Source organism: Olivibacter domesticus, from assembly GCF_900109575.1.
Classification (GTDB): Bacteria; Bacteroidota; Bacteroidia; order Sphingobacteriales; family Sphingobacteriaceae; genus Olivibacter; species Olivibacter domesticus.
Genome location: NZ_FOAF01000015.1, coordinates 57,672 through 106,745 on the forward strand (window position 1 = coordinate 57,672; position 49,074 = coordinate 106,745).

Consider the following 49,074-nt stretch of genomic DNA (forward strand, 5'->3'; position numbering starts at 1 on the left):
CCCTTCATTATAATCCTTCAGATTCATTCTGTAAAAATTGCCAAAAAATAAAAGGTTTACTTTTTTCCCCTTTAAATCATCGGCCGAATAAGTGCCACTAGGAATATTTGGCCTTGTGGCTAAGATGGCAACAATCATAGTTGATAAGCTCACTGCCAACAGAACAAAAGTAGGAATGACAAGATGTTCATTACTGTCTAATTTTCGTAATAGCAAGGCAATAATGACAGAAAGGATGATAGAATTAACGGTTATTAAAATATTAGATTTATTATCTGCCATATCACTTAGTCGTTGATTATTGGTAGATGTCACTCTGAACATAGTTTCTATCCCTCGTTCGGGCCGTTTATCTTTGTCCTTATTCTTATCTTTTTTGGAAACATGTTCTTGGTCTTTAGCGGAAATGTCTATATTCACTTCGCCGTTTTCATCAATACTTTTTTTCTTTTTTAAAGTGCTGAGATTTTCGGCTTTCTTGTCTGTCAAGAACAGCTTAGCATAACTTGTATGGTAGTGATGCCTTTCCATAAGATCGATCGTTCCTTTACGCCAATCACTTTTTTCAATCGTTTTCCCTAAGCAAATCCCAGCTTCTTTTCGCATAAGTTTATTCCTTTCTGAGAAACCATCACTACCCAAATGAAATAGATCTGCATCGCAGACAATTTCTTCTAACAGGTTTTTAGGTTGCTGAGGCATGTGGGTTGCGAAAATGCAATTTTTAATGGCTTGGATAAGCTCTATATCCGTGTTTTTCTCTAATAGGAAATTTTCAGCTATTTCGGCGCTTCGTAATTCGTGGCCCTCTTTTGGGCCGGTATAGTAACCTACATCATGAAAATAGGCCGCTATTAAAACAATAAAATTATCTTTTTCCGTGAGTTGATAATAGGAGCTCATTTTCTTTGTTGCATCTACCACTTGGAGGATATGCTCCATGTTGTGGAAGCATAAGTTAGCGCTCTTATGACCTTTAATATAGTTATCTACCCAGCTTGAAGCATCTTGAATAATAGTCTGATAGTCCATTTCGTCTTGTTTGACATTTATAAACAAACTTAATTAAATTGCGGTTATAATACAATGGACATCAAAAGCATTTAAAATAACTTGCTAAGAGGGGCTTAATAGAGAATTATCTACTACCTTGTCATTGTGTGTGCTTGACTGAATTGAAGGTGATTTTTAAATAATTTGAGTTGAAATCAAAATAAGATATTAGTGCTGACATACTGTTGTCACTGCGTGCATGTTTCTTTGTATTATAAAATTCGATGATTATGGTACAAGAAACAACAATTTTTGAAATGGAGTCTGTAGGACTTAATAATTTAGTGAAAAATTATGCGGACTATAATTTGTGGACAAACCTTACATTAATTAATTGGTTAAAAACTAAACCAAATCAACTTTTAGAGAAAGAGGTTTCTTCTAGTTTTCCCAGTATCCTGTTAACACTTCATCATATGCACAAAACGCAGGGATATTGGTTTTCTATTGTAAATAAGAAAAATGATTTTGACGAAACCGAATACCCGACTGATTTGCAGGGGGTGTTAGCTGGAATAATGGAACAATCTGCACAAATTGCTGATTTCGTAACGGCGATGACGACAACCGAATTGTTGGAGCAGATACCCGTCGAAAGCCCTTGGTTCAAATGCGAGCTTTCTGTCTTCGAATATATTATGCAATTTGTAAACCATAACACGTATCATCGTGGCCAAATTGTAACTATTGGACGTAATTTAGGCTTTGTTGATGCGCCTATGACAGATTACAATTTTTATAATATAATGGGGAAGTAGAGTAAAGTGGATGAAAGTCGTTCTCCTTGTTACGTTGACATAAGTGCGGTAATTGTACCGCACTTATGTCAAAAATTTATCCGATTATGGATAACAAAGCGTTTGAAGGTGACCGGTTTTGACCTCATCATTCTGGACAAAATGGTTCGACTTGCTTACTTTTTCTGCTTTTTACCAAATTTATCAGTGCCACCCCGCATAGAATAATAGTTAAGCCAACTATTTGGATGATGGTGATGGATTCATGCGCGAATGTACTACCTAAAAAAAGAGCAACTAAGGGGTTTACATATGCATGGGTACTTACCTCTGTTGCCGGGCGCACTTTTAATAACCAAATGTAGCTGGTAAAAGCTAAGATAGAGCCAAAAATTATTAGATAAGTAATAGCAATCCAAGACAAGCTGGGTGTTGCGTGTAGATTAAATCGCTGCGTGTCCCCATTGGTAAATGCAGCTATCCAAAATAGAAATCCTGCTATAAGCATTTGCCACGCCGCGCTGGCAAAGGTGACACCCTTTGGTGAATCGCTGTATTTTGAATAGACAGACCCTGACGCCCAAGAAAGGGTTCCTAATATTAATAAACACATCCCGATCGCTTTGTTGGAATTTCCAGTTTCTTGCAAGGATAGAATAAGCTGCTCGCTAAAAAGCATGATCACTCCAACAAAACCAATTAAAACCCCGAGAACCGTGTTCCAGTTTTTAAAATTAGTTTTCCACATCTTTTTATCCAATAACAATATCCATATGGCGGTAGAAGCGGCCACTATAGCAATAAGGCTACTGGGGAGATATTGTTGTGCTTTCATCACTAAACCCATATCTATGAAAAGTAGTAGAATGCCGGTTACGGCAGATGTCTTGATGAGTTGCTTATTCCATATCGGTTCTTTCATCCTATGACACCAAATCAACAGCAAAGCGCCGGCAATGGTAAAACGGATAGCGCCTAACAAAAAGGGGGTGAAACCCGTTAAAGCTATATGGATAAAAAAATATGTAGAACCCCAAACTAGGTAGATTAACAGATAAGCTATTATAATAGCAACTGTTGAAGTGTTTTTATTACTTGTCATCTTGTGTCTCTCTTTGTATTACAATGTGTTGGTTTTCTTTGACGGTTTCCAACACGATTGTAGTTCTGGTAGATATTATATTGGGTATATCGCGGAACGCTGTGCGCATTAACTGCATGAGCTCGTTAGAACTCGCAACGCGAATTTTTACCAAATAACAATCTTCCCCCGTTATATGGTGCACTTCCTGTACGGCTTCTATGGCTGCGAGTAATCTATCTGTTTCGTCACAACCTAAACCATCAGCTACCTTTATAAAGATAAATGCCAATAAATTTTGATTAACTGCCTCCGGATTAACGCGTGCTGTGTATTGAATAAGGACGCCTTTTTGTTCTAATTTTTTTACACGTTCTAAGACGCCAGAAGGTGCCATTCCTAATTCCCTGGATAAATCAGCATTACTCATTCTAGAATTTTTTTGTAAATGGTCTAGAATCTCCAAATCTATTCTATCTAATGTTACTGAATCCATGCTAAACGTAATTGTTGTTAATGGTGCAAAGATACTAAAAGGCTTTATTTGTGTGAATAATGTTCGGTGAAATATTGTTATTTTTGAATAATATTCGCAATACATGTTCTTGTATTGTGAAATGAACAAGACTTGGTTTACCGCTCATTTTCGCAATTAATATTATATTTACGTGAAAATGCTTTTTAATGATACGATCTAGATTTGTTTTTAATAGTTGTTTATTGTTCTTCTGTTTAATCGGATTATGCTACGGGCAAACTCCTTCACATAAAAGATATGTTATGGTCATTCACGGAGGAGCGGGTACTATCGAAAGGAATAGCATGAGTGTTAATAAGGAAAAGGAATATAAAGAGACATTGACCAAAGCGCTAAAGACAGGATATTCAATGCTTGAAAAAGGAAATGACGCGTTGAGTGCCGTAGAGGAAACTATAAAGGTACTCGAAGATTCGCCACTATTTAATGCGGGGAAAGGAGCTGTGTTTACCCATGAAGGTAAAAACGAGTTAGACGCTGCCATTATGGATGGCAAGAGTTTACAAGCGGGTGCTGTAGCGGGTATTACTACTGTGCGTAACCCTATTAGCGCTGCTCGTGCAGTTATGGAAAAGTCAGCCCATGTCCTGCTTGCAGGACATGGTGCGGAAGCGTTCGCCAGACAGGTAGGACTGACAATGGTTGATCCAAAATATTTTTATACGCAAGACCGATGGGAGGCATTACAAAAGGCAATTAAAGAGGATTCATTGCTATCTTTGAAGAAAAATAAGTCAGCATTGAAGACATTAGGTGGTGGGCAGAAAGATGCTAAATTTGGAACGGTTGGATGTGTTGCCTTGGATAAAGGAAACAACCTTGCGGCAGGTACCTCCACGGGAGGAATGACAAATAAAAAATACGGTAGAATTGGTGATTCGCCTATCATTGGAGCGGGTACCTATGCTAATAACGAAACAGTTGCTGTGTCTTGTACGGGTTGGGGAGAGTTTTATATTAGAAATGTTGTTGCTTATGATATCGCAGCATTAATGAATTACAAAAATCTTTCTGTAGATGATGCTGCAAGAACCGCTCTTGAGAAAGTTGCCAAGGGAGGTGGAAGTGGCGGCTTAATTGCCCTAGATAAAAATGGCAACATGGCAATGCCTTTTAATACTTCCGGGATGTATAGAGGAACTGTCACCGAAGATGGACACATTGAAGTCGAAATTTACAAGGATTGATCTTAGATCTTGAATTACCTTACTAAGGTTGCTTTAAAATACATCTTTCTTTTTTTAGCACCGCTAAGAAATCCTCGTTCTTAAAAGACGATTTAATTCTTTCACCTTCCTGCTTATAATAACGATTTAATTCTTTTCTGTGCATGGCGGTAATGAAACGCTGTATCTCTGTTTCATTTTCAAGAACAAGGCCTGGCACCTGAACCGGCTTATGGCTGTTTTCATCCAATGCTACCATAGAAAAGTAACTTGAATTGGTATGTTTAACCGCACGTGTTTTTACGTTCTCTGCAAGTACTTTTATACCTACTACTAATGAAGAATTTCCTACATAATTTACAGAGGCGAGTAGGGAAATTATTTCGCCTACCTCAACCGAAGCCCTAAAGTCAACATTATCTATAGAGGCCGTAACACAATAGGTTTCAGCATGCTTTGCCGCACATACATAGGCAACTTTATCCATTAACGATAAGATGACTCCCCCGTGTATCTTCCCTCCAAAGTTAGAATAGGAAGGAATCATTAACTCTGTCATGATGGTTTGAGATTCGGCAACGGTTTTATAATTCTCCATTTATATATTGTTATATTTTGATCAGTTGTACATTACCTATAATTTTTACTTCTTCTGAGACAACAAGGCCGCCGGCTTCCATTAAGGGGTTATAGATGAGCCCAAAATCCTTTCGGCTAATTTTTCCTGTAACTCGAAAACCTGCTTTATATTGCTCTTTGCTTTCAATTGCGCCACCAAAAATTACTTTAAGTTCTACTTCTCGAGCGATTTGTTTAATGGTAAGTATACCCTTTAATAAAAATTCATTTTTTCGCTGAGGATTCAGCGACATGGATTCAAATGTAATTATAGGAAATTTTTCAATATCAAAAAAAGCGTCTGATTTTAGATGGTTGTCACGGTATTCTTCATTTGTGTAAACACTGTTTGTTTCGATCTCGACAGATACTTTGCCCCCTTCAAATTCATTTATCTTTTCAGTAGAAACTGTTCCGTCGAATTTCGTGAATAAGCCGGTAACAGTTGATATAAGCATATGCTTTACCTTGAAATGGATTTCGGAATGTTTAGTGTCAATTTTCCAATTAACCATATTATTTGATTTTAAAAGTCTAAAATTGCTTTAACAAGAATAAAAAGGTCATTTATTTATATCGAGAGGGTTAATAAGCTCTTATAATCTGACCATTGAGTGCCCCAACTACACTCTTATAATACGCGGCGGTAACAATCTCCATTTTTACTGGTATATGGCCTGGAAAGGCATCAAACAATTCAGGAGAATCTTCCACAACACCCGGGCTTACCGCATTAATACGTACATCGTTCTTTAATTCTATTGACGCAGATTTCACAAATGAGTTTATAGCGCCATTTACCGTACTAAGCGCAGTGCCGGCAAGTATAGGATCTTCTGAAAGGATACCAGAAGTTAATGTAAAAGATCCTGTCGGGTTAATATAGCGTTGACCAATTAATACCAGGTTAACTTGTCCCATTAATTTATTAAGCAGACCGATCTTAAAATCGGTTCCTTGCATTTCATGCAGTGGTTTGAAGGCCGCTTTGCCGGTAGTGCTTATTAAAGCATCAAAAGGTCCTATCGTTTGAAAAAGCGTCGCTATTGATTCTTCAGAAGTTATATCTACTTGATAATCGCCTTTGGTTGCACCAACCCTTATCACCTCATGTTTTTTACTCAATAGGGCTGTTACATGTTTACCTATGGTGCCGGTAGCACCAACAATAACTATCTTCATAAGTTTATTAAAAAATTAATTGAAAAATAATTGCCTAATGATAGCTTTGCTGAAAATAGTAAATATTTTCTCATTAAATAGACATATTAATGTTATAAAATGGAACATGCAGAAAATAAGGTTGATTTTAACAGTCCTACTTACATCATTGAAAATTTTTCACCTTTACAGCTCTCGGCTTTACTTCTATGGAAACACGCTGGAGCACAGCTGCAATTGGATGAAGGTGTACAGATAAAACCATTTTTACTTGATATAGCAAAGGGCGCGTTTACTTTATTTAACCTAAATATGGCATCTGCTGTTGTCAAGATATGGCTTCAAGAGCATAAAATGATGTTTCATTGCGACTGTAATGAGAACAAATTAAGATTATGCAGTCATCAGGCGCTTGTTTTACATAAAATAATAACCGATGAAGAAATTAGGATATTTTACGATGATCTTTTGCGCATAGAAAAATTTAGGAAAGTTGCGAAGGACTACGGGATGGAGCAAGAAAACGATATAGCCGACTTTTTTACCTTAACATATCATAATGAGAAGCTTACTGTCACGCCGAAATCGCCTTACTTGCTTAATGTAACACCTGACAACATAGAGCGGTTAAAAGTAGATCTTTTAGTAGGCAAGCACCAGGCCTTTAAGACCGTTGAATTTGATCTTCAGATCGAGAGAATTGTACTTGTTCAGCACCATAGATACTATAAACACCTGATATTAAATATATGTGAGGTGCAGATAGGTCTCAATGGCAAACTTAAGAACCCTATTGTCCCAATAGAATTGCTATCATTATCGTGGAAGGAGAAAAATGCGGAGAGATTAAAATTTATGGTTGCCTTAATGCGCTTTCAACAAGTTACCGCTGCTGAACAGATGGAGGAAGATTTACAGGCGCTTAAAATTGTTATGGCTAATCCATTAAATCTAGCGTTTTACTATCAGCCTGATAACAACAAACAGTTAACCACCAAGAATCTTATAAAGATTAGACCACAGATTCTTGGTGCCGACAACATAAAAATTGTTGTGTTACAGAATGAACATTTTTATGAAATAAATTTTTATTTAGCGTTAGCTGGTAGGTCATATCAGCTGGACGAGACATTCTTTCCTTTCAATTATTTTATCTTGTTAGGAGATGTACTTTATCTTATTTCAGATATTCAGATTTTTAAAATTATTCAATTCTTTAGAAAGGCGAAAGGAAAGCTGATGGTTCATCAGTCGAAATATAACCTTATAAAGGAAGAAATATTAGATAAGGTAAATGATCGCTTGTTGATCGAATATGTTTACGTTTCTCAGAGGCCGGAGGAGGCTTCTAATTTATTGGATAACACTTGGCCCGAGAAAATAATCTATTTATCGGAGTTTGGAGATTACATCGTTATAGATCCTGTAATGAGGTATGGAGACGTAGAAATCTCTATTCGCACTAAACGGCAGGTTTTTAATACTGACGGCAAAGGGAGGCCTTTTTTAATAAAGAGAAACGAGTCGCTCGAATTGACGTTCATGTCTCACATCATTCGGCAGCACCCTTATTTTGAAGAGCAGCTGGAAGACGATCTGCTTTATTTCTATCTACACAAGAATAGGTTTTTCGATGGTGAATGGTTTTTGGAGGTCTTTGAGCAATGGCAAGATGAGCAAATTACTGTGCTAGGCTATAATGGACTTTCTGGGAGCAAAAGGAATCCTCACAAAGCAACTATATCTATTGAGGTAACAAGTGGCCTAAATTGGTTTAACACGGAAATCAATGTGCGATTTGGTAATAAAAAGGCCCGTCTCAAAGAGCTGAATAAAGCAGTAAAAAATAGAGCTCATTACGTTTTATTAGATGATGGTACCTACGGTGTTTTTCCGGCAGAGTGGTTAGAGAAATTCGAACAGCTTTTTAATTCTGGAGAAAGGGTTGATGAACTACTGCGTACGCCGAAAGTTAATTTTCAAGATATAATTGCACTTTATGATGAAAAAATGTTGAGTCAGGAGGTGCGCAAAGAATTAAGTGTCTACAAATGTTGGGCGGCCTATGAGATAGCATCCGTTGCACTTCCTAAAACATTAATAGGGACACTTAGGAAATACCAAACAGAAGGATATTTTTGGTTGCATAGCCTCGCTAAACTGGGTTTAGGTGGGTGTTTGGCTGACGATATGGGTTTAGGCAAGTCTGTGCAAGTAATCGCCTTTATTCTTTCTAAACGAGAAAAGACTGCGCGAAAAGAGTTAACGCTAATCGTTGTGCCTAACTCACTCCTTTTTAACTGGTGTCAGGAAATACAAAAGTTTGCTCCATCACTTCTCACTACTATTTTACATGGAACTAGGAGAACCAATGATGAAGCGAAGTTAAAACAAGTTGATATTGTGCTCACTTCATACGGTACAATGGTGTCTGATATTGATTTTTTGAAAAAAATTGCTTTTAATTATGTCTTTTTGGATGAGTCGCAAAACATAAAAAATCCTTCATCACAGCGATACCGAGCGGCCTGCATGTTAATGGCCGATATGAGAGTTGCCATAACAGGCACCCCTATAGAAAATAATACGATTGATTTGTTTAGTCAGCTCTCATTTGCCTGTCCAGGGCTGCTTGGGAGTAAGCAGTATTTTAAGGATGTTTATTCAACGCCAATTGACAAATTTGGTGTCAATAAACGTTTACAGGAGCTGCAAAATAAAATCAGGCCATTTATATTAAGGCGCACCAAAAAGGAGGTTGGGAATGATCTTCCCGAAAAAATGGAAATGGTGGTTTATTGTGAAATGGACGAGGAGCAAAGAAAAATTTACGCGCTGTATGAACGTGAATTCCGCGAATATATTTCTGCTCAAACAGAGGAAGAAATAACGAATAAAAGTGCAGTTGTTTTAAAAGGACTGACCCGTTTAAGACAGATCTGTAATTCGCCCATATTACTAAAGGATAAAAGATGGGATGCATCTAAATCAGCAAAAATGGAGTGGCTTCTGGAAGAGATCGAAGGGCGGTCGGGCCAGCATAAGCTGCTGATTTTTTCACAATATGTACAGATGCTTGAACTGATAGAAGAAGAGCTAAATATGCGTAAACTGCATTATGCTAAGCTCACAGGGAGTACAAAAGATCGTGCAAGCGAAGTTGAGAAATTTAAGCATGAAAAACATGTTCGAATATTTTTAATCAGTTTGAAGGCAGGTGGGGTAGGCCTAAATTTAATTGAAGCAGATTATGTTTATATAATTGACCCTTGGTGGAACCCCGCAGTTGAAAATCAGGCAATAGATAGATGTTATCGCATAGGTCAAAAGAAAAATGTTATTGCTGTAAGATTGATTTGCAAAGATACAATAGAAGAGAAGATCGTTCAGCTGAAGCAGACAAAAAATGATCTGATCGAAAAGATTATAATGCCGGAGGGAATGGCGAAAAAAGTTTTTTCAAAAGATGCACTTTTAAACCTGTTGAAAAATAAATAGTGTTCCAGAAAAAATGCTGGAACACTATTTATTTTTTCTAAAAAGGAGGGAGCTGAAAATTTATGCTAACACTTGTACTGCGAGGGTAACTATGTACATATTCCTCGTAGTAATATTCAGGATGTCTTTCCAGTGGAACATCCGCCATTACTTGAATTCTCGCTCTACCTAAATCTACACTTGCTAAGAAAGCTGGCACGTTGCGCGAAAATATCCAGCGATTGCTTGACCAGTATACGTAGCCCCCTCTGTGTGGATCATAAAACGTGCAATAGTCGCGGAAATAAACATGTTGTCTTGCACGGTAGCGATGCGCACGGGCCCATTTAGGATATCCGTAATATTCATCCCTGTGGCGCCTGTTATAATATTTCGCTTGCTTGTTATAATATTTATGGCGTTTCTTGTAATAATCTCGCTCATGCCTGTTATAACCCCTGTCATGTCTGTTATAATCTCTATTTCTATAGTGTCTACGATCGTCGTCGTCATCATATCGTTTACTATGTCCATGTCCGTGGCCACGACCATGCTGCGCTAATACTTCCGAATAATTGAAAATACCGAGAAGTATTAATGTTAGGGTGATAAATTTTACAGTCTTCATATTTTGTGTTTTGTATATTTTCTTGGAATGCGTTTGTAAAGAAAGGTTTAATTATTAGCCAAAAATCCTTGGGAGGAATGGACGCTAATTGAAAATATTTCAGCCATAAATAGTCGTCTTCCATCGATAGGGTACTGTAAAATTTAATATCCAAGGTGGTGTATTCCATGCGCTAATAATTATTGCTATTATATTTCTAGGGGAGAATAACGAGCGTTGCCACTTATTATTATAGATTTATGGGAAATCAGATCGAATTGATTGTTTTTTGTAGTAATATGTGCAAATATTTCATCTGTCTTAATTTTTTAACAAGCAAAATAGAAGCTATACGGATAGATTTTGTTTGCTATTTTTTTTAGTATTAGTGTGCGGAAGGAATGTATGGGATGAAAAAACATGCTTAAAAAGTTTCAATGGTCTATTACTGCATTTATTTCCGTTGAAAATTTTGCAATGCTAATCATGTTTGTTTTTTAAGTAATTGTTTATCAGCTATTTGCTTATTCCTTATTAGCTCATTATTTACAGCGTTTAATTAATGGTGTCCAAGTGTCTCCTTTCAAGGTTGTTTTCCACGCGCAAATGATTGTAAAAACTATAATTTAACCATTTTTTTTAATTTAATAATCAATAAATCAATAGTATATGTTTGATATATGATGTTTTTGTTAATGCTAAAAATGCGGTCTTTTTTGCAGATTTGAGCCAGTATTGATAAACGAATAAAAGCTAAGAAATAGGATGTACTGACAGCTTGTCAGTGTAGGGGTGCGCATGATTTCTCCACTTCTTTTGTCAAATTAGATCCCTTAATTCAGCAAAATTATCAGCTTTGAAATAAATAAAATTTTTTGAAAATATGATTGAATTTTATAATGAATTATCTTGGAAATTTACGAATACCAAGACAAAAAAAGCTAGAAAAGCATAACGCTCAAATTGTACAAGAATTTTTAACGAAGATTAAGTAGGCATTATAAAAAGAAAAAACCCCACCTTGGGAAGTGGGGCTGAAACCTAAGTTTCAAATCAACCTAAACCTGTCTACACAATAGCATATTCCATGCCAAATATTAACCTAGGATTTTAATTTTATTTAAATACTTGAAATTCTGTGGTTAATAAAAAAATATAATAAACATTATATTTGCCGAAATCAATTCCTTATCGAATGCAATTTGTAAGGGTTCCCTTTTTGTACAATTCTGTCTACAATCTGATACAGTATGCTGTTTTGCTTTGTTGGAGTAACTAATAAGTTACTGCCTTATTCTAAAAAAACACGATCAGTTTGTAACATTTGCAGGGTAAAAAAGACTAAATCAGAAAGAATTTATATCAGATGTGGAAAAACAAACAAATAATACTATGTCTTCTAATGTTTCCTTTGAGTTTATATGTAGCACGCGCTCAGCAGGTAGGTGGGGGGAGTATAAAAGGCGTCGTAATAGACTCACTAACGAATAAACCAATTGATTTTGCAACGATAACTCTTTTTAAAAGCGGCACAACACAGTCGGTAAACGGTGCACTGGCTAGCGAAGGAGGGGCTTTTAACTTAACAAAAGTTTCCGCAGGAAATTATAAATTAATTATAAGTGCTATGGGGTATCAGGCAAAAACGATAGACCCCCTGGTTACTTCTGAAGAAAAGCCTCTAACAGATTTATCAAATATTCCTTTATCACCTTCTTCTACTCAATTACAGGCGGTAGAGGTAACAGGTCAAGTTCCAATAGTCGAAAACAAGGTCGACCGCTTAGTATATAACGCGGAACAAGATGTAACGGTTGCTGGAGGTAATGCAGCAGATGTTTTACGTAAGGTTCCATTGCTGTCGGTAGACATGGATGGAAATGTAGCATTAAGAGGAGATAAGAATGTGCGCATTTTTATTAATGGCAAGCCATCAGGCGCCATGACAAATAATGTTGCAGATGCTTTGCGGATGATCCCGGCAGATCAAATTAAGAATGTTGAAGTTATTACTAGCCCATCTGCTAAATATGATGCTGAAGGGACTTCCGGAATTATAAATATCGTAACCAAGAAAAGGGATGTCGTAGGTGTAAGTGGCTCTATATCCGGCGGTTTTGGAACGCGACAGAATAATTTCAACGGAAATGTAAATATGCGAAAAGGAAAGGTTGGTGTAACGGTTAACGCTGGAGCGATGTGGGGATGGCCGGTTACAACCCATATTACCTCTTTTCGGAATACATTGGATAATCAACCAATTTTTTCACAAAGCAGTGCCAGTACTACCAAAAGAGGCGGCGGTAGAGGTAATATTGCCTTAGATTATGATATCGATGATAAAAATCTTATTACATCGTCCTTCAATTTGAATCGGTTTAGCATGGGTATAGATGGGGATATGACATCAATTTATGGTGGAACCAACCAAGTTTTTAGCAATTCAGATAATCAAATGAAATTTGGTGGTTTTGATTGGAGCGCAGATTACACCCATAAATTCGATAAAAAGGGACAGGAACTAACCATTGCCGGTCAGTATTCCAGAAATAAGAATAATACAGATTATACCACCATTTATCAACAAACAGGTTTCAGGCCAAGCGAAATGGGTTTTAATGATGGAATCAACAATGAACTTACTTTTCAGGTAGATTATACACATCCTTTTAAAAAGGCAGTCCTTGAAATAGGCGCTAAAGCAATTCTTCGAGATATCTCTTCTGATATTGTCGTAGACACGATGCTCCAAGATGGTTCCTACATCAATCATGCGCAACGATCGTACGCCTTTGGTTATGAACAGAACGTAGGTGCGGGATATGCGACTATTAGCGTGCCGTTTGCTAAAAATTATGAGATGAAGGCGGGCGCACGTTATGAATACACCATGCTCGATGGAGATGCGGTAGGAAGTTTTCCAGCCTTTAATAACGACTATCACAATTTCTTGCCAAGCGTAGTGGTATCACGCAAATTAGGCAAAACATCTAATCTCAAAATAAGTTACAATCAACGTATCCAAAGGCCAAGTTTGTTTTACTTAAATCCATTTAGAAATGAAGCCGACCCGGTGAACCAACGTCAGGGAAATCCAGAGCTGGATCCAGAGCTTTCACACAATATAGAACTAGGCTATTCAACAATGATTAAAAGTACCATCTTAAATGCCTCGTTGTATTATAGGTTAACGAACGACGTGATTGAGTCCATCTATACTAAAATTGGTGATGCCGAGCAGCCGGTCATTCTACAAAGTTTTGAGAATATAGGCCAGAATAAATCGTACGGTACAAATTTATTTGTCTCGGTTAATCCAATAAAAATACTAACGTTAAGAGGAAATGTAAATTTATATACCTATGATATCAATTTACAGAATGTAAGTGGCGATTTAAGTTCTCAAGCGGATAAAGTGTATTTTATGTACGAAGCATTTCTAAGCGGCACAGTAAATCTAAAGGGCGGATTCACAGCCGAAACATTTATGATTTTAAATGCGCCAAGAAGAACATTTCAAGGGTATAATCCGTCGTTTAATATGTGGAGTATAGGTATGAAAAAAGAAATTCTCAATAAACAGGCTACTATTGGATTTAATATGTTAGATCCATTTAATAAAGTGAAAAACTTTAGATCAAAAGTCCAAACAGTTGGTGAATTACAGGAATCCAATTTCGCTGTCCCTTTCCGTTCTTTTGGTATCACCTTCAGCTGGAAATTCGGAAAGATGAATTACAATGCTAAACCACGTAAAGATCGAGGTATTCAGAATGATGATCAAAAAGCCGGTGAAAGTGGGCAAGGCCAGCCTATACAATAATCAGCATTTTACAAATAAAGGAAGCCGTTCTCATCATAAATGAGAACGGCTTCCTTTTATCCGAATAAATTGTAACAAAATAAATTAAAAGCGATCGAATATTAGTATTTTGTACGGTTTTAGGAAATTTATTTCGTCAAGCGTACATTTCGTGGACAAGCTATCCTAATTACGGAAGAGATACCGCATTTGGTGAAAGTATAAAAGGTATTCATGGTTCTACAAATAATGCCATGTAGGAAGCCTAAAATTTTCGTACATTAAATGCTAACAGAGATATAACAATCAATCTTTATGAATAAATCAACACTAATAAAAGGGGCTATGCTTATAGGGCTGTTGGGAAGTACCAGCAACATCTTTGCCCAACAGCAAATTAAATTTAAGGAGTTTAAGCTCGATAATGGGCTAACTGTTATTATGCACCAAGATAAAACTACTCCCATAACCGCTGTTTCTGTTTTATATCATGTAGGTTCAAAGAATGAAAATCCAACGAGAACTGGCTTTGCGCATTTTTTTGAACACTTATTATTTGAAGGAAGCGAAAATATAGGCAGAGGAGAGTATATGAAGAAAATACAGGGTATTGGCGGAACATTAAACGCTTATACCTCCAATGATCAAACCTATTATCATGAGGTGGTGCCTTCTAATTATTTGGAAACAGCTTTGTATATGGAAAGTGAGCGTATGCTGCACGCCAAAATTGATTCGATAGGGGTAGAAACACAGCGGGAAGTGGTGAAAGAGGAAAAAAGGCAACGTATGGATAATCAACCCTACGGTTCGATCTTAGTGGAAGTCCTAAAAAGAGCTTATCATAAACATCCTTATCAATGGGCACCGATTGGTTCAATGGAGCATCTAAATGCTGCCTCACTGGCTGAGTTTATGGATTTTTATAAGACTTTTTACGTTCCAAATAATGCTGTACTTTCCATTGCGGGAGACATCGATTATGACCAGACAGAAAAATGGGTAAAAACCTATTTTGCTGAAATTCCGAAAGGCAAGAAGGAAATTCCAAGGCCAACGGTTGTCGAACCAAAACGGAATCAGGAGATAAGGGATGTCGTTTACGACAATATTCAATTACCAGCGGTAGTAGAGGCTTACAATATGCCACGGAAAGATGCGCCCGACAGTTATGCACTGGATATGTTATCAACTTATCTGGCAGGTGGAAAAAGTTCGTTGTTAACGAAAGAAGTGGTGGATAAACAGCAAAAAGCAGTTCAGGTAATGGCGATGCCTTTAGATCTTGAAGATGGTGGATTGTTCTTGTTTTTAGGTGTCGCGAATATGGGCATCACAGCGGATTCATTAGAGCTGGCTATCGATCAACAAATAGAGAAACTTAAAACAAATGGAATAACCGATCAGGAGTTTGCCAAGCTGCGAGCACAAGTTGAAAATTCGGTAGTGAGTCGTCATGCATCAGTAGCAGGAATTGCAGAGAGTCTTGCCGCGGCAAAAGTGTATTATGGTAACGCAAACGAGATTAACAGAGAGTTAGAAAAATACAATAAGGTTACGAAGGCCGATATTCAACGGGTTGCTAAACAATATTTGGAGAAAAATGGAAGAGTCGTATTACATTATCTTCCTAAAAGCGATCAAAAAAAATAGATATAAGGGAGACTAAAATTATACAGTCATCAAAAAGACTCCACCCGAGTATTAAAAAAACAGACAGATGAACCCGACATAATTAAAATAATTGTTAAACACACAGGGTAACGATTATTTTAATTATCAAAGGCTCCATCTGACCATTAAAAAACAAAAAACAGACAGATGAAAAGATTTTGCATATATACATTATTGTTCTTTGTGTCAATTGCTATAAGTTTTGCACAAGTAGATCGTACAAAATATCCAGCTCCCGGCCCAGCCCCTCAAATTAATATTGGTGAGGCGGAAACCTTCACATTACCAAACGGGCTAAAAGTTTTTGTTGTAGAAAATCATAAACTACCTCGTGTTACGTTCTCGTTGGTGCTCGATCGTTCTCCCTTATTGGAAGGAGATAAAGCGGGTCTGACCAGTTTCGTTGGCGAAATGTTAATGGGAGGGACAACAAGCCGTTCAAAAGATCAAATTGATGAAGAGATCGATGGTATCGGAGGCAACATAAACTTCGGGTCTGCTTCAGCGAGTGCTTCCTCCTTAACAAAATATCAAGATAAATTACTGACGTTATTTTCGGATATTTTACTAAATCCCTCTTTTCCTCAAACGGAATTAGATAAACTAAAAAAGCAGGCTATTTCCGGTTTAGCGAGTGCTAAAGATGATCCAAATGCTATTTCTTCAAAGGTTACAAATGTTGTTTTATATGGCAAGGATCATCCTTATGGAGAGTTTGAAACAGAGAAAACGGTATCAAACGTACAGGTACAAGATATTAAGCAATATTATGACACGTATTTTAAACCTAATATAGGCTATTTAGCCGTTGTAGGCGATATAACAAAAAAGGACGCTGAACAATTGGTTACTAAATACTTCGGCGGTTGGAAACAAGGAGAGGTGAAAAAAGTTGACTGGCCCGTTCCTGTGGCACCAGAAAAGACGAAAGTAATACTCGTAGATAGACCCACAAGTGTCCAGTCGGTCATTAAAGTTGCTTACCCGATTGTTCTTAAGTATAATGATGCGGATGCCATTCCTGTTAAAGTACTCAATAATATTCTAGGGGGCGGTTCTACAGGACGACTGTTCCAAAACCTCCGTGAAAATAAGGGATATACTTATGGAGCTTATTCAACGATTTCACCGGATAAAATTGTCGGATCAGTAAGTGCAGATGCAAGTGTGCGTACAGAAGTGACGGATAGCGCTGTCTATCAGTTTCTGGCGGAATTGAGGCGCTTAGACGAAAAAAGTATTACAGAAGAAGAATTAACATCGTCAAAAGCAATTCTAAGTGGGAGTTTTGGCAGATCTTTAGAGCAGCCATCTACCATCGCGAGTTTCGCGATTAATACAGAATTGCAACAGTTGCCAAAAGATTATTATAAAAATTACTTAAAAAATCTGGATACAGTAACCGTTGAACAATTGAATGGCATTGCGCCAGCTTATATTAAGCCGAACAACGCTTATATTGTTGTTGTCGGAAACACAGGTGCGTTTAAAGATAAAATCAAGCAGTTTGGCGATATAGAATATTATACAAATACAGGCATGCCTGCTGTGACAACAACTATTAAAGACGCAAATATCACAGCGGAAGTAGTAATAAAAAAGTATTTAGACGCTATAGGTGGAGAAGGTAAGTTGGCTGCCGTAAAAACATTTAAAAGTGTTCAAGAAGCAGAGGTTCAAGGAATGAAAATTACTGCTGAATTAGTAGTTGATCAAACAAAGCCCATCGCTGTTCAAACAATGAAAATGGGGCCTCAAATAGTATCGAAGTTCATTATTAATAAGGATAAAGCATTGATCACGGCACAAGGCAAAGAACAAGAAGCACCTGCAGACATATTTAAATCGTTAAAGAACGCGTTAACGGTCTTTCCAGAATTAAATTATAAAAAAGAGGGTGCTCATTTGAATCTTGATGGTATAACGAAAATAAATGATGAGGATGCTTATAAACTCATTGTTACTACCTCAGAGGGGGATAAGATAACGAACTACTATAGTGTTTCGTCAGGACTAAAATTGAAGTCTGAAAGTGCCACCGAAGGCGAGGCTGAGTTTAACGAATATAAAGAATATCAAGGAGTAAAGTTGCCGGCACTTAGTACGGTGAAAAACCCGAACATACCTGTACCGTTGAAAATGATCGCGGTAGAACAAGTGATAAATCCTAAATTAAGTCCGGAAGACTTAAAATAGCCGCCGCAAAAAAACCGGGTGTCAACGTTATCGTTGATACCCGGTTTTTTTCAATAGTGTTAAAAATTGTCCGTTTTATTGGCAATTACCCTTCACCATTTTTGTCGGTAATAAATTCATAATTTATATACTCGGTCTTTTTAAACCCAAACTTTTCAAACAACGTTTGTGAATTTACATTATCAACTTTCGTAGCAAGATATACTTTGCATTTATTTGTTTTCTTGCTAAAAAAGACCGCTTCGCTCAATAGCGATTGAGCGACACCCTGATGTCGGTATTCATCTGCGATATAGATGTCATTTAGTAGCCACATCTCTTTTATCCCCGCAGGAGTGAAGAAAGGAAATAGGAAGGTAAAGCCAACAATATTCCCGTCAATTAGAGCAATAAAAATGACGCAGTCTTTTTTTGTTAAACGTTGCTCTAAAAATTTTCGTCCGTTTTCAGGATCGTATTCTAAACCAGAAATACTTCTATAATCTGCAAATACACTGGTTAAGGATTCTAAATCTTCTGAATTGGCCTGTCTTATTTTCATCCCTTAAAATATTATTCGTCAATCGTTTACTTTCAGCGGCACTCATGAGCACTTCGTGGTTATTCGTCAATCGTTTACTTTCAGCGGCACTCATGAGCACTTCGTGGTTATTCATCAATCGTTTATTTTCATCGTAATTTAACGAGTTGAATAAATCGTTGCCATAACCCTATTTCGCAATGTGAAAAACGGGGTTGCATGACCTGCGTCTGTTAATTTTTATTCATTTTTTTAGGTTTTATTATAATTAATAAAGTAGCTAACAGGAAATGCCCACTTCTTCTTGTTTCACCTACAAACCTAATATAAAATTTTGCCATTTTCAGTATAAAGAGCGCATTAAATGAAATTTTAATGTCGTTTTTATATTTATTTCAACCAAATTTAATTTTGTGGCTCGAAGCGCTAATGATAGCGATTATCATGACAGGGCATGACAGTTGCTTTATATAGATAATCTATCTTGCGAAGCATTAAACCAACATAGAACCTCATAGCGTATGCAAGCATTATTAGGTGTAATTTTTCATTTCATTGGAGGGTTTGCTTCCAGTAGTTTTTACATCCCTTACAAAAAAGTGAATGGATGGGCCTGGGAGAGTTTTTGGATAGTAGGTGGACTATTTTCCTGGCTTATTGTCCCCCCGCTGGCGGCCTGGTTAACGATACCTAATTTTGGTGAAATTATAAAGCATACAGCCACTTCAACACTAGGATATGCCTATTTGTTTGGAATTCTTTGGGGCATTGGTGGGCTCACCTATGGGCTAGGTGTTCGATATCTTGGGGTATCACTGGGAAGCAGCATCATGCTGGGCTTGAGTATGGTAATCGGTTCTATGATTCCATCGGTTTATTATGAGTTTTTTCCGGCAGAAGGAAAGGACACTATCAGCATGTTCTTTACCACCACATGGGGGCTTTATACAATTTTGGGGCTATCTATTTGTGTAGTAGGGATTTATTTATGTGGCCTTGCAGGTGTAAGAAAAGAAAAGGATTTAGGAGGACATAAGGATGCGAGTGGTAATACCGAATTTAATTTAAGCCTTGGATTAACAGTTGCTATCATATCGGGTGTCCTGAGTGCATGCTTCAACTTTGGCCTAGAAGCAGGTAAGCCAATGGCAGCCGTTGCAAACGAATTATGGAAAGCTTCACATCCAGATCAAGGCGAGTTTCTGTACCAAAATAATGTCACCTATGTTGTAGTACTTTGGGGCGGCTTAACAACCAATTTTATTTGGTGTGCTTTACTTAATTTACGTAATAAAACATATAAAAATTACACCGATAAGAAAAGTCCTTTATTAAGGAATTATTTGTTATGTGCGTTGGCAGGAACCACTTGGTATTTGCAGTTCTTTTTCTATGGAATGGGCGAAAGTAAATTGGGCAATGGAGCGAGTTCGTGGATTTTACATATGGCGTTTATTATCTTACTTGCAAATGTATGGGGCGTGATATTAAAAGAATGGAAAGGTGTGAGTAAAAAAACGTATGCAACCATTATGACGGGGATTGTCGTAATTATCATTTCAGTTTTAATAGTTGGCTTTGCGAAGGAAATAGAATAAATCTTGTTCACCACACGTAAACAAAAAATTAGTTATCGGATGATGTTTCTGAAGATATAATAAAAGATAAAAATTAATAAAGAATATGTCTGAATTAGTAAAAAAAGAAAGCTTTAAACATGTAAGCTATTTATGGGATGATCAAGAGGCGGCGAAACTGGAAGGGGATGAAGTAGCCCTTTTAATTTATCGTTCAAATTTATTAGGAGCAGATTTACGTTTAACAAATTATGGCGGTGGGAATACCTCTTGTAAGGCCTCCGCCAAGGACCCATTAACTGGGGAAAACGTTGAAGTAATGTGGGTGAAAGGATCTGGTGGAGATCTGGGCACGCTCAAGAGAAGCGGTTTAGCTGCCCTTTATGTGGAGCGCTTGCACAATCTCAGAAAAGTGTATAAGGGGATTGAGCAGGAGGATGAAATGGTGGAATTATTTAATCATAGCATATATGATTTAGCATCAAAAGCGCCTTCTATCGATACACCTTTGCATGGTTTTTTGCCTTTTAAACATATAGATCACTTGCATCCAGATGCAGCTATAGCGATCGCTGCTGCAAAAGATGGAAAAAAAATCACCCAAGAATTATTTAAGGGCACTATCGGCTGGGTCGAATGGCAAAGACCCGGTTTTGATCTTGGATTGAAGCTTAAGCAGTGTCTTGACGAAAATCCAGGTATCAGAGGCATTATGCTCGGCTCCCATGGATTATTTACCTGGGGAGATACTGCTTATAAAAGCTATATCAACACGCTCGAAGTAATTGAGACTTGTGCGGAATATTTAGCACAGAACGTTGGCAAAAAAGGTCCTGTTTTTGGCGGGAAAAAGATTGAGAGCCTTTCTGTTGAAAAGCGTAAAGAACAGGCAGCGGCCATAGCCCCTTTATTGAGAGGTTTCTGCTCTTCTGAGCGATCTATGGTCGGACACTTTACTGATGACGAACGCGTGCTGGAATTTATTAATTCAAATGATTTAGCAAGGCTAGCGCCGATGGGAACGAGTTGTCCAGATCATTTTCTGCGCACCAAAATAAGTCCCCTCGTGCTTGATTTACCGGCCGATCAGGATTTAACAGATGTCGCTAAACTAAAAGAACAACTTGTACCAGCTTTCGAAACGTATCGGAAAATGTATGCCGACTATTATGAAACATGCAAGCATCCGAATAGTCCAGCCATTCGAGATAAAAATCCGGTTATCATTTTATATCCAGGTGTAGGGTTATTTTCGTTTTCTAAAGATAAGCAAACGGCAAGAGTAGCTGCCGAATTTTACATCAATGCGATCAATGTGATGAAAGGCTCGGAAGCTATTTCGGAATATACCTCGTTGCCGCGCCAGGAAGCTTTCAATATTGAATATTGGTTGCTGGAAGAAGCTAAATTACAACGTATGCCGAAACCAAAAGCGCTCTCCGGTAAAATTGCCTTAATCACAGGAAGCGCCGGTGGTATAGGAAAAGCCATTGCTGTTAAATTTGCTGAAGAAGGAGCCGTGGTAATTGTGAATGACAATGACGAAACTCGCCTTGCTAAGGCTAAAGATGAATTCAATCAACGTTTTGGTAAAGATGCTTTCGTCACTGCGCTATTAGATGTAACGAACGATCGTGATATTGACGCAGCGTTTAATATAGGTAACCTTGCATTTGGAGGTGTTGATATTGTGGTGAATTGCGCCGGACTTTCCATTTCTAAACCCATTCAAGATCATACAGATAAGGATTGGGATCTCTTATACGATGTGCTTGTAAAGGGACAATTTAAAGTAACGCAATACGCAGTATCGGTGCTGAGAAAACAGAATATGGGTGGAGATATCTTAAATATTGTAAGTAAAAATGCACTAGTTTCGGGCCCGAATAACGCAGGATATGGTTCGGCAAAAGCGGCACAGTTACATCTGAGTAGATTAAACGCGGCGGAACTTGGTGCCGATAAAATTCGTGTAAATGTAGTAAATCCAGATGCTGTTATATCTGATAGTAAAATATGGGAAGGGGCCTGGGCCGAAGGAAGAGCAAAAGCTTATGGTATTACGGTAGCAGAACTTCCTGCTTATTACGCAAAACGTACCTTGTTAAATGAAATTATATTGCCTGAAGATATTGCAAATGCATGTTACGTGTTTGTGGGGGGCTTATTAAATAAATCTACAGGCAATGTATTGAATGTAGATGGTGGAGTAGCCATGGCATTTGTAAGATAAATTTGAATGAGCTAATTAAGCAATTGATCAAGGGGCCAATAATGTTGAATGGAATTAGTAAATTCACCAATTTAAGACAGCTGGGGTTTATTGCTGTATTGGCCCAGTGAGGAACTAATAATTAATATCCCGATTATGAAGATAGATAAGTATAAAATTGAGGAATATAACCAACAAGAGAGTAGCAAGCATACACGAAAATTAGAGGGCCTTGTTGAAGAAATAGCCAACTACGAGGAAATTCTTCAAAAGTTGATTGATTTTCAGATTGCCATACCCAGCTGGGCATTAGGCTCGGGCGGTACTCGTTTTGGCCGCTTTCCTGGTGGAGGTGAGCCGCGAAGCTTGGAGGAAAAGATAGAGGATGTTGGTCTTTTGCATACGCTAAACCAGTCGAGCGGCGCAATTTCCTTGCATATCCCCTGGGATGTCCCCGAAAACTATCAGTCCATCAAAGCACTGGCTGCACAGCACGGTTTGGCCTTCGATGCGATGAACTCCAATACTTTTCAGGATCAGGCAAACCAGGCGTTAAGCTATAAATTTGGGTCGATGCAGCACGTCGACAAAGCCGTGAGAAAACAGGCTATAGCGCATAATATAGAGGTCATCAAACACGGTGTAGCCCTAGGTTCTAAGGCATTAACGGTATGGCTTTCGGATGGCTCTTGTTTTCCCGGTCAGCTAAATTTTCGTAAAGCTTTTCAACGAACACTCGAGAGTCTGCAGGAGGTCTATGCTGCTTTGCCGTCAGACTGGAAGATGTTTGTAGAATATAAAGCATTTGAACCTAACTTTTACTCTACTACAGTGGGCGATTGGGGGCAGTCGTTTCTATATGCCACTAAGCTAGGACCACAAGCTTACACGCTGGTAGATCTTGGACACCACCTTCCAAATGCGAATATTGAACAAATCGTATCACTGTTATTGATGGAAGGGAAGTTAGGTGGATTTCATTTTAATGATTCCAAATATGGTGATGACGATCTTACAGCAGGTAGTATAAAGCCTTACCAACTATTCTTGATTTTTAGTGAGTTGGTGGAAGGAATGGATGCCAGGCAGATGGACCATGCTAGCGATCTTGGCTGGATGATCGACGCATCACATAACGTAAAAGATCCGCTCGAAGATTTATTACAATCTGTGGAAGCCATTATGATAGCCTATGCACAGGCACTCTTGGTAGATCGTAAGAGCTTGATCGTGGCACAAGAAGAAAATGATGTGGCCAAAGCCCAGGAAATATTGCAGACTGCTTTTCGTACCGATGTGCGACCCCTCGTTGCAGAAGCCCGATTGCGTGCAAATGGGGCACTGAATCCTTTAGCACTTTATCGTTCCCTAAAGGTTCGGGAAGAATTAGTTAAAGAGAGAGGTTCCAAAACAGTTGCTACCGGCTTGTAAGTTTTAAGTGGTAGGTTTTTAAGGTGTAAGACATAAGGCTTAAAGATGTAAGATGACACTAAGGTTTCAGGCCTGTAAGGTGCACTAATAAAAACAATTAATAACTAACAACCAATAACGAAACAGCCAACAATGAAGATACCGGTTATTGCAGTATTTGATGTAGGAAAGACAAATAAAAAATTATTTCTATTTGATGAGCATTATAGGATTGTTTTTGAACGATCGGCTCGCTTTACGGAGACGGTAGATGAGGATGGTGATTCCTGCGAAAATCTTGCTAGCCTCCGCCTATCCGTTTTTGACTCCTTACATGAGGTGTTCAGAAGGGACGAGTTCGAAATAAAAGCTATTAATTTCTCTACTTACGGTGCTAGTTTTGTATACATTGATGAAAGCGGGAAGCCTTTAACGCCTCTCTACAACTATTTAAAGGCTTATCCTGAAGCATTAAAAGATAAGTTCTATAGTAAATACGGTGGTGAAGAAAACTTCGCCCTGCAGACTGCATCTCCAGTATTAGGAAGTTTGAATTCTGGGATGCAGCTTTATAGATTAAAACATGAAAAGCCTGCGGTATTTAAACAGGTATATAAGGCCTTGCATTTACCTCAATACATGAGTTTCTTGATATCAGGTAAAGTGTATAGCGATTTGACGAGTATAGGTTGCCATACCAATTTATGGGACTTCCAGAAGAATGATTACCACGAATGGGTGAAACAGGAGGGGATCTTAGAAAAACTCGCACCTATTGTACCTGCCGACTCCGTTTTTCAAGCCTCTTTTCCAGGGAATAACTATGCTGTTGGGGCTGGCTTTCATGATAGTTCTGCCGCCTTAATTCCTTATTTGGTAAGTTTTACGAAACCTTTTGTACTTCTTTCTACGGGTACTTGGTGCATCAGCTTAAATCCATTTAATGAAGAAGCTTTAACCAGCGAGGATTTGAAGGCAGATTGTCTTTCGTATATCCATTATCAGGGTAAACCGGTAAAAGCGTCGCGCTTATTTGCAGGATATGAACATGAACAGCAGATCAAACGCATCGCGGCTCATTTTAATGTTTCTTCAGCAAAATTTAAAACTATTGGTTTTGATGCACGAATCATTGAAAAATTAAAGGGAAAAGACAAGGAAGCAACCGCGTCCAGTCCGCAAGAACAACTTGCAAGATTTGATAAAAGGGCATTGTCCGACTTCTCATCAGAAACGGAAGCCTATCATCAGTTTATGTTAGACGTTGTTGAAGCACAAAGGATGTCTACCGAGTTGTCAATAGGAACTTCCAAGGTTAAACGATTGTTTGTGGATGGAGGGTTCGGAAAAAACGTGATTTACATGAATCTATTAGCGGATGTTTTTCCGCAGATAGAAGTGTTCGCCGCCTCTATGGCACAAGCTACTGCCATTGGCACTGCGCTGGCCATTCATCAATCATGGAACAGCCTTCCGTTTCCAAACGATATTATAGAGTTGAAATATTATGCTCCTACCAATAAAACGGTCACGTCTTCTTCCTAAATTATCTGGAATCTAATCATCGGCCCCTTTTAAAGAATACGGTTAACAATCACAAAGACGTATTTGCATTTCTTTAATGGATAGCGATTGGTGTTAAGGTGGTAGGGCCTATAAGACCTGATAATTTAGGCTTCCAATTTTTGGCGGTAAATTTGCCGTCTTTTCCTACATTCATTTTACTCCTAGCATTGAAATTTGTGTTATAAAAAATCCGCCATTCAACGCCTCTCTTATCGAGGTCGGCAATCCGGTTGGCCATAAGATTTGATACACGGATTTTAAGTTCGTTATTGCCATTCGTCAATAGATTACTGGGTATTTCAATGCTATACGGGCTGCCGAAGCATGTTCCTAAGTAGTTTCCGTTTATATATATAGACGCGCTTTCACGAACATCTCCAAGGGCTAGTCGCCATGCGTCGGCCTTGGTAGATAAGGTAGGAATCATCGTGCTATATTCCGCGGTTCCCGAGAAGGCTGTATATGCTGGTCCATAATTTGTCCACGACTGCAACTCCTTTGTCGTCGTTATACTTGTTGGTAGTACCGGTCCGCCTTTTACGAAGTCTATTTTCCAACCAGACAGCTCCAAAGGTTTGCCGGCACTTTCATAATAGGGATAGAAAGCCCCTTTATGTTCACCTCTAAAGGTTTCTACCACAATAGACTCATTAAATGTTAGTTCGAGATACATTTCCGTGTTATCACCTTGCTCACGCGTTTTTACATACCCGTCTTTACCTGTCATTAAATTATACAAGGCTGCCGAACGATATTGCGCATGAAGCGTTATCCATCCTTTAAATGGTTTTTCAGAGGGGTTATTAATGAAATAGTAATAATTGCCATCGTCTTTTAACCTTCGTATACATTGAAGTCCTTTCGTATACATCTGCTCGGGTGCTAAGCTAGTATTAGCTGTTAAGCTTGATAGGTCATTTGATAAAATGATTCTACCTTTCCCATATATCGCTGTTTGGCTATTTCCTTTTCTTGTAAAAGCTAGTTTTCCTTTTAATACATTCATCTTCTTCCTTGCTTGCGCAAGATTCGCTAATCCGGGGATGTCTGAAGGCATATTTTTGTGAAAAATGATAGTTGCTCCTTCTTGGGCAAGGTTCATTAGCTTTTCGAACGTTTCGATGGGCATGTATTGTATTTCCGGCACTACTAGTGTCTTATAGATATTTCCACCTATAAGCAGCGTTGAATCTTGGCAAGTCACATCAATAAGTTGTTTGTCCGACAGCGCATCCCAAGAATAACCTTCTTTACTAAGGTAGTCGCCGCATGCTTTCAGAGAGAGCTCATCAAAAAATTTGTTAGAATGGAAATGTTTAAGCATGTACTTTCCCCGTTCCGACCATAAATCAGCTAGCCCAAAATAAAGTAAAATGTCATTCGATGGTTTTCCTGCTTGTAGAAAGCTCTGAGCACGCGCCGCATACTGGTTAAATGCGCCAAAATCTTCCCAAAGGCTATTCGTGGGCGTGAAATGTACAGCAGCATAAAAAAGCCAACCAGGCCATTTCGCTTGCTGTGGTGAATAGGCCGTTCCATGATAAAATATGTGGTTAACACCCGCTAACCATAGTTTATCTACCGCACCTTTCACATCGCCGAGATTAGACTCAAAATGTTCGTTGAGCCAAGTAGCCGATTCGGATGAGGTAAGCCTTTTACCAGTGATATGAGCAGCTGATGGTGCGCTTTTAAGATTTACAATTTCCGTTCCCTCAATTTCAGGGATATCACTTGCTGCATAAAGGTCCAGTACGTTGGCTGGAGAGCCGTGGGCTTGATTCCGTATCCCTTTGCCTTGTTTAGCCGCCCATTTTTGCCAATTTTTAGTGTATTTTTCCAATAGCAAATCGCTGACGGTCATACGGTAATCATATAAAACCCTACTGTTCATTTCCTCAGTGTCTAATCCCAATAAGGCTGGAATATGTTTGGTAAGGTCATAGCCTCTCGTTGTTTTGAATGCTGAGAAAAAAGCAGGTGTCCAGTTGGCTTGTCCCTGCGCATCGTCTACTTCATACGAATCATTAAAGAAATAACGTAAGTGGCTAAGGTCATTGTCTTTAAAAGCCGTGTCAAATTTATTCAGGTACTTTTCTAATGCTTCTGATGAGAAATGGTCGATGACATTGCCTTCTCCACCGGGACCGGCACGTTCTACCATTTTACCGTGATTTCCTTGGAAAAGTGCACATACAGTCCATTCCCCTTGAGGAGCAGTCCATTCAAGTTTCCCCTTCTTTACTTTATTTGTGAGATCGATAACTTCCGTAAATCCATTTTTCTCTTTTTTACTCGCCGTCACAATGATCAGCGGTAGCTCCCGCTCATACCGCACTTGGTCAAATGCATAATCCTGTAAATTTTCATTTGCTGTTATAGGTGCTTTTATATCGGTTATTGTGACTTTTTTTTCACCAGCAACACGCACCAGAGGCGTTTGTACATATATTATGTTTTCTGTAAGCGTATGCCCTCCTTCGAGCTTAAACACCTTAGAAACCATGTTTTTACAAGCCATTTGTTCATCCACCCAAGGACCGCCGAATGGCCAGCCAGATGCATTGGCAAGATCTACGCCTAAGCCTAGTCTTTTAGCTTCTTTTAGCGTGTAACTAAGTTTGTCCATCCATGCTGGCGAAAGAAAATCTATAAAATGGTCTTCTGCTCCGCGAACACCATAGATAGGTGTTATCTCTACTCCTCCCAACCCAGCTTTTTTGTAAGCTTCTAAAGCTGCCGTTAAATCCTTTTCAGTTACAGCATTGCCAAACCACCACCACCTTGTCCAAGGCTTCATCTCCTGATTGATTTCAGGCCATTTTATTTTTCCGGTTTCGGTGCCTTTGTCTGTTTCCTTAATACTACAGCTTAATAAATTTGCAGTAAAGAGTAGAACGCAGACGAGCTTGCCAGCGGTTTTAAGGAATTGGTTAAGCATCGTAGTTCATTACTAAGTTCCTTTAATACAATATGTACATCCAAATGCACTATTCCCATGCCAAGGTACATTTCCCCACCGCATAGAATTTTTTGCCATTGATGGTTATCAAGGCTGTATAGATGACGGTGAAGGTTCCATCTTCTTCTTCGATGGCGCAGAGGGGTGTACGCATAGCATGATCGCCTGGATCTCCCCATAAATTCTTTTCAGATTGTACTTTAATGCGTGTCTCATGGTTCCAATGAATGCCATCTTCAGAAAGACTGTAACCGATTTCCTGATCGCCAAAAGAATCGAAAACGGTTAGGTAACTTCCATCTTTTAATTCAGTGACCTGTGCATTTTCATTAAATACGGCCGTTAAAGGGACGGGATTATGACCCTCGGGCATCCTTGTCCAAGGTCCATCCAGCTTGGAAGCTGTTGCCATACCGGTAGGCCAATCACCTCTTGGAACATGATTATGTCCCTCATAAAAAGCGTACCAACGATTGCCTACTTTATAGGGGTTAAAAGACGCTACTGCTTGTTGGCCTTCCCACGACTGGGAGTTTTCATCTGGTTGTAAAACGATACCCATATCAGCATAGGGGCCCGCAATTCCTTCTCGTCCGGTGATAACCGATTTGGCCCGCCAGATTCGCCCTGCATAGTCATTTCCCTCTATTTCTCCCTTTTCTTTAGCCCCCGCTCGGTAAGCAACGTAGAAAATATTCCATGCATTTTCATCTTCGTTAAATTCCACTGCTGTAACCCAAACCTCAGATCGGGGGTTTGATGGAGATCTGCCCGGAATACTTTCGACCACTGTAGATTGGCGTTTCCAGTTAATGGCATCTCTACTGGTCCAATAGGCAATGCGCATATCTCGATGCGGGCGTTCAAACATTTCATTTATAAACATATGATACACGCCGTCAATCTTAACAACCTGCCCGGTCTCGAATCCTGCGCGATTTTTGCTGGATAAAACGTCTGAATGATTAGGCCCTATTACGGGACCCTTATGATCGGCTATTCGTTTTAAGGATTTTTTCTGCGTCTTTTCATTTGATTTTTTGGCAAAGGTTTGAGAGCATACATAAGTTGAGCTGGTTATAGACATAACCACAATCGCAATTAAGTAATAGATCGATGATATTCTTTTTTTCATTATCAGGTTTTAGCACGTACAGGCTCCTAAAGACATAAAAAATGAAATTGGTTTTGTGTCTTTAGGTGCATTAGTCTCATTGGTTCTCTCCCAAAAGAAAGATTTTTGAAGCGAAATACCATCCTGTACTGTTACGAGCGTTTGAGCGAAATAGCGAGTAGTGATTATTCAAACATCATGAAACCAACAACAAATAACGAATAACTAATAATACCGGAATCGATTGCGTAGATTTTTTTAGACATCGTATTACTTCTGCTAAAACGTTTCCTTCTTTAGCTGATCCTTCTTTTGCCCCCATAATCCCCTTTAAAACAGGATAGAGCAGGTTGCATGAACTTGTTAAATATTGTTTTTTCGTTTTTGTAATTGTCTCTTGTACATTTATTGAGGCTAGCCAAAACCAATTTATTCACTAATAAATCAACAATGAAGAAAAACCTATCGCAATCTAATGCTTTGCTTAAACTCTTGCTAGGCATTTTTTTAGCTCTTTATGCTTCGACGACTTTTGCTCAGCAAACTGTTCAGGTCTCTGGTCAGGTTAAAGATGCTTCGAGTGGCCTACCGCTTCCAGGCGTAAGTATCTTTCTCCGGGAGAGCCAGTCTCAAACCCAGACCGATGCCGACGGAAATTTTACCCTCTCTGCTGAAAATGGACAAACACTTATCTTTAGATATGTCGGATATGAAGAAGTACAGCAAACGATTACGGGCTCCGTTCTCCAAGTGAGGCTAACCAGCAATTTACAGCAGCTCGATGAAGTTGCTGTGGTTGGTTATAATGTTGTGAAACGAGAGAATTTAACGGGGGCCGTTGCTAGTATCGGGAGTAAGCAGATTGAGCAATTACCTATCCAGAATGCACTGCAGGCTATGCAGGGACGGGTTGCAGGGGTCGATGTTACAGCAAATTCAAGACCGGGTGAAATGGGAAGCATTCGTGTTCGCGGAAATCGATCCCTCTTAGCAACAAATAATCCGCTCTATGTGGTAGATGGAATTCCCCTATCGGCTGGAGGTATCGACGCGATTAATCCGCACGATATAGAAACCATCGATGTATTAAAGGATGCTTCTGCCACCGCTGTGTATGGTTCGAGAGCCGCTAACGGCGTGATTATGATTACCACAAAGAAAGGTAAGCAAGGAGTCGCTCAGATTAACTACAATGTTATCAATACGTTTGAGAAGATCAACGATCTGAATACAATGTTCGATGCAGGCGAATATGCTGAATATAGAAGGAATGCTTATCGATCGGTTTCTACCACAAATTCAGAAACTGGTTATACTACACCTTATCCTAATCCTACCCAGGATAAAAGAATATTGGGTGTTGATCCTTATGCCTGGGAAAATATTGCGAAGGGTTATACATGGGTAGATAAAGACAACCTCATCGCACAAATGCGGCCAACCACTGCGGATGAAAAAGCAAGGTGGGGTGTCGATGAAGTGCCTATTTACAATGCTAGCCAGATCCCTACTACTGGGTGGACTGACTACGTTACGCAAACCGGATTTACTACCGATCATACCCTCGGCGTGTCTATGGGTAGCGATAAAATGACTGCTAATTTTACAGGAGGCTACCTGAATCAAAAAGGAACCAACAAAGGGCAAGATTATAAACGCTATAGTGGAAGAGTTGGTTTAGAGGCCCGTCCAACAGATTGGTTTACATTGGGAGCTTCTATCAGTGGAACTTGGTCTGTTCAAAATTATGGATACACAGGCTCGGGCAGCCGGGCAGCAAATGCTATTTACGGAGCTGCACAAGGCATGCTGCCTTATGCAGTGCCTTATGATGATCAAGGGAACTACATTTATTTACCTGGTGGCGATATAAACATTGTTAACCCCATATTGGAGCACGAATATGTAATAAATGAACGTACGGCTTTACGTGCATTAGGAAGTTTTTTTGCTGAAATTAAGCTGATGGATGGATTGAAATATCGGATGAATTATGGGCCTGATTTTAGAAATTTCCGGAATGGTCAATTCCAGGATGCCCGCTCTATCTTACGTGGTGGTGGCGCTTCAACATCTACAAATTATGCACGTTTAGGTAAAACGCAAAACATTGCTTGGACATGGGATAATCTGATTTACTATAATAAAAATTTTGCTGAAAAACATGCAATTGATGTTACCCTACTGCAGAGCATGACATCCAACCGGTCTGAAAATTCTGATATGACGGCCATCGACCTGCCTTATAATAGTCAGCTATGGTATAACTTATCCTCCACTGCAAGAGGCGAGTTGCAAGGCTGGGGCTCCGGTTACTCCAAGAATACGTTAATGTCTTATATGGCTCGTGTCAATTATACTTTTGCGGATAAGTATATTTTAACAGCTTCGAATCGTTGGGATGGTGCATCGGTGCTTGCGCCTGGTAATAAGTGGCAATCTTTTCCGGCGGCGGCACTTGCCTGGCGAATGGAACAGGAAAGCTTTATAGAAAATACGCCTTGGGTTAATCAATTGAAATTCCGTATTGGTGTGGGAACTACAGGAAACTCAGCGATTGATCCGTATACTACCATGGGGGGCCTAATTGAGATGCCTATTGTATTTGGTAATCAGGTGGAAATGGGATACATTCCATCGGACCCCAAAGCATCTAGTCCGGGTACCATGGCAAATCGAGAGCTGAAATGGGAACGGACAACCCAATGGAATGCGGCGGTAGATTTTGGTCTGTTCAAAAACAGATTAAGCGGTTCATTGGATTTCTATACATCCAAAACGAATGATTTGTTAATGAATCGTCCAATACCAACGGTCAACGGATTTACTACCATGTATTATAACGTAGGAAAGACTAAAAATCGAGGGGTAGAGCTAACACTGTCATCTATGAATATCGATCAACCTAATTTCAAGTGGCTGACCGATTTTAATATCGCCACCAATAAAGATGAGATCGTTGAGTTATTGGATGGCCAATCAGATCTTCCTGCTTCTAGTTTCTTTATCGGACAGCCTTTATTTGTTTACTATGACTATGAAAAAGTAGGTATTTGGCAAACGACTGATGCCGATGAAATGCAGCGATTTAATGATAATGGAGCAACCTATAAAGCAGGTGATATTCGGGTAGCGGATTTAAATGGTGATTATGTCATTGATAATAACAACGATAGAAAAGTACTTGGAAATCGGTTCCCTAGATGGACAGCCGGTATCACTAACACGCTGAACTACAGGAATTGGGAGTTATCTTTCTTCTTCTATGCCAGGTGGGGCTTCTTAATAGAAGGTGGAGCTGTGGATATGCAAGGCCGTTATGCCTCGCGGGAAATAGATTATTGGACGCCTGATAATCCTACAAACGCCTATCCTAGGGCCGATTTTGGCAATGGAGGTCAACCTATCCACTATTCATCTATGAACTATCAAAATGGCTCTTTTATCAAACTTAGAAATGTGTCATTGGGTTATAGCTTCGCACCCAATATTTTAAAGACACTTCATATGAGTAATTTGAAGGTATACGGACAAATGATCAATCCTTATATCTATACGAAGAATGGATTTATAGATCCTGATATTAATTCATCGATTTCGTCTAGAAGTTTTGTAATCGGACTTAATGTAACTTTCTAATTCTGCATTTATCATGAAAACAATCAATAAAAAGATATATATGGGCTTGTTACTAACAAGTGCCATTTTGCCAACTTCTTGTTCTAAGTTTTTAGACGAACAGGTGGTTGCGACCTTAACTAATCAACATTACCAAACAGTAGAAGGTTTGGAAAGTTTGGTGGTGGGCATGTACGACGGACTACGATTCCATTTTAATTATGAATGGGCTTACACCACCACTAATTATGGGGTGGATGAATTTACAAATGGAGGCGGTTTGGATAAAGTGCATTTCAATACTTACTCTAGTGTATTGGACCCCGCTGTTGGTGAATTCGCCGATATCTGGGATAATATGTACGCCAATATAAATACAGCTAACACAGGTATTAAGAATATTCCTACTGTTTACCCAGACGGAGAACAAAAGAATACGCGGCTTGGCGAGTGTTACTTTATGCGCGCTTTTGACTATTTTAAACTAGTTAAGCAATTCGGGGGTGTACCATTAAAACTAACCCCCTCTGAAAGCTTGCAGACTGATTTTTCCAGAGCATCAGCAGAACTGGTATATGCCCAGCTAATCAGCGACTTTAAGATGGCGGTTGATTTATTACCCACCACTGCTGGCCAAGTAGGACGCATTACAAGGGCAGCAGCGCAGCACTGCTTGGCGAAAGCTTATCTATATCGGGCGAGTGAGTTGAACGCGGCCTTTAGTAAGCCAACAGATCTAGATAGCGCCATTTATTTTGGTGAACAAGTAATAAATAACTCCCCGAATAAATTAGCGGCAGATTACGCTGATTTATTTAAATACACCAAAGTGAACGACATAAATGAGACGAATTCCGAAATTTTACTAGCGGCACAATTCGATAATCAAGATGCATTAGCAGGACGATACGGCAATCAAACACATCTGTATTTTCTTTCTATTTATCAAACTTTGCCAGGCATGACACGTGACATAGCAAATGGGCGCGAGTTTCAACGACTGAGGCCAACGGATTATGCGCTCGACGTGTTTAATAGAAAAATCGATTCTAGATTCTATAAGAGTTTTAAGTTCTCTTATATAGCCAACAACGCTAATACCCTACCTAGATGGACAGATGCCAATGCCCCAAGCTCGAACTTAGTAGGACAGCCGAAATTCAACGTCGGTGATACGGCTATCACGTACATAGTGAATGATAGAAATGACACACGTTTTACAGCCGAAACGATTAGTAAAGCCGCGCCTTCTCTCTTTGTTCGCTACTATTATGATAACGGAGAGGTCAAATCTAACTGGACCATCAGCCAATATCTATCCTTGTCAAAATATATAGATGCTTTCCGTACGACTGTGTCTTCGCAAAAGGGTAGCAGAGACGGTATTTTAGCCCGTACGGGTGAAACCTATCTGATAGTTGCCGAAGCATACGGCAGAAAAGGAGATTATGGTTCCGCTTTGCGGTATCTTAACATATTGCGACAAAGAGCTGGATTTAATGAGGGTGAAAATAGAACACCCGTTTACTACCGTGCGGAGAATGTAGCAGTTGGAACAGCTAGTTCTACCAAGAACGATATGTTGGTAACGGAAGCGGCCTTCACACCTGGAACTCCACAGGCCTTAGCCGAGATGTTTCCACCGTCAGCCAGCTCTATGGCGCAGTGTTTTGTTCATTTTATATTGAATGAGCGATCTAGGGAGCTGCTAGGCGAATTTCATCGTTGGGAAGATTTGGCCAGAACAAAGACCTTGGTGGAAAGAGATCAACAATTCAATCCGGAAGCGGCACCGAACGTACGGGAAAAGCACTTACTCCGTCCGGTCCCCCAAAGCTTTTTGGATGCAGTACAGCGTAATGGTGCTTCCTTGACCTCGGATGAGAAGCAAGCGATGCAGAACCCAGGATGGTAAGTTCATCATATATATTGTTTAGTTTATATTGGTTCAACGAGGCTGCCCAAAAGGTAGCTTCGTTGTTTTTACTGAACATTGCTATTATGACTGTGTGCTTATGATTAAACGCAGAGAACGCATTAAAGAGCTTTCAGGACAGTGCCTGACAGTTAATTTCTTGAATTTACTAACTTGTGCTTTTATTTAATAATAAAAGTTGAGTCAATTTTTTATAACCAATTACGAATGGTCCCTATGGAACGAAAGCTTCTTCGAATACATATTCTCCCAGGTGTCTTAAGTTTGTTTTGTTGTTTATCCGCCTTGCCCTTATGTGCACAATATATTAGTAAGGGCGGAAACGATGCCACGGCACCTTTGCACCTGCTTAAGCCCGACTATGATACACCTTATGGTGAAACAAAACCCGAAGAGGTGAAGAATACCCTAGATAGGGTATACCAATATTTAAATACTGTTACTCCTGCAGCATTAGTCGATAAAGCTACAAACAAGGTGGTCGACCTGAAGCAAGCGAATGCTAGTCATATTTTTCAGCCCGGTGATTTCAGACTTATAAGTTATGAGTGGGGGGTAACCTACACCGGTATGTTAGAAGTGGCTGCAGCAACAGGCGATCAAAAGTATAAGGATTATACGGTGAAGCGGATTGATTTTATTGGTACGGTAGCAGCGCATTACAAAAAGTATCTTGAACAACATAAGGATGCTACTACCCCTGTGCGCAGCGTGCTGGAGCCACATGCTTTGGACGATGCGGGTTCCATGGCGGCAGCTATGCTGAAAGCATTGGATGTAGGAGCTGAAGTTTCCCTTATCCGACCCTTAGTAGATCATTATATAGATTATATATTACATAAAGAATTCCGCCTACAGGACGGAACATTGGCGCGCAATCGGCCGCAGCCTAATACCTTGTGGTTAGATGATTTATATATGAGCCTTCCTGCGCTAGCACAGATGGGTAAATTAACGGGGGATAAAAGCTATTTTGACGAAGCCTTGAAGCAGTATCAGCAATTTGCAGGACGTATGTTCAATACCGAAAAAGGCTTGTATATGCATGGTTGGGTGCAAGATATGGATCCTCATCCCCAATTTCATTGGGCTAGAGCGAATGGCTGGGGGCTACTGACCAAAGTAGAACTGCTCGACGTGCTGCCTGCGGATTATCCGGGAAGGGAAGAGGTGCTTGAAAAACTCCGTAGCCATGTCATGGGCTTAGCTGAAAGGCAAGATAAAACGGGCTTTTGGCATCAATTGCTCGATCGTAATGACTCTTACCTTGAAACATCAGCTACAGCGATTTATGCTTATTGTGTTGCAAGGGCAATCAATAAGGGTTGGCTTGACGCGAAGGCCTATGGTCCTATGGCTTTACTCGCTTGGAATGCAGTGAACACACAAGTAACAGCACAAGGTCAGGTAATGGGTACCTGTGTAGGCACGGGCATGGGTTTCGATCCTGCTTTTTACTATTATCGACCAATAAGCAATTTTGCTGCCCACGGCTATGGCCCCGTTTTATTGGCTGGAGCCGAAATTTATCGTCTATTGCAGCAACACCCTTTCGAAATTAATGATAGCTCAGTGCAGATGGTTAAATAATCGGATCGAAATTTTTTAGCAGGTTAAAACAAACACGATACCTACAATTTTGGTTTGCTGGACTTGCTAGCTATATCACGTGTATACTTAGGGGATGTCTTCCTATTTACTTCGTACGATATTCGTACATCTATCAGGTCCTGTTCAGGTCTTTGCCAGGTTTTGATCAGATTTATCTGATAAAAACCTGGCGAGATCTGATAAAAATCTGATAACCGACCGAAATTTGTAGGAAGCTGAGGTGAAATTAATCATAAATAAAAACCTGATCTATCACAACACCGGCATCAAGAGCGGTTAATGTCAAAACATGATTACGCTTCTCTGTTACAGGTAAAACGATACGGCGTATAGCCTGATTACGCAGTACATTTTCTTTCCATTCTTCATTACGATCTTGTGTTTGATACGTGATTTCTTTTATATTTCCATTATTTAAAGCAATACCAAATCGCAATTGTTGTCCTTCAACAGGATGATTAGGCAATAGTCTAACCTCCACCCAAATGGAGTCGACATTCAAATTCGGCAATTTAAAAGAAATATTACTGTTTTTTTGTAATGACAAGGCCTTGCCCTCATAACCTAAACCTTCGATGGCAAGTGATTTTCCTGTACTACTGTCAAAATCAGTTCCATTAAAAGAATAGCGCGGCCGGTGATATGGAGGGAGCGGCTTTGTCGCTTGTTGACGATTTACACGGCCGAAAACCGGTAATTTGCGGGGTTGATAATCCATGATGTGGTTCCATTTACCGGCCTTTAAGTCATTGTACTGGCCTGTTAATGTAACAATGCTATCAAAAGCCATATCACTTTGCTGCCAATCTGCTTTATCGTGGCGGGCTAACTGTGCAAGCAGTAGTTTTCGGTTCATCTGTGCCGCAGCTTGCACAGGATACTTAACAAGTTCAAAAAATGCATCCTGCATGCTAGTAGGGAGTTGATTAGTGATTTTTTCTGCCTTTGTTGACAAGGCGTCATAGGCGAGTAATCTGTCTTTAATTTCCTTTTCACTCCAGGGTAAATCGCTAATTACCTGATATGACGAGTCACGCTCTTCCACCCTTGTATGCCCCATAAATTCAGGTTTACGAATGTAAGCTAAGCGATGATGTTCCTCCATTAGCGGGGTTATTTGCGTGGCATAGCCAGTGTCAAATATTCTTTCCAGCCAATGGTTTAGATGAGCAGCGATGCCTTCTGCCGATACCTGATTAATATTCCAAGCCATATCCAAAAACAGTTCAATCTGATATTCCGACGGCTTGATGTCGCCCACATTTAATATCCACATCTTTTGTATGCCGCTATCATAGGCTAGCTTCATTTGTTGATACACTAAAGCAGGGTGCGTAGTGCCTAACCACAGATGGTCATGAGGTCTACCCCAATAGGATACATGATAATAAACACCATTGCCGCCGCGGCGTTTCAGTTCTGTTGTGCTTGGAAAATGACGAATATACCCATAGTTATCATCTGGCCATACGAGTGTAACATCCTCTGGCACTTTTAAACCATTGTTGTATATTTCGAGTACTTCTTTGTAAGGAGTTAAGACTTGCGGTATGGCTGTTACATCCTTATTGATATACTTGGCAAGCAGCCCCCTTTCCTCCTTTATAATATCGTCCAACAGTGGGACGGCCTCTTTCATGTCTTTTACTCCCTCCATTTGTCCATCATGAATGCCGCGCATGCCGATCGTATAAATGGCATTGATGCCCTCGCTTTCTTTTACCCGGTCTTCCCAATATTTATAAATTCTTTCTTTATTCGTGAGATAGTTAAAATGTCCCATCGTTTTTACATCCCATTCATCTACATTGTTTCGAAGCATGGGTTCGGCATGCGAAGAGCCAATGACGATTTGGTAGTCTTCGGCCACTTTAGGGTTGCCTGGGTAATGAAAAAATGCCTTTGTACTTGGATGCATAGCGGGCCATATCAGATTTGCTTTTAGACGTAACAATAGCTCAAAAACCTTGGCATAGGTTTTAGGACCAATATCACCCGTTTCCGGTTCAAAGGTTTTGGCTGCCCAAGGTTGTAGCCCCCAATCTTCGTCGTTGATAAAGATGCCTCGGTATTTAACTGTAGGGGATGCCGAGATATAGCTTTCTTGCCGTACCGTAAGCTCTTCGCTTTTCTTTACGGGCACGTCTGCCCACCAATACCAGGGAGAAACGCCAATTTTTTCTGAGAGCGTAAATACACCGAAAGCCGTTCCCCGTGGATCACTGCCAGCAATTACCAGTGCTTTAGAGATAGTGCCGATAGGCTTGTCAACGATGTTTAGTCCAAAGCTTTCCCATTTACCATTCAGCCTTTCGCTAAAAGCAGGCTCCTTGCTGAGGAATTTTTTGATTAAGGGAGATGTTACGCTACCAATAACGATGACATTTCCATTCGCTTTAGAAAGATCTGTAAACACTTTCGGTTTAAAAGAAGTGACCCTTTCGATATCTTCTGCAAGAAGGTTCGCGGTAATAGAATCTAGCTTAGGCGCTTGTTTATCGTATAAGATAGACACCTTGATTGTTTTGGTGACAATTGGAAAGGTGTTTTCTTGCGCCGTAACCCAAGGCGAAATTAATAATGCAAAGAGGAAGAAGTAACAACTCTTTTTAAAGTCAATCATTCGTTGATATTTTTAGAATCTTGGAAGGTGCTTCCGATAATTTTGTAATACTAAATTTAATAATAATAGCTTGCTATTTTGATGTGTCGATAATAAGCTTGTCGAGTGAAATCATATTACCTGTGCTACCATAAAGACTCTTTCTCTTGTCCGACCAGTTACCTCGTTCGCCCATCACAGTGACGGTTAATGTATAATGATCCTTAGGAAGGCGAGGACTCAGAAATTTGAGTGCTGAAATAGGATATTTACAGTACATATCAACGATAGAAGACAACACGGTTTTTCCATTGCTATTTTGGAGTTTAACTAAGGCGTAGCCTCCTTCTGGGCGCGCCATCCCATAAAAGGCAACCTGTGTGCCTTGAAAATGCGTGGAGAAGGATGCTCCTTTCATGTCGGAGCTCCGCAAAAACAAGGTGTCTTGTGCCCAGTTTCCTACATACCTTACCCTATTTTTATCAGCGCTCTTAATGATCTTACCCTCAAAAGATGTTGGCAAGGCCATTCCATGTGATATGTCTATTTTCCAAGCTTCCTGATATACGGGAATAGACAGTGAGCTGTCAGAAACAATCAAAGGTTGCCAGACATAAGTAGCGGCGGAAGCTTGCTTGGGAAAAGACCACCGATCTCCCATATACATATAAGTCGTATCCTTTGTGCCTTCAATCGGCAAGACGAAGGTACATTGAGAATTCCATGTGAGCGTACCTTCCGGAGCAAAAACGCCCCTTTTTTCCCAAGGTCCATGCAATGATGTCGCTGTGAAGTAATAGTTGTCATTTCTTTCCCAACTGGTCAAATTTGAGCCTAAAAAGTAATATAGACTATCTTTACGAAAAAGGGTAGGTGATTCAAAGCCGGAAGCTAACGATTCATTTACTTTTTCCACTACACTTTTATAGTCCTCCGCCAACTTATAAATTTCGCCACCGTGTATGAGTACATAGCCCAAACCATCTTGGTCCTGAAAGGTACCCATATCCCATTTCCGAATAGGCTCGCCGTTAAAGAGCAAAGGCCCCTGAAAAATATAGGGGCCCGTAATGGTTTTAGAGGTAGCGTATCCAATAAATTGATCTATATAACCGAGCGTGTCGACATGCATATACATAATGTATTCACCGGTATTAGGACATTTCATCACTTTTGGTCGTTCACCTACTCTGTTGGCGCCTAATTTGCCGGCTGTTTGAACAGGGAGTGCTATACGTTCAAATTTCCAGTTGTATAAGTCTACCGACGAATAACAGGAAAACCCATTAAATACGTTGGCCGAGTCTGTTTTGTATTCCCCAAAAAGATAATATTTGCCATTGTCCTTTATGATATTCGCTCCATGCGCACTCACGGCCTTGCCGCGGTTGTCCATCCAGGGAAGGCCTGAATAAATTGCGTTATAAGACTTTCGGTCTTGTGCCAAAGAAACGAGCGCATTCATCAGAAATATAGTTATAATGGCTGTCTCAATTATTTTTTTTGTCATAATAAGATTTCCTGTCTTTATGTATATGTATTAACAAGTTAATAGGAGTGTCTAGCGTTATTTGACTGGAGCCTAGCAAAATGGAAAGGTGGCCATCCTTTCCGTTTTGCTAATAACCAGTATTTTGCGGATATCCTTCCGTGTCTCGATCTATAACCGATTGCGGAATGGGGCGTAAGTAATATTTATCAACTACGCCTCCAGGATTGGCCATTTTCGTTAAGGTGTTGTATTCAAACGCTCGGCCCAGGCGTTGCGTCCGTTTTAGGTCTAACCACCTTTTATATTCGCCAGCTTGTTCTCTTGCCCTTTCATCCAAAATAAAGTCAATATTTACATCTGCAGCGCTAATGTTCATGTTTTGACCAGGTTTTGCGGCACGTTGCCGGATGGCATTAAGCTTCTCTGCCGCTTTGTCGAGCTGCCCAAGCTTGAAATAAGCTTCGGCGGCGATTAAATAGGTTTCGGCCAGTCGAAAGAGAAAAACATCTTTTGTACTCGCATAAGCAAATTCATTGTTATAAGGAAGGCCGGCATTGGGATCGTAGAATTTATTAATCATCGGAAACTTCTCCAAACCACCTACATTATTAAAAGCCTGCTTCCATTTATCAAAGCGGATGATTTCCACATTTGGATTAGCCGTTTTCAGGGCAATTGAATCTGCTGCGGTAAAGGGCTGATCGGGATAAGGGAAGTAATAACGAAGATCTCCTGCTTTTATAGCACCATCGGCCTTAGTGGCATAAAGCTGACTTAAAAACGTTGCATCGTAGCGTGCGTCTTTGCTTGTATTATACAAGGTATATAAAAATTGGGTAGGCATAAAGTTTGAGATTCGCCTATTATAGTCTTTTAGTCCAGTCACTTCATCAAAGCCTTTTTCACGCCAATACCGCCATCCGAACAGAATGTTTTGCCCATTACCGTTGTATCCCGGTTGTGCCCCATATTGAACGGCTAAAATGATTTCCCTATTCAGGTCATTACCCGGTTGGAACACTTCGGCAAAAGTGGGGAGCAATGCATAATATGAACTACCCATTAATTCTTCCGCAAGTTGGGCTGCCTGCTCGAAATCGGAACTTCCACCGAAGGATTTATAACCGCGTGTTAAATACAGAAGTGCCAATAAATGCCTTGCTGCACCCTGTGTAGCCCGGCCCGGCTCGGTACTTGCGGGGTTTGCTTCCAAATTAGGCAAGGCTGTGTTTAACTCAGCAATCATAAAGTCGTATACCTCTTGTTCCGTATTGGGAGCAAAATGTGTAACCGGAGAACTGATCTCTTCCTGCACAATGGGAACATTTCCGAAATTTTCAACAAGCAGATAATAAAAATAAGCGCGAATAAAACGTACCTCAGCAAGCCGCCTGTTTTTTGTGTTTTCGGCTAAATCCGGAATGCTGTTAGCGCGGTTAATAGCTGTATTGCAACGCTGAATACCTCTATAAGCGACGGTGAAGAAGGTGTCAATAGGAACATTGTCGGACGTTAAAGACCGATATTCATTAAGTTGGATGGCCGGTACCTCGTTTGCCTGACCACTCACCAACTCAATTTCACCTCTTGTGATGATATCCGTTCCCCATTCAAATAAACTTGGGTTTGGGCTATAGATGCCACGAAGTGATGCATAGCATGAATTTATCAGGGATTCATAACCGGCGGCATTGGTATAATAATTTTCGGCGGTAATTCCGCTCAGATTTTCTTCAGTCAGAAATTTTTTGCAGGACGTTATACCGGCAAAAATGATGACTATGATGATAAGATTTTTTTTCATTTTTAATCAATGTTAAAAGGAAAGGTTTACACCAAAAAGATAAGAAGCTGTACCGATTGCAGTTCCATAGGTGTTTTGCATTGCCCATTCGGGATCATATCCCTTATAATTGGTAAATAAAACCGGATTCGTAGCCGTTGCATAAATCCGTAAACGGTTCATTTTAAGCTTTTCAGTAAGGCTGTTTGGAAAAGTATAACCTAAAGTAATGTTGCTGATCCGAACGAAATTTGTCTTTTGATAATAGGCTGCGTTCACAAAAGATCCCGGGTTGCCTGGTTGAAAATGGGTTTGAGATGGGTTGTCTTGCGTCCAATAATCTACTTTCACCTGATTATAGATCTGATTGTAGTTCATAAAAGAACCATCGAACGAACTGCTAAACTGTTCACCTTGACGCGTATAAACCAATACATACAAATCGACATTGCCATAACGGAAGGTATTGCCGATCGAACCCGTCCAGCTGGGTACCCGCTTACCGATAATCTGCCGGTCGTCAGCATTGATCACACCATTATTATCCATGTCCTTTACACGTACCTGACCAGGTAATTGATTATATGCTGCGGCTAATTCTCTTTCATGCTCTTGCCAAATACCGTCAAAAACATAGTCAAAATTTACCTGAACAGGTTGCCCGATAAACAAGCGGTTTCCGATGTCGTCGTTTTTACCATTGGCTGTTTCCAGTATCTCATTTTTGTTGGCATCAAAAACGAAATCAGTTTTCCAAGAGAATTTGTTACCTTGAACGTTGATGGTGCTCAATCCGACTTCAATTCCTTTATTTCGTAATTTGCCCAGATTGTCTGTAACAAAGCTCCATCCCGAAGGTGCCGGCAGGTTGCGGTTTAATAAAATGTTGTCTATTTTACGGTTATATAAGTCGACTGTTCCATAAATGCGATTTTGTAGCAGGGCAAAATCCAATCCCAAATTTACCTCTCTCGTGGTTTCCCAAGTCAATGCTTTGTTTGCTAAACGATTAGGAGAATAACCTTGTATAAGGGAGTTCCCGAAAAAATAAGTAGATGCTCCAAGCGTTGCCTGTGTAGTATAGGAATCCACTCGGTCGTTTCCAGATGCTCCATAGCTTAACCGTAATTTTAAATCATTAATGGCATCTATTTTTTTGATAAAGTTTTCTTCCGACAAGCGCCAGGCAAAAGATGCAGAGGGGAAAAAGCCCCATTGATTACCTTCTGCAAATCGGGAAGAGCCATCCCAAGTACCAGATGCAGTAAGAAGGTATTTGTCTCTGTAACTATAGTTAACCCTGGCCCGTGCAGAGGCTAAGGTATATTTTGTATAACCGGAACCCACTGTTGGCCCACGGAAAGTTCCGTTGAAGTCGGTATTGGTAGCCGAACCTACATTGTACCACAAAGAGTTATAAGGTAAATTGTACACGTCAATTCCATTGGTTTCCAGGCGATCTTTTTGCATACTTTGTATAGCCGTTACCGTAAATTTATGTCCACCAGCTAGTTCCCGTTCGTAGGTAGCCTGATTATCCCAAAGCCAGTTTATTTGCTCATTGGTATCATAATCCCTTGCTTGGGCATAGCCCCCATTACCGGCCCCCTCCTTAGATAAGGCTCCGAAATACCAGCCTCCTCGACCTATATCTATGCTTGGTGAGAAAGTTGTTTTTAAGGTTAAGTGAGCAATAGGCTGTACCTGGATATAAAGCTGACCAAATGCTCTGATAGATCGGTTTTGACGAATGTCATTTTCCTGATCGAACAAGGGATTGGTGACACCGTCACCTCCCAGCACACGGAATACCTTTTCACCATTGCTGTCATAGGGAGATACGGTCGGTGGCATTCGATAGGCTGAACGAAGCGATTCATAGCTTCCCAAATTTTGTAGGTTCTGGGCGGCATAAAAGCTCATGCCTGCCTTCCACTTTTCATTGATCTGTCTGTCAACATTTCCACGGAAGGAGTAGCGTTTAAAATCCTCCGGACTCACATTACCTTCCTCGCTCAAAATACCTGCACCGAAAGCAAATTGTGTTTTCTCATCACCTCCGCTTGCGGATATATTATGATTCATTTGCAAGCCATTTTTTAGCAGGAGGGAAGGCCAATCTGTAAATCGTCCAGCATCGATATTAGCCCATTGCTCAGGTGAAAAAAAAGCTGCGTTGCTACGCGATGTATCTCGTCCTGTGGCCAAAAACTGCTGTGTACGGAAGGTTACATATTCAGGGCCATTGAACATTCTGGGTAAATTAACCGGTTTTCGTATTCCCATATAACCATCATAAGAGATAGTGGTTTTCCCTTCTTTACCTCTTTTAGTAGTTACAATCACTACCCCCTTAGCGCCCCTCGACCCATAAATTGCCGTGGCGGAGGCATCTTTTAGAATGTCAATTTTTTCAATGTCGGCTGGGTTTAAATCATTTAAGCCCGAAGTGGTCGGAATTCCATCGATAACAAACAACGGTGAACTTGGGCCACTAAATGAACTGATACCACGGATATTGATGTTATAGCCGGAACCCGGTTTTCCTACGTTTTTTACAACCACTGCACCCGGTGCTTGGCCCTGTAAAGCTCCCGCCGCATCGGGAGTGGCTGCTCTGGCGATAGTCGCTGAACTGACAGAAGCGATCGATCCGGTTACATCTGCTTTTCTTTGTGTGCCGTAACCCACCACTACCACTTCATTTAAATCCTGTCCTGCCGATGATAATTGTATAGTTAGGGAGGTTTTTCCTTCAACAGGTATTTCTACCGTGTTATAACCTAAATAAGAAACAACCAGCACCGTATTGGCAGGTACTTCGATCGAAAAAGAACCATTGGTGTCTGTTGATGCTTCCTTATTATGTCCCTTGATCTTTACTGTCGCTCCAGCCAATGCTTGCCCTGTTTCATCTACAACCTTTCCTGTAATCCTGGTATCAGCGATGTGAGTATCGTTGGAAACGATAGCCAGCAGATTGTCTGGCAAGACGCGCATGATGAATGGTGTATTGTCCAGCAGGTCTTTAACCACTGCAAGAACGTCTTTTTCCTGCACGGAATAGTTTTCATACTGCTTTAAAGGAATATTCCTTTCGCTGAATACAAATCGATAGCTGCTTTTCTTCTCAATCTCCGAAATGATTTCTTTAAAACCGGCCTTGCCGATATTTAAGGTAACCTTGGTTTGGGAATATCCGGCCGCTAACATTTGAAAGTTGAAATACACAATCAATGCAAATGTTAATTTCATAATAAGAATTGGCTTTTTGAGGCAATAAAACCTCGAAACACCGCTATGGTGTCTGAAAAATTTCATAACTTTAAAAATCTTAAGGATGGTCAAAGGCAGACTCCCGCTCAAAGCAGTCTGCAATATTTACAATCGTCTTTAATGTGGCGGGGATGGCGAGTCCCCGTTGCTTTTTATTCTGGTTCTAAAATGGTCCTCATAATGTCTTGTTTTAATGGTTAGCTGTTAGTAGTTTTTAGAGAATGATTATCTTTTTATGTTCTATGGTATAGGAAAAAGGTTCAACCAAGCGTAGGGCATTTAAAATATCAGTTACTGATTCCATTTCAAAATGTCCGGTAAACTTGAGCAACTTCAACTGCTGGTTTCGAAAATCAATCTTCACATCATACGTTCTTTCAAGCATTTTGGAAATGTCTGCAAAAGACCGGTCTTTGAAAATTAACTTGTCGTATATCCAGGAGGTTTCCACAACGGTATTATCTATTTTTTGAAAATGGGTAACCTGTGTTAAAGCATCGTTGGTTTCCGGGTCTCCGGTATGTTGATCTTCGATGTCGGGATTTTTTACAATCAGTTTTTCGGAAGGTCTTAACGTAACTCTATCGGCCGGCCTGTTTTTCAACGTTACTTCTATCGCGCCGCTCAACAGGGTGGTCTCACTAAATTGATCATTAGGATAGGATTTTAGGTTGAATGAGGTTCCCAGTACCTTAATATCCATTTGTTCGGTGTGAATAACAAAAGGACGCTTAGGATCCTTGGCTACGTCAAAAAAACCTTCTCCTATCAAGGTAACCCGCCTATACTTGTCATCGAACGCTTTGGGATACACTAATTTACTTTCCGCATTTAATACCACCTTGCTTCCATCTGGTAAGGTAAAGCTTTTCTTTGCGGCACGTTCGGTATAAGCTACTTGTCTGCTAGAGATTTCGGTTAAATAGGGTAGTACCACAACAAAACCTATCAGGATTAAGACGACTGCAGCAGCAATTCTCCATAAATACCATTTATTTTTACTTTTTGGTAAGAAAAAAGGGATTTCTTCGCGCTGAGCGATTTTCGTTTTAATTTTCTTAAAAACACGTTCGTCAGCTGAATGATCGGCGTCATTATCCAAAAGATAAGCTTTGAGCAAGTTGTATCTTTCCTTTAGTAGCTTATCTTCAAGCAATAATGCTAACTCGTTTGCTTCAGATACAGTAAGTTCACCAGTGAACTCCTTGGTTATCAATTCAATCAATCTATCCTGTGACATATTAGGTTTATACCTTATATCGATAGGACAAATTTTTTAAAGAAATTACCTACAAGGGAATAAAAAAAATATTAGGGCACTCGTGGATCAAGTCAAACTGACAACAAACAGGAGTAATAAAAAAGTTCTTTTTTTTAAGCAAAATCTCTGGAATCGATTGCGTAGATTTTGTTGTTCCCCAGAGCTATGTTCTAAATAAGTTAGAAGCCTATTTATCTAGGATAAATTGTGTTTTTATACTATATGCAGGACGGTACAGGTTGCTTTTAACAAAAGAACCTCCTTCTTTTGAATAATGCAAATGGTAGATAACCGATAGCCTCATTCCAATAACAAAAAAAATGAAATATAAAAAACCGATCATTTTTGTATTAGTGATATTCTTCTATTTCCCTACTTTCAAAAATCTAGGGGATGTATGTGCGCAGAATTTTCCCAACGGAACACCTATTCCTGCTTGGTTTTCAGATACAAGCATGGTTGTAAGCAATGCATTAGGTAAAAAATATATTATTACTGATTACGAAGTAAAAACCGATAGCACAATAGTGCAAACAGAACGTATCCAAGCAATTATAGACAAAGCATCTGAAAGTGGTGGTGGTGTTATTGTTATTCCGAAAGGCGTTTTCCTCAGCGGATCACTCTTTTTCAAACCGAAAACACATTTGTATTTGGGCGAAGGAGCAACACTCAAATGCAGCGATGATATTTCTGATTTTAAGGTAATTACTACCCGTATTGAAGGACAGTCACTGAAATATTTTGCAGCCTTTATTAATGCCGATGGCTTGGATGGTTTTACCATTTCAGGGAAAGGTACGATTAATGGTAACGGATTGCGCTACTGGAAAGCTTTTTGGCTACGTCGGGAATGGAACCCTAAATGTACAAATATGGACGAACAACGTCCGCGCCTTTTGTACGTATCGAACAGTAAAAACGTACAGATATCGGGTGTAAATCTGCTTAATTCTCCATTCTGGACCTCACATTACTATAAATGTGAAAACCTTAAAATTCTTGGTGTGCGCATTCTTGCAGGTTCAAATAATGGAAGCGAGGTCCGTGCCCCAAGCTCGGACGGTATTGACCTAGATGTATGCCAGAATGTGCTCATAAAAAACTGTTATATATCGGTAAATGATGATGGCATTTGCTTAAAAGGTGGTAAAGGGCCAACAGCGGACAAGGATCCGAATAATGGGGCCAATCGCAATATCATCATAGAAGACAATACGATCGAAAACTGTCCATCCCTAACGCTAGGTAGTGAATCGGTTTTTAGTGATAATGTCATTATGAGGCGTTGCACAGTAAAAAACACTTCCTATGTGCTTCGATTGAAAATGCGTCCCGACACACCGCAAAAACATAAAAACATATTGGTAGAGGATATTACTGGGACTGCACGCAATTTTCTTTCCATAGATCCCTGGACGCAGTTTTTCGATTTGAAAGGACAACCGGAACCGAAATCTTCTGCGAGCTATTTGACGATGCGTAATTGTAAGGTAACGTGTGATCGTTTTCTCCACATCAAATCGTCAAAACAATACACGCTTTCCAATTTTACATTAGAAAACTTAAACATTTCTACGTCAAACGAAGGCGATATCATGTTTGATTTTATTAAAAGCCTACAGTTAAAAAATATTGTAGTAAATGATAAAAAAGTGGTGAAATAAAAGGAACTTTTTGTTTTTCTTTTTTTCCGAAAAAAGGTACTGTGTTAAATTCCAAATATTTTATAACTTTATTTTTTATAAAGGAGAGCAGCGCAAGCTATTCATCCTGTGTAGGCAGATCTCAGTATCTGCCTACTTCCATTACAGCGTTATTTATTTGTTCTTCGAAAATATATTCCTGATCATTCTTCCATAAGATATATATTAAGATCAGCAACTTTCTAGCTACAGCAGTTATTCCGATTTTTTTAGCTGGCTTCCTGTCAATTATTCTTTCATAAAATACTTTTAGATCTTTATTATATCGGCTAGCAGCGAGTGCAGGCATATAGAGTGCCTTTCTAATGAAGCTATTTC

Annotated in this window: 29 protein-coding genes and 1 pseudogene (1 of these 30 cut by a window edge); 14 read left to right on the forward strand and 16 right to left on the reverse strand. The window is 39.7% G+C overall.

The window, feature by feature from the left end; translation table 11 throughout:
• On the reverse strand, window positions 1-1,032 hold the 5' portion of the coding sequence (locus BMY50_RS26810; protein ID WP_093332681.1) for a Pycsar system effector family protein. It extends 180 nt beyond the left edge of the window; only the first 1,032 of its 1,212 coding nucleotides appear in the window; the start codon lies at window positions 1,030-1,032; its stop codon lies beyond the left edge, outside the window.
• Between the two features lie 251 nt (window positions 1,033-1,283).
• On the opposite strand from BMY50_RS26810, the gene BMY50_RS26815 reads away from it, so the two are divergent.
• Complete coding sequence (locus tag BMY50_RS26815; protein ID WP_093332769.1) at window positions 1,284-1,811, forward strand: DinB family protein; 528 nt, start codon at window positions 1,284-1,286, stop codon at window positions 1,809-1,811.
• Between the two features lie 127 nt (window positions 1,812-1,938).
• On the opposite strand, the gene BMY50_RS26820 is transcribed toward BMY50_RS26815, so the two are convergent.
• Entirely contained in the window at window positions 1,939-2,892 is a 954-nt protein-coding gene (locus tag BMY50_RS26820) for an EamA family transporter (RefSeq protein WP_093332683.1), read from the reverse strand.
• The gene (locus BMY50_RS26825) at window positions 2,882-3,367 is read right to left on the reverse strand and encodes an Lrp/AsnC family transcriptional regulator (protein WP_093332686.1); all 486 of its coding nucleotides are present in this window, start codon (window positions 3,365-3,367) and stop codon (window positions 2,882-2,884) included. Before BMY50_RS26825 ends, BMY50_RS26820 begins: the two co-directional genes overlap by 11 nt.
• A gap of 284 nt (window positions 3,368-3,651) precedes the next feature.
• On the opposite strand from BMY50_RS26825, the gene BMY50_RS26830 reads away from it, so the two are divergent.
• Window positions 3,652-4,596 carry an isoaspartyl peptidase/L-asparaginase family protein gene (locus tag BMY50_RS26830; protein WP_238383902.1) on the forward strand — a complete coding sequence of 315 codons (945 nt, stop codon included), beginning with the start codon at window positions 3,652-3,654 and terminating at the stop codon, window positions 4,594-4,596.
• A gap of 22 nt (window positions 4,597-4,618) precedes the next feature.
• Here the strand turns inward: BMY50_RS26830 and BMY50_RS26835 are convergent, their stop codons facing one another.
• The 3 genes from BMY50_RS26835 to BMY50_RS26845 all read right to left on the reverse strand — a co-directional run bounded on the left by BMY50_RS26835 (window position 4,619) and on the right by BMY50_RS26845 (window position 6,375).
• Window positions 4,619-5,173: an acyl-CoA thioesterase gene (locus BMY50_RS26835; protein ID WP_093332692.1), complete on the reverse strand. Its 555-nt coding sequence runs from the start codon at window positions 5,171-5,173 to the stop codon at window positions 4,619-4,621.
• Window positions 5,174-5,183: 10 nt separating this feature from the next.
• Window positions 5,184-5,708: a YceI family protein gene (locus BMY50_RS26840; RefSeq protein ID WP_093332695.1), complete on the reverse strand. Its 525-nt coding sequence runs from the start codon at window positions 5,706-5,708 to the stop codon at window positions 5,184-5,186.
• Between the two features lie 70 nt (window positions 5,709-5,778).
• Window positions 5,779-6,375, reverse strand: a complete 597-nt coding sequence (locus BMY50_RS26845) for a short chain dehydrogenase (RefSeq protein WP_093332698.1) — start codon at window positions 6,373-6,375, stop codon at window positions 5,779-5,781.
• Between the two features lie 99 nt (window positions 6,376-6,474).
• On the opposite strand from BMY50_RS26845, the gene BMY50_RS26850 reads away from it, so the two are divergent.
• Complete coding sequence (locus BMY50_RS26850) at window positions 6,475-9,852, forward strand: DEAD/DEAH box helicase (protein ID WP_093332701.1); 3,378 nt, start codon at window positions 6,475-6,477, stop codon at window positions 9,850-9,852.
• A 37-nt stretch (window positions 9,853-9,889) separates the two neighbouring features.
• Here BMY50_RS26850 and BMY50_RS28015 read toward each other — a convergent pair whose 3' ends face one another.
• On the reverse strand, window positions 9,890-10,459 hold the full coding sequence (locus BMY50_RS28015; RefSeq protein WP_139202342.1) for a hypothetical protein: 570 nt from the start codon (window positions 10,457-10,459) through the stop codon (window positions 9,890-9,892).
• A 1,381-nt stretch (window positions 10,460-11,840) separates the two neighbouring features.
• On the opposite strand from BMY50_RS28015, the gene BMY50_RS26865 reads away from it, so the two are divergent.
• The 3 genes from BMY50_RS26865 (at window position 11,841) to BMY50_RS26875 (ending at window position 18,110) form a co-directional block, all read left to right on the forward strand.
• The gene (locus BMY50_RS26865) at window positions 11,841-14,261 is read left to right on the forward strand and encodes a TonB-dependent receptor domain-containing protein (protein ID WP_162276686.1); all 2,421 of its coding nucleotides are present in this window, start codon (window positions 11,841-11,843) and stop codon (window positions 14,259-14,261) included.
• Between the two features lie 294 nt (window positions 14,262-14,555).
• On the forward strand, window positions 14,556-15,893 hold the full coding sequence (locus BMY50_RS26870) for a M16 family metallopeptidase (protein ID WP_093332713.1): 1,338 nt from the start codon (window positions 14,556-14,558) through the stop codon (window positions 15,891-15,893).
• A gap of 168 nt (window positions 15,894-16,061) precedes the next feature.
• Window positions 16,062-18,110, forward strand: a complete 2,049-nt coding sequence (locus BMY50_RS26875) for a M16 family metallopeptidase (protein WP_093332716.1) — start codon at window positions 16,062-16,064, stop codon at window positions 18,108-18,110.
• Between the two features lie 85 nt (window positions 18,111-18,195).
• Here the strand turns inward: BMY50_RS26875 and BMY50_RS26880 are convergent, their stop codons facing one another.
• The gene (locus BMY50_RS26880; RefSeq protein ID WP_093332719.1) at window positions 18,196-18,651 is read right to left on the reverse strand and encodes a GNAT family N-acetyltransferase; all 456 of its coding nucleotides are present in this window, start codon (window positions 18,649-18,651) and stop codon (window positions 18,196-18,198) included.
• Between the two features lie 500 nt (window positions 18,652-19,151).
• Between BMY50_RS26880 and rhaT the strand changes: the two genes are divergently transcribed.
• From rhaT to BMY50_RS26900, 4 genes are all read left to right on the forward strand, one after another.
• Window positions 19,152-20,228, forward strand: a complete 1,077-nt coding sequence (gene rhaT / locus BMY50_RS26885) for an L-rhamnose/proton symporter RhaT (protein WP_093332722.1) — start codon at window positions 19,152-19,154, stop codon at window positions 20,226-20,228.
• Between the two features lie 85 nt (window positions 20,229-20,313).
• The gene (locus tag BMY50_RS26890) at window positions 20,314-22,440 is read left to right on the forward strand and encodes a bifunctional aldolase/short-chain dehydrogenase (RefSeq protein ID WP_093332725.1); all 2,127 of its coding nucleotides are present in this window, start codon (window positions 20,314-20,316) and stop codon (window positions 22,438-22,440) included.
• A 135-nt stretch (window positions 22,441-22,575) separates the two neighbouring features.
• Window positions 22,576-23,850, forward strand: coding sequence for a TIM barrel protein (locus BMY50_RS26895; RefSeq protein ID WP_093332730.1), 1,275 nt, complete (start codon window positions 22,576-22,578; stop codon window positions 23,848-23,850).
• 132 nt (window positions 23,851-23,982) lie between these two features.
• Window positions 23,983-25,374 carry an FGGY-family carbohydrate kinase gene (locus tag BMY50_RS26900; RefSeq protein ID WP_093332733.1) on the forward strand — a complete coding sequence of 464 codons (1,392 nt, stop codon included), beginning with the start codon at window positions 23,983-23,985 and terminating at the stop codon, window positions 25,372-25,374.
• A gap of 73 nt (window positions 25,375-25,447) precedes the next feature.
• On the opposite strand, the gene BMY50_RS26905 is transcribed toward BMY50_RS26900, so the two are convergent.
• Together BMY50_RS26905 and BMY50_RS26910 are read right to left on the reverse strand one after the other, a co-directional pair.
• Entirely contained in the window at window positions 25,448-28,336 is a 2,889-nt protein-coding gene (locus BMY50_RS26905; RefSeq protein ID WP_093332736.1) for a glycosyl hydrolase, read from the reverse strand.
• Window positions 28,337-28,385: 49 nt separating this feature from the next.
• Window positions 28,386-29,492 carry a glycoside hydrolase family protein gene (locus BMY50_RS26910; RefSeq protein ID WP_202907951.1) on the reverse strand — a complete coding sequence of 369 codons (1,107 nt, stop codon included), beginning with the start codon at window positions 29,490-29,492 and terminating at the stop codon, window positions 28,386-28,388.
• A 429-nt stretch (window positions 29,493-29,921) separates the two neighbouring features.
• On the opposite strand from BMY50_RS26910, the gene BMY50_RS26915 reads away from it, so the two are divergent.
• From BMY50_RS26915 to BMY50_RS26925, 3 genes are all read left to right on the forward strand, one after another.
• Complete coding sequence (locus BMY50_RS26915) at window positions 29,922-33,110, forward strand: SusC/RagA family TonB-linked outer membrane protein (protein ID WP_093332739.1); 3,189 nt, start codon at window positions 29,922-29,924, stop codon at window positions 33,108-33,110.
• A 40-nt stretch (window positions 33,111-33,150) separates the two neighbouring features.
• On the forward strand, window positions 33,151-35,004 hold the full coding sequence (locus BMY50_RS26920; protein WP_238383903.1) for a RagB/SusD family nutrient uptake outer membrane protein: 1,854 nt from the start codon (window positions 33,151-33,153) through the stop codon (window positions 35,002-35,004).
• Window positions 35,005-35,241: 237 nt separating this feature from the next.
• Window positions 35,242-36,615: a glycoside hydrolase family 88/105 protein gene (locus BMY50_RS26925; RefSeq protein ID WP_093332745.1), complete on the forward strand. Its 1,374-nt coding sequence runs from the start codon at window positions 35,242-35,244 to the stop codon at window positions 36,613-36,615.
• A gap of 247 nt (window positions 36,616-36,862) precedes the next feature.
• Here the strand turns inward: BMY50_RS26925 and BMY50_RS26930 are convergent, their stop codons facing one another.
• The 5 genes from BMY50_RS26930 to BMY50_RS26950 form a co-directional block, all read right to left on the reverse strand.
• A complete protein-coding gene (locus tag BMY50_RS26930) occupies window positions 36,863-39,259 on the reverse strand; it encodes a glycosyl hydrolase 115 family protein (protein WP_093332748.1) in 2,397 nt (798 codons plus the stop codon).
• Window positions 39,260-39,332: 73 nt separating this feature from the next.
• Window positions 39,333-40,748 carry a family 43 glycosylhydrolase gene (locus BMY50_RS26935; RefSeq protein ID WP_093332751.1) on the reverse strand — a complete coding sequence of 472 codons (1,416 nt, stop codon included), beginning with the start codon at window positions 40,746-40,748 and terminating at the stop codon, window positions 39,333-39,335.
• A gap of 109 nt (window positions 40,749-40,857) precedes the next feature.
• A complete protein-coding gene (locus BMY50_RS26940) occupies window positions 40,858-42,534 on the reverse strand; it encodes a RagB/SusD family nutrient uptake outer membrane protein (RefSeq protein ID WP_093332754.1) in 1,677 nt (558 codons plus the stop codon).
• 12 nt (window positions 42,535-42,546) lie between these two features.
• Complete coding sequence (locus BMY50_RS26945; protein WP_238383904.1) at window positions 42,547-45,768, reverse strand: SusC/RagA family TonB-linked outer membrane protein; 3,222 nt, start codon at window positions 45,766-45,768, stop codon at window positions 42,547-42,549.
• 235 nt (window positions 45,769-46,003) lie between these two features.
• Window positions 46,004-47,029 (reverse strand): FecR family protein, encoded by a 1,026-nt coding sequence (locus tag BMY50_RS26950; RefSeq protein ID WP_093332760.1) that lies wholly within the window; start codon window positions 47,027-47,029, stop codon window positions 46,004-46,006.
• A 341-nt stretch (window positions 47,030-47,370) separates the two neighbouring features.
• Between BMY50_RS26950 and BMY50_RS26955 the strand changes: the two genes are divergently transcribed.
• The gene (locus tag BMY50_RS26955) at window positions 47,371-48,717 is read left to right on the forward strand and encodes a rhamnogalacturonidase (protein WP_093332763.1); all 1,347 of its coding nucleotides are present in this window, start codon (window positions 47,371-47,373) and stop codon (window positions 48,715-48,717) included.
• A gap of 121 nt (window positions 48,718-48,838) precedes the next feature.
• On the opposite strand, the pseudogene BMY50_RS26960 reads toward BMY50_RS26955, so the two are convergent.
• Window positions 48,839-49,074, reverse strand: a pseudogene (locus BMY50_RS26960) (hypothetical protein); the annotation flags it as partial.

What these genes read in the sequence shown, in the direction of transcription:
- BMY50_RS26875 (WP_093332716.1), top strand. Translation starts at nt 16,062, where the DNA reads ATGAAAAGATTTTGCATATATACATTATTGTTCTTTGTGTCAATTGCT.
- BMY50_RS28015 (WP_139202342.1), bottom strand. Translation starts at nt 10,459, where the DNA reads ATGAAGACTGTAAAATTTATCACCCTAACATTAATACTTCTCGGTATT.
- BMY50_RS26910 (WP_202907951.1), bottom strand. Translation starts at nt 29,492, where the DNA reads ATGAAAAAAAGAATATCATCGATCTATTACTTAATTGCGATTGTGGTT.
- BMY50_RS26905 (WP_093332736.1), bottom strand. Translation starts at nt 28,336, where the DNA reads ATGCTTAACCAATTCCTTAAAACCGCTGGCAAGCTCGTCTGCGTTCTA.
- BMY50_RS26815 (WP_093332769.1), top strand. Translation starts at nt 1,284, where the DNA reads ATGGTACAAGAAACAACAATTTTTGAAATGGAGTCTGTAGGACTTAAT.
- rhaT (WP_093332722.1), top strand. Translation starts at nt 19,152, where the DNA reads ATGCAAGCATTATTAGGTGTAATTTTTCATTTCATTGGAGGGTTTGCT.
- BMY50_RS26945 (WP_238383904.1), bottom strand. Translation starts at nt 45,768, where the DNA reads ATGAAATTAACATTTGCATTGATTGTGTATTTCAACTTTCAAATGTTA.
- BMY50_RS26950 (WP_093332760.1), bottom strand. Translation starts at nt 47,029, where the DNA reads ATGTCACAGGATAGATTGATTGAATTGATAACCAAGGAGTTCACTGGT.
- BMY50_RS26940 (WP_093332754.1), bottom strand. Translation starts at nt 42,534, where the DNA reads ATGAAAAAAAATCTTATCATCATAGTCATCATTTTTGCCGGTATAACG.
- BMY50_RS26920 (WP_238383903.1), top strand. Translation starts at nt 33,151, where the DNA reads ATGGGCTTGTTACTAACAAGTGCCATTTTGCCAACTTCTTGTTCTAAG.
- BMY50_RS26840 (WP_093332695.1), bottom strand. Translation starts at nt 5,708, where the DNA reads ATGGTTAATTGGAAAATTGACACTAAACATTCCGAAATCCATTTCAAG.
- BMY50_RS26890 (WP_093332725.1), top strand. Translation starts at nt 20,314, where the DNA reads ATGTCTGAATTAGTAAAAAAAGAAAGCTTTAAACATGTAAGCTATTTA.
- BMY50_RS26870 (WP_093332713.1), top strand. Translation starts at nt 14,556, where the DNA reads ATGAATAAATCAACACTAATAAAAGGGGCTATGCTTATAGGGCTGTTG.
- BMY50_RS26865 (WP_162276686.1), top strand. Translation starts at nt 11,841, where the DNA reads ATGTTTCCTTTGAGTTTATATGTAGCACGCGCTCAGCAGGTAGGTGGG.
- BMY50_RS26925 (WP_093332745.1), top strand. Translation starts at nt 35,242, where the DNA reads ATGGAACGAAAGCTTCTTCGAATACATATTCTCCCAGGTGTCTTAAGT.
- BMY50_RS26915 (WP_093332739.1), top strand. Translation starts at nt 29,922, where the DNA reads ATGAAGAAAAACCTATCGCAATCTAATGCTTTGCTTAAACTCTTGCTA.
- BMY50_RS26955 (WP_093332763.1), top strand. Translation starts at nt 47,371, where the DNA reads ATGAAATATAAAAAACCGATCATTTTTGTATTAGTGATATTCTTCTAT.
- BMY50_RS26900 (WP_093332733.1), top strand. Translation starts at nt 23,983, where the DNA reads ATGAAGATACCGGTTATTGCAGTATTTGATGTAGGAAAGACAAATAAA.
- BMY50_RS26935 (WP_093332751.1), bottom strand. Translation starts at nt 40,748, where the DNA reads ATGACAAAAAAAATAATTGAGACAGCCATTATAACTATATTTCTGATG.
- BMY50_RS26825 (WP_093332686.1), bottom strand. Translation starts at nt 3,367, where the DNA reads ATGGATTCAGTAACATTAGATAGAATAGATTTGGAGATTCTAGACCAT.
- BMY50_RS26850 (WP_093332701.1), top strand. Translation starts at nt 6,475, where the DNA reads ATGGAACATGCAGAAAATAAGGTTGATTTTAACAGTCCTACTTACATC.
- BMY50_RS26895 (WP_093332730.1), top strand. Translation starts at nt 22,576, where the DNA reads ATGAAGATAGATAAGTATAAAATTGAGGAATATAACCAACAAGAGAGT.
- BMY50_RS26835 (WP_093332692.1), bottom strand. Translation starts at nt 5,173, where the DNA reads ATGGAGAATTATAAAACCGTTGCCGAATCTCAAACCATCATGACAGAG.
- BMY50_RS26830 (WP_238383902.1), top strand. Translation starts at nt 3,652, where the DNA reads ATGGTCATTCACGGAGGAGCGGGTACTATCGAAAGGAATAGCATGAGT.
- BMY50_RS26820 (WP_093332683.1), bottom strand. Translation starts at nt 2,892, where the DNA reads ATGACAAGTAATAAAAACACTTCAACAGTTGCTATTATAATAGCTTAT.
- BMY50_RS26845 (WP_093332698.1), bottom strand. Translation starts at nt 6,375, where the DNA reads ATGAAGATAGTTATTGTTGGTGCTACCGGCACCATAGGTAAACATGTA.
- BMY50_RS26930 (WP_093332748.1), bottom strand. Translation starts at nt 39,259, where the DNA reads ATGATTGACTTTAAAAAGAGTTGTTACTTCTTCCTCTTTGCATTATTA.
- BMY50_RS26880 (WP_093332719.1), bottom strand. Translation starts at nt 18,651, where the DNA reads ATGAAAATAAGACAGGCCAATTCAGAAGATTTAGAATCCTTAACCAGT.